Raw genomic sequence first — 41,180 nt, forward strand, 5'->3', positions numbered from 1 at the left:
GTTGAGCTGTTGGACGTGAAAAATACTGAAGAAGCGCCGGCAGGCGACACAGAACAGTAATATCTAAACCAGACGTAGCCTGACGCAGTAGCGTCAGGCTACGAATGTTTTGCATCTATGCTGATATCAGCTGGTGTTCTTCCAGGTGGTTCAATAGCTGATCTTCAAACTCCATTCGCAGCTCAATGGCTTCACCTAAGGCCGATAAATCGCGATCAAATTTATCGCAATTATTTGTTGAGTCGATATCACCGTACTTATCATTAAAGTCCAGCGCGATATCGGTTGTATCTGAAATGAGCGGGAATAAGTCATCCGCTAAGTCATCAACGGAGTGACCCTGGCTGCTCGCTTCGCGCACAATCTGATCATAAATTTCAAAGTGACCACTGGACACATAATCAACCAATTGGCCGCAGAAATTTCGGATATCAACGACGTCTGGCAAACCTTTATAGCTGTTTTCATAGGGGGGCAGGGCGGCAAGCTTGAAATAATTGATCAGTAAGTCCTGACGTTCTTCCAGCCAGTGATCAATCGTTTTGTGAGCGCCACCCCAGCGCTTTTTTGCCTGTTCATTACGGCTTAACATGATACTCTCCGTTATTGATATCAGTCATCAATGTAAATTCTCAGTCGTTAGAACTCAATAGGTTTTACGCAAAAATCGTCCTACAGAAGAAAGAACGGAAATATGGCCACTTTATACGCAACTCCCGCCATTGATGAACCCGCCTGGTGGTTTGTCGTCAGCGCTGATCATGTTTTTCTGACGCATGATGGTGAAGTTCCTTTTGGACCGCTTAATGAACTCGCGTTTCCGGACTTAACGCAATACCAGGTCATTGAAATTGGCGAAATTCGCGAGAGAACTTGCTATCTGGTCATGGCGGATTACATGGATGAGCAGTTCAGTGGCGGTGACTTTGCGCCGTTACGACAACTGTTAAGCCCTGAGGACATGGAAATGTTTGCGATGGCAGGGCGCGCCCGTCAATTCAGTGACTTCCTCAATACCCATCGGTTTTGTGGTCGTTGTGGCACAAGGATGCAAAGTGTTGAATGGGAGTTGGCGATGCATTGTCATCAATGCCATCATCGTTGTTATCCGCGTGTTTCGCCCTGCATTATTGTGGCAATCACTAAAGGTGATGAATTATTGCTTGCGCAGGGAAAAAGGCATAAAGCCGGGCTATATTCCATTTTAGCGGGCTTTGTTGAAGCGGGTGAAAATTTAGAACAGGCGCTTGAGCGTGAGGTTTACGAAGAGGCGGGAATCCGTGTTAAAAACATTCGGTACCATATGAGTCAGCCCTGGTCCTTTCCGCACTCTTTAATGATGGGCTTCACCGCTGAATGGGAGTCAGGAGACTTGCACATTGACCCGCATGAATTGGTTACCGGTGACTGGTTTCCAGTAGATGACTTACCGCAAATACCACCGCATGGCACAATCGCCCGTACGCTTATTGATATAGCCCTAAAGAGGTAGAAAGTCAGTAGCTATAAGTTTTCATGGAGTGCGGGCGCGCTCGCTGTTAAAATGCGCCGCAGTATTTTGTTGAAAATGGATGAGTTATGACGGCGCCAGCGCTAAAGAATGATCGTTACCTTCGAGCCTTATTGAAGCAACCCGTTGACCGTACACCGGTGTGGATGATGCGTCAGGCAGGGCGCTATTTACCAGAGTACAAAGAGGTGCGGGCCGAAGCTGGCGACTTTATGTCGCTTTGTCGTAATACGGAGCTGGCGTGCGAAGTCACTCTGCAGCCGCTACGCCGTTTTGATTTAGATGCAGCTATTTTATTCAGCGACATTCTCACTATTCCTGATGCTATGGGCCTTGGGCTGTATTTTGAAGCGGGTGAAGGACCTAAATTTAAGAACCCGGTAAGAGACATGGCGGCGATTAAGAACTTGTCGGTGCCTGATATGGAAGACGAGCTTGGCTATGTGACCGATGCGGTTCGGATGATTCGCCGTGAGCTGCAGGGTGAAGTGCCATTGATAGGCTTTTCCGGCAGCCCGTGGACGCTAGCAACTTATATGGTCGAAGGCGGCAGTACTAAGAATTTCTCGAAAGTTAAGCAGCTGATGTTCGCGGAGCCAGAAGCAATGCACATGCTTCTCGACGTACTGGCCGACTCAGTGACTCAATACTTGAACGCGCAAATAGCCGCTGGTGCTCAGTCAGTCATGATATTTGACACCTGGGGTGGTGTTTTATCGCCTCGGGACTATAAGAAGTTCTCACTGGCCTACATGGAAAAGATCGTAAAAGGACTGACCCGTGAAGCGGACGGGCGTAAAGTGCCGGTGACGCTATTCACTAAAAACGGTGGCCAATGGTTAGAAGCAATGGCTGCAACCGGTACTGACGCTCTTGGTGTTGATTGGACAACTGACTTGTCAGATGCACGAGCTCGCGTTGGCAGTCAGGTAGCGTTACAAGGAAATATGGACCCAAGTGTTCTATACGCTTCGCCGGAACGCATTGAACAGGAAGTTCAGACAATACTGGAAAGCTTTGGTCATGGAGAGGGTCATGTCTTTAATTTGGGGCATGGCATTCACCCGGAGGTGAACCCAGAGCATGCGAAAGCGTTTATTGACGCCATTCATAAGCACAGTCCGCAATACCACAAGTAGCTATCGGGTAATGTCGCAACTAAAATACTGAATTTGCGATTAAAGACCGATAATCCTCGTTAAGTGCACCGCCTTTATGGCGGTGTTTTCCGTACAATAGGCTATGTTTAAAACCGTTGGACACAAGCGTTTAGAGGTCAACATGGCAAAGCGTACCTGGATTAACCCAATTACTATTGTGGTTGTCGTTTTAATAGCGGCAGCTGTGTACTTGTTTGGGTTTCCACCAAAAGAGACTGTAGAGCAAGGAGAGCAGCAGGCTGTACCGGTAAAGGTTCAGCAGGCGGAAGTCAGTGAGTTTCGGGATACTATCGAAGCTCTGGGTACGGCTATGGCTAATGAGACCGTCGAAATAACGGCGCAGACCCAGGACGTTGTTGAAAAAATCTATTTCGACAGTGGTGATTTGGTAAAAGAAGGGCAGCTTTTAGCGGAGCTTAACGCTCGCAAAGAAGTCGCCCGTGTCCAGCAAATTAAATTTAGCTTAGATGAAGCAAAACGCCAATTAGACCGCATTGGTGAGCTGCGCCGTGGAAATGCGGCTTCACAACAACAGCTTGATGAGCAACAAGTTAAAGTCAACGGTTTACAGGCTGACTTGGAAGTTGCTGAAGCGACGTTGCGAGAAATGAAAATTTACGCACCATTTTCCGGGCGGGTGGGGATTCGGCAGGTCAGTCCCGGCTCTTTAGTTAGCCCGGGGGATGTTTTCACAACCTTAGACGACATTAAGCCGATAAAAATCGATTTCAGTGTACCGGAGCGTTTCTTCGCCAGTATTGCGGTTGGCCAGGAAGTGATGGCCCGTAGCCGCGCCTACCCGGGAGAACTTTTCAGCGGGCGCATAACCAGTATCGATTCACGCATCGATCCGGTGACCCGTGCCGTACGTGTTCGAGCCAAAATCACCAACGACGACGAGCGCCTGCGTCCGGGGATGCTGCTACAAATAACGTTATTGCGCAGCATTGACGAAGCGATGTTGCTTCCGGAAAAGGCGCTGGTTCCAATACAAAGTCGCCAATATGTGTATGTGTTAACACCGGATAACCGCGCCCGTCAGAAGGAAGTGACCATTGGTCGCAGAAAGCCTGGCATTGTTGAGATAACGGACGGGCTGAAGCCCGGCGAGAAAGTGATCATTGAAGGTATTGTTCGCCTTCGCGACGGAATTCCAGTATCCGTTCAGGGAGAGTAATTTATGTTGTTGTCTGATCTCTCTGTAAAGCGTCCGGTATTCGCGACAGTTCTAAACATATTGTTATTGGTATTTGGCATTGTCGCATTCACCATGCTGCCGTTGCGTGAGTACCCGGACATTGATCGACCCATTGTCTCTATTGACACCGACTACCCAGGAGCCTCGGCCGAAGTCGTAGAGACCCAGGTTACCCAGCTGGTTGAGGACCGGATAAGCGGTATTGAAGGCATAAAAAACATCAGTTCGAGCAGCAGTAATGGTCGTTCTCGTATCAGCATCGAATTCAACCTGACTCGAGATATTGATGCCGCGTCGAATGATGTCCGGGAACGTGTTTCCAGGGTGCTTGATAATCTACCAGAAGAAGCTGACCCCCCTGAAGTGTCAAAAGCCTCCAGCGACGAAAGTACGGTTGTTTGGTACAACTTGCGAAGCGAGAGCATGTCCATATTGGAGCTGACCGACTATGCAGAGCGCTACATTGTTGACCGCTTGTCAGTGGCTGATGGCGTTGCTCGGGTCGTAATAGGCGGCGATCGCCGTTACGCTATGCGGGTTTGGCTGGATCGTGATGCGATGGCTGCGCGGCGCGTCACTGTAACGGATATTGTCAGCCGCTTGCGGGAAGAAAACATCGAGTTACCTGCAGGGGAAGTGGAATCGACAGACCGGGAGTTTTCGGTTCGTATGGCGCGAGCGTATTTAACACCCGAAGACTTTAGAAACCTGGTGATACGTCAGGGAGACGATGGTTACCTTGTCCGGTTAGGTGAAGTGGCTCGAGTGGAACTAGGAGCCGAAGATGACAAGACCGACTTCCGGGGCAACGGCGTCAATATGGTCGGTATTGGCATCATCAAACAGTCTAAAGGGAACACTCTTGAGGTGGTCAATAATGTTCACCGCGAAATGGAGAATATTCAGGAAACGCTTCCCGAGACCATGTACTTGGCGCCAAGCTATGACTCTTCTATTTTTATTCAGGGCTCAGTGGATGAGGTTTACAACACATTAGCGGTAGCGATGGCGCTGGTTATTGTTGTGATTTACCTGTTCCTGGGGAATGTACGGGCGACCATAGTTCCTGCGCTAACGGTACCTGTAGCCATAATTGCCTCCTACATTGTGCTGTTTGCGTTGGGCTTTTCCATTAACTTATTGACTTTGCTGGCGCTGGTGTTGGCCATTGGTCTGGTGGTTGATGATTCAATAGTCGTTCTCGAGAATATTTATCGCCGTATAGAAGAGGGTGAGCCACCGCTACTGGCTGCTTACCGGGGGGCACGAGAAGTTGGCTTCGCGGTAATAGCGACCACCTTGGTGCTTATTTCTGTGTTCGTACCTTTGGCGTTTCTGGAAGGGAATATCGGTAAGCTTTTCACCGAGTTTGCGCTGGCCATCGCCGCCGCAGTTGCATTTTCCAGTGTTGCTGCGCTGACACTAACGCCTATGCTGAGCTCCAAAGTACTGAGCAAAAAGGAGCGCACCAGTAAATTCGGACGTGCATTCGATGCGACGTTTAACTGGTTAGAGCAAGGCTACAGTAACATTCTGGAAAAAAGCGTAAAACGACCTTTGATGGCGGTTGTTTTAGTGGTCATGTCAGGTGTGGTTGCCTACGGGTTGTTCAGCTTTATTCCTCAGGAATTTGCGCCACCGGAGGATCGAGGGACCTTTTATATACGCGTCAATAGCGCCGAAGGTGCCAGCTTCGAGTCGAGCTCACGCCATATGGATGAAATTGAGCAAATTCTTTTGCCTTATATCGACGAGGGCAAAATTGATCGTTTAATTGTAAGAGCGCCCGGGTGGGGCGGTAGTGCCGGTATCGCGATTGTTGGCGCGGTGCCATTCGATGAGCGCGACTGGTCAAGTTTTGACTTAATGGAAGAAATGCGAGAGCAGCTGAACTCGGTAGTCGGCGTGCAGGCCTTTGCCTTTATGCGCAGCGGCATTAGTGGCGGCGGCGGTCGCCCTGTGCAGTTCGTGTTGCAGGGGAATACATACGAACGGCTGGCGGATTTTCGTGACATTGTTATTGAAGAAGCATCGAAAAATCCTGGGCTGCAAAACCTAGACAGTGACTATAAAGAAACCTTACCGCAGCTGTTGATTGAAGTCGACGAAGCCAGTGCCGCGGACTTGGGTGTGTCAGTTCAGGATATTGGTATTACACTGCAGTCAGTATTAGGGCAGCGGCGTGTCACAACGTACCTCGACAGAGGCGAAGAATATGACGTGATGCTTGAAGGGGAAAAAGCGGATTATCGAAGCCCCAGTGCTATCGATAATATCTATGTGCGCTCGCGTGAAAGTAATGAACTTATTCCGCTTTCAAATTTGGTCACCATTACTGAGCAGGCAACGTCAGCAAGGCTGAATCGCTATAACCGTATGCGCAGTGTGACAATCGAGGCGAACTTAGCTGAGGGGTATTCGCTGGGTGAAGCGTTAAGTTATCTGGAAGGTGTGGTTAAGGAGAAATTACCGGAAGACGTGTCCATTGACTACAAAGGTGAATCGCAGCTTTACAAAGAAAGTGGTAGCTCTATCGTCTTTGTGTTTGGGCTCGCGTTGATTATTACGTTCTTAGTATTGGCGGCTCAGTTTGAGAGCTTTATCCACCCACTGGTGATTATGCTGGCTGTGCCTATGGCCATTGTTGGTGCGCTTATCGGACTTTACCTAGCCGGTATGAGTATCAACATTTACAGCCAAATAGGCATTGTTATGCTGATAGGTCTGGCCGCGAAAAACGGTATTTTAATTGTCGAGTTTGCGAACCAACTGCGTGACTCCGGTGTCGATTTTAAAGAGGCGGTGCTGCGGGCTTCGCGTCAGCGTTTGCGCCCTATTGTGATGACTGCATTTACGACTCTCATGAGTGCTATGCCGCTTATTCTTGGCTCAGGGCCGGGCGCTGAAAGCCGTCAGGTTATTGGTACGGTGATATTTGCCGGTGTGGCGGTATCGGCGTTCTTAACCTTGTTCGTCATTCCTGCGCTGTACATTGCGCTGGCTCAGAAGACCAGTTCACCTATGGCAATTACACGTAAGCTGGAGTCGATGCAGGAAGAGTATCCAGACCATCACAGTTAATAGTGCAAGATAGGGTCATTGCCGGCAGTTGTTAAGCCGGCAATGACATTCTGTGCAAAGCTTGGATGGTTCGTGAAAATGCCATCAACGCCCATTTCGTGCAGCTCTTCAATATCGTGTTGTTCGTCGACCGTGTAGACATACACCTGAAGTCCCCGTTTATGTCCGTCTTCGACCAGTTCTTTAGTCACAAAGTCCACAGCAAAGTGGGCGGAATAAGCATTAAGATCCTCCGCAAACTGACAGTAAGTTAACGGACAGCTGGCACTTAAAGCGCCAATAAGGGCATCGGGGCGGCGCTTTTTAAGACGTTGCAGCCAATGGTGATTAAACGATGAAAACAAGAGTTGGTCTTGGGAAAAGCTCGTATGAGTCAGTGCGTAATCGACGTCTTTGAGTAGCTCACGGGTCGGGATGTCGCCTTTTAGCTCAATGTTCACATGACAGTGGCCATTAATGTGTTTAAGGGCATCGCGTAGCGTCGGTATGGGTTGCTGTCCAAATATTTTTAGATGCTTTATTTGTTCGGCAGATAAGTCTTTTAAGCGACCAGGCGTTGCGGTGAGGCGCTCGAGGTAGCGGTCGTGAAAGACGAAGCGCTCGCCGTCAATGCCGTAAACATCGAGCTCGATGCCATGGACGCCGGAATCCATGGCGCGCGTAAAGGCCGCTAGCGTGTTTTCCGGGGCTTCGTAACTTGCGCCCCGGTGAGCCCATAAAATCAATCGTCACTCTCTTTCGTTTCTGCTTTTATTTTTGCCATGACCTCACCCATGCGAGTTGTAGAGCGAGGCTCAAGGTCATCGTCAAATTCTATAGCATCCTTGGCAAACGTCAGCACCACGGTGGAGCCTAATTTGAAGTGGCCCATTTCTTCACCTTTCTTAAGGTGTATAGCCGCAGGGCCAGATGCCGGATAAGACCAGCTTTGAATGCGTCCACCAGTTGGCGGTGTCACAGTGCCGGACCAGACTGTACCAATACTGGCAACAATAGTGGCGCCAACCAGAACCATCGACATGGGGCCAACTTCTGTGTCAAAAATAACCACAACACGCTCATTACGAGCAAATAAATTGGGCACATTGGCCGCTGTGAGCGGGTTCACTGAATAAAGGTCCCCCGGTACGTAAACCATTTTCTTGAGCACGCCATCGCATGGCATATGAATACGGTGATAGTCTTTCGGTGCCAGATAAATGGTCGCGAAATCGCCATTCATAAACGGTTTGGCGTCTTCTTCGCTGCCGCCTAGCAGCTCTTGTAACGAGTAGTCGTGACCTTTGGCCTGGAATATACGTCCGTCTTTAATCTCGCCAAGTTGACTGACTGCACCGTCTACCGGATGTGCCAACTCGTCATCATCCGCCTTTAATGGTCTTAGTTCGGGCTTCAGACGGCGCGTGAAAAAGTCATTAAAGGTTTTATACGCTTGCGGTGATTCTTCAATAGCCTCACTCATATCAATTTTGTATTGACGGATAAACCAACGGATGAATGTCTGTGTGAACCATCCGGCACGTGCCGCTGCAAATTTTCCCATCAAGCGGGAAATAAGGTGCTTCGGCATAACGTGCTGAAAGAATATTTTGGCTTTATCGGTTTTTGCCACAGTTAATTACCTCTAATGACCCTACTGGGTTTCTGTGTTTTCATCGTTTCAATAATGCGATGATAATTAGAAAGGCGCCAGTCGTACAATTCATTATTGCTGACAGCCTCTTGTAATGCGCAGCCCGGGTCTTCTGCATGTTTGCAGTCCCGGAATTTGCAGCCGCCTAAATAGTCACGAAAGTCGACATAACACCAGGCAACACGCTCCGGCTCCAGGTGCCACAGTGAAAACTCGCGAATACCGGGCGAATCGATTAAGGCGCCGCCTTCGTTTAAGTCATACCAAGTGGCCACCGTTGTTGTATGCTGACCCAACCCGGAATTATCTGACACTTGTTTGGTTTCGGCGTTCACTTCAGGTAGTAACTGATTGACCAACGAAGACTTCCCGACACCGGATTGTCCGACAACAATAGAGACATGGTCTTTAAGTCGTTGCCTAAGTATTTCAAGCCCCTCGCCGGTTGTACTGCTGACCTGAAGCACCGTGTAGCCAATATTCTGATAGTCAGCTAAACGTTGCTTAATATGCGCTTTTTCATCGTCCCCGATATTGTCGAGTAAGTCGGCTTTGTTAAGTACAATAATAGGCTCAATACCTATGTCTTCGCATGCCACTAAATAGCGATCAATAATTTGTGATGAGAAGCTCGGCAGTACGCTGGATATGACAAAAATTTGGTCAATATTGGATGCCACAGGTTTCAGGCCGTCATAATAGTCCGGACGTGAAAGTAGGCTTTGGCGCTCGTGTACCGCGATAACAACACCTTGCATACCTTGCTGCTCAGTCGTCGCCCGAGCCCATTGAACAATGTCTCCACAGACTAAACTGTCGACAACTCGGCGAATATGACAACGATAGGTATTGCCCTGCTCATCTCTAATATCAGCGTGCTGTCCAAAACGGCTAATGACACGGCCTGTTTCAGGCGCATTAAGCTGGCCATCGTTCCATTCGACGTCATTATTTTTCAACCGCTTTTTCTGATTCGCCGACACACGGCGCTGCTGACCTTTATTGAGACGTTTGCGTTTTGCCAATCGGGATAACCTGTTGTCGAGCTTTAAATGACGCTATCATACAACAAATTGCATTGAGAGAGCAGGGTAATGGCTGAAGACGATAAGAAACAACGCTTAATTTGGATAGATTTAGAAATGACCGGCTTGGTGCCGGAAGAGCACCACATTATTGAAGTAGCGACTATTGTTACGGACGCTGAACTCAATACAATTGCCGAAGGTCCGGTTATTGCGGTTCATCAACCCAAGAAATACCTCGATCGCATGGACGCCTGGAATGTGAAAACCCATACCGGCTCAGGTCTCGTCGAACGCGTGCAAAAAAGTCAGCATAACGAGCGCACTGCAGCGGCAGCAACCATTGAATTTTTGCAGCAGCATATTGATGCTGGCGTATCGCCTATGTGTGGTAACAGTATCTGCCAGGATCGTCGTTTCTTAGCCCGTCACATGCCGGATCTCGAAGCGTTTTTCCATTACCGAAACCTCGATGTGAGCACGTTAAAAGAACTGGCTAAACGCTGGCAGCCAGAAGTAGCGGATAGTTTCAAAAAGTCAGGTGCGCACGAGGCCCTGGCAGATATTCGAGAGTCTATCGATGAGCTGAAGCATTACAGAGAACATTTTTTCAGCAAATAAGCCAATTGCGGCGCAAAAACTATTGACCTTATCGGTGGTATCAGTAGAATACACGCCGCACTGACGAAGCGGGAATAGCTCAGCTGGTAGAGCACAACCTTGCCAAGGTTGGGGTCGCGAGTTCGAATCTCGTTTCCCGCTCCAACGTCAGACTTTCCAGAATACTGCAAAAGTACCAATATGCGGGAATAGCTCAGCTGGTAGAGCACAACCTTGCCAAGGTTGGGGTCGCGAGTTCGAATCTCGTTTCCCGCTCCAAGTTTTATCTAAAAGTCAGCTAATAAGTCTCTCTTTTCGACGACTAAGACCTTCAAAAATAGGCTCTGCAACTTTCATTGGAAAGTGTTTAGGTAAGCGCTTACTAACCTTTTCAATCACGTTATCTGTGCTTTCATACATTACCTTAAGAACGTCCTGCATCTCTTTTAGGCTGTACTGCGCTTCCTTTGCTGAACTTATGAAGTGACGCCCGTAAATCTGAAAAAGCTTTGATTTTCGACCTTTTGAGCCTTTAAGTGTCATAGCGAGTTTTAAGTCTCTTAAATGAAGTCCTTGACCACCGACTGCTGGGTACGCAGAAAGAATGTCGTAAAGCGGAGTTAACTTGAAAGAACCGCCCGGCTCGATATACACAGAAAAGTTTTTAGCATGTCCGTCGGTTGCGCCTAGCAGAAAAAATAGCACCTGCGCAGCCATAAAGGTTTGTCTGTCTTTATGGGCATTAGAAGAGCTTTGTAGATGTTTCATAATTTGCGCTATAGATGGACCGCCGTCAGGTTCGTACTTGCGAGCGGAGGGGCAACTAAGTACCTGACAGTAGTCCTCTTGTGGCAGGCGCATGAGCCAGGATTTATCGCTGGAATATTTACGATCAAAGCGCTCTATGGCCAGAGCCTTTACTTTACCTGTATTTACAATTTCACAAGCTGGCACGTCGAACCCAAATTCCCTGGCGATTTCCAGACACAGCAGCTCATTTTCAACGCTGTCCGATAAGTCGATAGTATGGTCTGCTCCTTGGATCTTGCCGATAGGGAGTTTGATGATGTGACTTGTCGGTGTAGTCCCTTCGGGAATGCACCATTTATCTTCTATTTTCAACAGCGCCGTCTTTTCTTGCGCGCCGGCTATAGATATACGAAAGTCATTGAGCTCATTCACCATGCCAAGTGGTGCTTTTGACTGGTAGCCGAGAAGAACCTTTTCTAGCTCGCTGTCATTCAGAGGCTGGTAGTTTATTGTCTTTATATTGCCAGGTTGTTCCCCTTGAGGGTAAAACTGTAAAGCACCTACTGTATCTCGGCCTACTGCTTTGAGAAGATCGAAAGGTTGTTTCGAGTCGGCTCGGTAGCGTGCAACAATCCTGTCTCTAACTTCCTGGCTATCGGGCAGAAGGTTATCGAAAAAGTTGATGACTTCAGGACCTTCGTAGGCGTTCCTTGTTAGAGGCATTGATAACGAAATGGGGCGGGCGCCCGGTGTCTCGAGCCAGTTGATACTGTAAGTAAAACGGTGCGCGCCAGAGTTATTACGGTGCAGCTCACCGACCAGCAACCCGTTCATATAAATATCGAGTTTATCCATTACCATTCCTCGTTCCATGAGTGTTCAGTGTTGTTTTCCTGAGCGTTTTCCTTGCTCTTAATGCTTAATTCTAACCCCAGCGCTGATAGAAGCCGAAATAACGTATCTATTTGGCTTTTCTCAGGAGAAAGTTCAAAGCTTGAGACAGTGCCTTGCCTTAAACCAACAAATTCAGCAACTTTTGTCTGACTTAAATTTTGGCGTTTCCTTTCATCTTTCAAATGGGCAGCTAAAGCGTGGGGGCTTGTAATTTTCATATTATTCCTAAACGTGACTCCGTTTAAGAACAGTATCATACGCATTTGCGTATAAATCAAATTTTAATTGCTAGTGCGTATATATAAGTTTTTAGACGCACTAGCGATTAGCCGAGTTTTAAGGTTATCACTAACTCTTCTTCGAACTATCCACAAACATCGCAATAGCACCGTCACCGGTAATGTTACAGGCAGTACCGAAGCTGTCCTGTGCCATGTACAAGGCTATCATCAAGGCAACTGCGGTTTCGCCGAAACCGAGCATGGAGCCTAATAGGCCAACTGCAGACATAACCGCACCGCCTGGAACGCCCGGTGCAGCTAACATGACAATACCCAGCATTAAAATAAACGGCAGCATGGTAAAGAAGCCGGGAATAGCTAGCGAGTTGTGCAAAACCATAACCGCAACCGCGCAGCTGACAATCGTAATGGTAGAGCCAGCCAAATGAACCGTCGCGCACAACGGAACCGTAAAGTTGGCAACGTCGTTATCGACTTTGTTTTTACGTACGCTTTGTAGGGTGACTGGAATAGTGGCTGCACTAGACATAGTACCTAGCGCCGTAAAATACGCCGGCAGCATGTTTTTGATTAAAAACAGCGGTGAACGACCGGTTTTTATGCCTGCCATAATGTACATAGAGGTAATGTAAACCCAGTGCAAGGCAACGGCGAGTATCAGGATAACGCCAAAGGTTTTCAGGGTGTTAAAGACGGTACCGGCCACGGCCATTTCCGCAAAAATGCCAGCGATATACAGCGGCAATAAAGGAATAATAACTTTAACCAGCAGCAGCTCAATAATGTCACGGCCCTGATCTGACAGCTTTTTTAGGTTTTCTGCTTTGGTACTGGCAATACCCAACCCAAAAATAAAGGCTAAAACCAAAGCGGACATGACTTCCATTAGCGGTGGAACTGACAGTTCAATAAAGGGTTCGATAGTGGCTTTGGCTTCTGTAGAAACACTCTGAGCGTCGGTTGTCAGCCAGGGAACGACAATGCCGGCAGCGAAAAACGCAACAATACCCGCAGTAACCGTAGAGGCATAAGCAATGCCTAAGGTTTTACCCAGCAATTTCCCAGAGTTACTGGGTAAACTGGCGATACCGCTGGTAATAAAAAAGAGAATCAATAATGGGATAGTGAAGAACAGCAGCTGGCCAAACAGTGTTTTGAAGGTCAGCAGAAGTTGGCTGACCCATTCTGGCATGTATAACCCAATAAGAATACCGGCGACAATGCCCGCCACAAGCTTAAGAACTAATCCCATAATAGTCGACTCTTTTTTATGAATGTTTTAAGAATAGAAGTGCGCTTAGAGTAGGCCTTTTAAATGCGCAACAACACTGCGACCTAACGCGCTGAGATTATACCCACCTTCGAGCGTCGATACGATACGGCCGTCGCAATGTTTATCAGCAATTTCTTTCAGCTTAACGCTAATCCAGTGGTAATCTTCTTCTTTCAGCAGGAACTGAGACATTTCGTCTTCTGCGTGACCATCAAAGCCTGCAGAAATAAGCACCAGCTGAGGTTGGAACTGATCGAGAGCATTGAACCATTTTTCAGAAACGGCTTGTTGCCATTGCTCACCCTTGCAACCTGCCGGCAGTGGTACGTTGTGTACATTGCTGGCGCTGTTGTCTTCGCCTGTGAACGGGTAAAACGCCTGCTGGAACGAAGAGCAAAACACGATACGGTCATCATCCTGAACAATATCCTCGGTACCGTTACCGTGGTGAACGTCAAAATCGACAATAGCAACGCGTTCAAGCCCATGCCTTTCAATGGCATGATAGGCAGCAATGGCAATGTTGTTGAATAAGCAGAAGCCCATGGCTTTTGTTCGCGTCGCATGATGTCCTGGCGGCCGAACGGCACAAAAAGCTTGCTTATTGAGGGTCGTCATAACATCGTCAACTGCATTTATGGCGGCTCCCGCGGCTTTTAATGCAGCGGTTAAACTGCCCGGCGTCACTAAGGTATCCGGATCAATCCATTCATGATCGTATTCGGGAATTTCCGAGCGAATAAAGTCTATGTGCGCTTGTGAGTGGGCTGCCTGAATCGCCTCCCAGGGGGCCTCGGTAGCCTCTTTGCGTATAAGCACGAAGTCGAGTCCTGAGCGAATAAGTTGGTCATTAATGGCTTCAATACGGGCAGGGCACTCAGGGTGCTGCTCGTTAGGAATGTGTTTGAGGCAGTCTTCGTGGCTGAATACAACTATCGACATAATTTAGTCACTGCCTTCTTTAAGATCGAGCTTGAGCAAGACTTCACCGGGCTCTTCACTCGGCAAGCGCTTAAAGCCGCCTCGTTCAAACACACTCAGCATGGGCTTATTGGCGGCTAATACATAGGCTTGCATACTGTCCAGACCTCGCTCCCGGGCTATGCGGATCATTTCATCTAAGAGCTTTCCGGCCATGCCGCGCCCCTGGTATTTTTCGCGAGTCACAAAAGCGACCTCGCAACTGTTTTGCGACTCGATGTAATAGTAACGCCCAACCGCCTGAATCTGAACTGCAGAGCCTTTCTGGTGAACAATACAAAGTGCTAAGTCTTTGGACTGATCGACGCTGACTAAGTTACAGGACTTTTCGCGACTCATGCTGGTGGGTACGGCGTTGTAGCGCAATTGCAGCGTTTCTTTAGTGTGCGAGTAGAAAAATTCCTGCAGGCGACGCTCGTCAGAAGGGTAAAGCGGGCGGAGGTCAAAACTTTCGCCGTTAATCTGGAGCTTTTTGAAGCCAATGTCGCCAAGTTCTGGCACATCGACCGGCGTTTGCTGCTGATAATGCGGTACCCAGTAATGCTTGCGGACTTCTTGCAGCAGGTGATTACGGAATTTCGGGTGCGCTACGCGAATGAGCTCAAGCGCACGTTCTCGTATGCTTTTTCCCCTTAACGAGGCGACACCGAATTCGGTTACCACGTAATGGACGTGCCCACGAGTTGTAACGACGCCAGCCCCTTCTCTTATAAACGGGACTATACGTGACACTTTCCCGTCGTTTGTCGTGGAGGGCAGAGCAATAACCGGCTTCCCGCCTTTACTTAAAGAAGCCCCGCGGCTGAAGTCGACCTGTCCGCCAATACCGCTGTAAAACTGGTGACCAATAGAGTCCGACACAATTTGTCCGGTTAAATCGACTTCAATAGCACTGTTTATAGCCACTAACTTATCGTTACGTGCGACATTAGCAGGTGAGTTGACGTACTCACTCGGGTAAAAACCAACGTGAGGATTGTGATCGACAAAGTCGTATAGGGCCTTTGAGCCCATGCAGAAACTGGTCACAATTTTATTCGGGTGAAAGGTTTTCTTGCGATTATTAATGACACCTTTCAACATTAAGTGCATGACATCGTCGGTAATCAGTTCGCTGTGAATGCCTAAATCTTTATGATTACTGAGATACCTCAATGCGGCGGCACAAATATTGCCAATACCCACCTGCAAGGTGGCACCGTCCTCAACTAAAAGGGAAATATACTGACCAATACGCTCAATAATTTTACTGTTGTCGTGCTCTGGTGGTGCTAGCTCCGGCAGTGGCGACGAGTGCTCCCAAAAGTAGTTAATTTGGTTTTCGTGCAAAAATGACTGCCCATAAGTGACGGGCATTTGCGGGTTAACCTGAGCAATGACTGTTTTCGCAGACTTGGCGGCAGCCGCTACCACATCGACGGATACGCCCATTGAATGGTAACCGTATTTGTCACCTGGGGCGACCATAATCAATGCTGCATCTAATGGCAAAATACCGTTATTGAACAGGTTAGGAATGTCCGAAATAAAGCTTGGCGTGTAGTCAGCACGCCCCTCATTGACAGCTTTACGAATTGCGCCGCCACCAATAAAAAACGTGTTCACCTTGAATAATTGCTGATACTGGGGCTCTGCCCATTTGTTGTCGGACAGCGTCATAAGCTGCACAATTTCAATATCGTGCAGGTCTTTTGAGTTCTCTATCAGATCATCAATTAGCGCGGTTGGCACGGCCGCATGAGAGCCGATGAAAATGCGCTGTCCCGATTTTAGAACGTTTGACCAATTTATCTTTGTTTCTGTCATAACATCCGTTTTATCGCAGATGTATACTTTGTGCAATCACTAAAATTAGGGTAAACTCGACGATTAATTTATAACCAAAAACAGACATCGCTCCCATGTATAAAAATAACAATAAATGGGCTCAATTTGGGGCTACTTTGTCATTGTTGCTGCTACTTAGTTTTGCGGTAAAGGCAAACCAGGCTCCCATAGAAAATATCAATGGTGTTCCTGTTGATATGGCGATGGAAAAGCAGCTTGATGAATATTTAACGACGATTGGCGATGAAGGCGTTGATTCAAAAGCTGTACTCTTCGGTGTGATTGAAGAAATATCAAAGGACACTCCTGTTGCGACAAGAGCTCGCGCGCAGAGTTATGAGACCTTTTGGTATTATTACGAAGGTGAAAAGGAACTGGCTTTTGACAAGCTGGATGAACTTTTAACCCTTGCTGAAAATACAGAGTTAGCGGACGTAAAAGCAGAAGCGTTGGCAACGCAGGTTGAGCTGCTGCAGTTTGAAGGAAAGTACGGAGAGGCTTTTTTACTGCTCAGTGATATTGAGATTCACCTTTCCAGAGCCCGTATCCCAAGGGTTCGATATTACGCACATAATCTTATTTCCCGTGTTTACGCAGACTGGAATCGCTACGACGATGCACTTAGGCATTTGTTGTTGGCTCAAGAAGCTGTAAATGAAACGAATAACGAGCGAACCCCTATTCGTCAGCAATTCCTCGATTACTCCATTGCTATTATTCAGACGGAGCTCAAAAACTGGGAGGGCTCGTTAAAGACCATCAAAAAGGCAATAGAAAGCGCAAAAGTAAATGGTCTGGAATATGACTTGCCTGACTTCTATTTACATAAGTCCTATGTTGAAGCCAGCATGGGTGATCGGGATGCCTCGCTGGAGTCTTTGCGAAAGGCCTATGATGTTGCTAAGAAAGATGAGCGTACCTATTTGTTGCCGACAATTTTGAATAATTTCGGCGATCACTACATGTATGAACAGGAATGGGAGAAAGCCCGAAGCCATTTATTAGAAGCGCTGGAACTTGCCGAAGAAGTTGAAGATGTTTGGATGGCTCAGACCATACATTTTAATTTAGGGTTTGTTGACGTACGTCAAGGCAATACAGAAGCCGGTCTTCAGGAGATGAGAGACGCGGTGCAATTTTACCGGGATGAAGAAATAAAGACTGAAGTCGAGGGTATGTTGGGTGAATTGGCGGAAGCGTATGAGTTTGCTGGTCAATATCAAAATCAAGCGGAAGCGCTGAAAAAACAAATGACATTATCTAAAGAACTTTATCAAAGTGACCAACAGAAAAACCTGGCGAATTTACAACAATTGTATGAAAGTAAAGACAAAGAGCAGCAAATCGAGTTATTAGAACGTCAAAATGAACTTAAAGAGCAGTTGCTGGAAATAAATCAACAGCGCAACATGATTTGGTTGTTGCTTGGAATCGTGGCGGTATTTGCTGCGGTTTTCGTCTTTATCATGTACCGCAAAGCCCGTAAGGCGAATTTACGCCTAAAAGCCGCAAATACTATGCTGGCAGATCAGTCCTTAAAAGATCCTCTAACCGGTTTATGGAACCGTCGAGCGCTGCAAAAGGAAATGGACGAGCGTAAAAAGCACGGAGAGCGTCGGGATGCAGCTATACAATCAGACGGTTTAATTCTCCTTGATCTCGACTTTTTCAAACGTATCAATGACAAGTACGGTCACGCAGCCGGAGACGCTGTTTTGGCCGAAGTGAGTCGCCGCTTGCAGATGGTTTGCCGAGACAGTGACAAGCTCATTCGTTGGGGTGGCGAGGAGTTTTTATTTCTGGTTCGTAACATCGATGACGAGAACCTAAAAGAAATGAGTGAACGAATACTGAACGAGTTGGCTAAAAAGCCGGTCAGGTTCGAAGGTCATGAAATACCAGTGACAACCACTATCGGTTTTATTCGCCTGCCTTTCTCGGGTGTATCCGAAAAACAAATGGACTGGGAAAAAGTACTGCAGGTTGCTGACATGGCCTTGTACATGGGTAAGGCGCATGGTCGCAATCGGGCTTGTGGAGTCACTGAGCTGCATGTCTCTTACGAAGATGCGCAGGCAGTATTGGAAAAGGACTTATCTGAGGCTCTTAACAACAAATGGATATCTATGGAAACCATAGAAGGTCCGAAGATGTCCGCTAAAGATCTGTCATGAAGCTTTCTCAGTTTGGGCCCGGCGCGCTGGTGGCGGCCGCCTTTATCGGCCCTGGAACCGTTGTTACTGCATCGCTTGCCGGGGCTAACTATGGTTACGCTCTATTATGGGCATTAGCATTCTCTGTTTTCGCTTGTCTCGTTTTACAAGAAATGTCAGCTCGTATTGGTCTTGTGACCCAAGCCGGGCTCGGCGAGAATATCCGGAGCAACCTCACATCTAGCTGGCTGCGTTGGCTCGCATTAGTACTTATTTTTAGTGCGATAGCCATTGGCAACAGCGTCTATCAGGGCGGCAATTTATCCGGTGCAAGCTTGGGGGCTTTTGAATTGCTCGGGCCGGTTCCTGTGCTGGATGATTGGCTAAGTAATGCCTGGGCCGTCGTTATTGGTTTTGTCGCATTCTTGGTGCTTTGGTCGGGTAATGCGTGGATTATTGAAAAGTCACTTATTGCTATGGTGCTCCTTATGAGCATTGCATTTCTAGGTACGTTTTTTTTAACCAGCCCTGACTGGACTCGTGTACTTACCGGTATTTTCTCACTCAGCATGCCTTCGGGAGCCACATTGACCGTGGTCGCGCTGATTGGCACGACAGTGGTGCCCTATAACATCTTTCTTCATGCCTCCAGCATTTCCAAAAAGTGGCAATCAACAACTGACTTGCCAGCCGTTCGCCGCGATTTATTTGTTTCCATTCCATTGGGTGGTTTGATATCTATGGCGATAGTGGCGACTGCCGCATCGGCATTTTTTGGCCACCACATTACAATCTCCAGTGCGGCCGATTTAGCCGTATCGTTAGAGCCATTGTTTGGTAACGCGGCAACGTATCTAATGGCACTGGGCCTGTTTGCTGCCGGTATATCGTCAGCGACTACGGCTCCTCTGGCCAGCGCCTATGCCCTCAACGGTATAATGGGGTGGTCAGTGAGCTTGAAGAGCCGCGCCTTTAGAGCGGTCTGGTTGACGATTTTGGTGTTGGGGGTCGCTATTTCCAGTCTTGGCATCGAACCTGTCACCGTTATTTGGTTTGCTCAGGTGGCTAACGGCATTTTACTGCCCGTTATTGTTGGCTTTTTATGGTGGTTAAGCTGGGGAAGCTTGCTGGGCCAGAATCGCAACTCATGGTGGCAAAACCTGTTAGCTGCGCTGGTGTTCATTATTTCTATTGTACTGAGTATCAGAAGTTTAGGCTCAGCGTTTGGCGCTTTTTAATTCTTTAAAATAAGAAAAGGCAGCGTCCCTGCTGCCCAAAACTCATGAAGCGAGCTACTCGCTTGCGGCACCAACGAATTCGAGTTCTACCGGCTCGCTTGATGCTTCAATGGTGACATTCTCAGTTAAGAAAAACTCTATGTCGTCATCCGTTTCCGGATCATCCGCATCGTTACACGTTAATGCAGCGGTGTAATCGCCGGTTGCAATGAAACCCATTGTAAAGTCATAGGTATCAACCCCGTCAAAATAGACTGCTGTGCTTGCGTACGGCTCATTCTCCTCGCTGCCGCCGTTGTCGGCTAACGCTGAAGCTTCTAAGTCGCTGCCTTCATAAAGGTAAACGTAAGCAACCGGTTGCGACGTATCTTCAGGTGCGACAGTGCAGGTTTCATTGAACAGCAGAGCGCCTTCGGCTACCGTGCCTTTCAAATGACCAACCGCAGAATTATCAACTAAGCGAACACCGCGTGGCTTCAGAATATAGTGTTCTTGACCGACTGGATTCGTCATTGCATGGCGCAGATCAAACTCAACGGTGAAGTTAAGGTTACCGCCGGCATCGGCGATGAACCCATCAAGTTTGAGCTCATTTGAAGGCACTTGGACAGGCACTTGTTCAACCTCTCCATCACCATTCGTATCCGTCATGACATACGAACCGTCGGCCATAACCAGTCTAAGCTGCCCATATTGGCCCGCATCAATTTCTGCGTTTTCTAAAAAGACCATCGACTCGTTTCCGGTAAATTCAAGTAAATCGATACCGATAGTATTAGGAATCGGGTTGCCTTCAGAGTCTAAACAAAGGTCATTTTCTTCAGGTGCTTCCAAATCATCTCCAACGGTAAATGTTTGTGCCCCGTCACCATTTCCTGTGAGTTCGACGGCATTAAAGCAAGCAACAACAGCCTCGGCGTTATCGACAGGCGCATCACTCACCCCTAAAGTGAACTGTGCAGTATCCGGTGTAGTTGGATCATCGTCTGAACCGCCACAAGCGGCTAATGTTACTGTCGCTAAAGCTAACGTTGTGTATGCAAATAAACGCATGGGTATTCCTCCTTATGAGCCACTTGCCGTTAGTTATAGACCTGAGCCAACAGAATTTAAACGCGTTTTACAAACATTTTCATTGACAAAGTTGAGATATAGCTCTATATCGTTTTTGTCGTAAATAACGACAGGCTTTTTGTTCGGTTTTAGTCTGTAGGAAGGGCTTATCATGACCACTATTACCCGAGAGTTATTATTGAAGAAACCGTTTAACGATTTCAGAAACTATCCTTATGGCTTCGCGCGTTCAGGCGACTTTTCTATCAGGGAAAGCGATGCATTGACACACTATGGTTGTTTGATTACCGCCATGCTCAATGGCGAGTTTAAACCGATTTTGCAGGAAGACATCGACTTACTGGCTGCTGCAAAAGGCGAGCAAGCCCCTGCTACCCCGGTTGAAAAGACGTGGGCGAAATATCAGGCACGTATTCACCGCCCTAAAGTGGCCAGTATGTATGGCAAAGGTAAGTTTGCGGACGACTCTTTAGGCTCATCTTCGGAGACAGAAGACGACCTGATAGTCGAAGATTAAGACGGCGAGCTAACGAGCTTTAAGCGTCTGGGAGCCTGGCGGTGGCAATGGTAACAATAGCTGCCGCCAAAACGCTTTGCTTCCTTCTTGGCTTCGGTTGCAAGCAATGCAACGTCGTGGTGAGATTCACAAAGTTTAGCGTCTGGGCTGACAACGCCAACCGCAATGCTCAATAAAGAGAAGAATGTTGGGTGACCCTCACGGTTCACCGCCTTAATGCCGCCAAGTTTTATATGTTCTTCCTGGTAAAACTGAACAATATCCTCATCAAACCGTTCAATGACGCTCTGGCAGCTTTTTTTAACTCTGTCGGCAGTGACTGCGTACTGGTCAAATATCACGACAAAGTCATCACCGCCAATATGGCCGACGAAGTTACTGCACCCTGTCAGCGTTTTTTGTAGTAACTGAGCGACCCATTTTATCACTTGGTCACCTTGCTCATAGCCGTAAATATCGTTGTAGGGTTTAAAGTGGTTTAAATCGAAGTAGGCAACGCTAAATTGACGTTGTTCTCTCAGTTTTTCGTTGATGACACGATTGATTGCGACGTTGCCGGGCAATTGAGTCAACGGATTAGCATGCCGAGCATCGTTAATTTTCAGTTCGGTTATTTTGCGCAGCAAGCTTTTTATCGAGGCTACGCCGTAATACCCATTGTTGCGAGTAACAATAATATGTTGATAGACATCGGTCTCGTCATGCTCAGTGATTAACTGACTGACGTCTTCCAGTGAAGCTTGCCAGTCGACAGCAATAGGCTCTTTTTCCATTATGTGAGCAACAAGCTTATTGGCGTTCAGTGCATGCCCATACGATCCAGAAAACCGCTCTAATAACTTTTCCCGGCTGATTACGCCGACCACTTGTTCGTGGCGAGTGACAGGAAGTAATGACAATGCCGCATTTTTGGTAAAGCGGTTCAGTGCTTCTAATGCCGGTTCATCATCAGCAATAATTTCCAGAGAATTAACAACGCTGGCAATCGTTTCATTATAACCGCCTTTTACTGGCTTATAGGTGTTTAAAAGTGATGGTTGAACATTATGCACCGGTAATTTAGCAGGCTTACCAAACAGATACCCCTGACAGTGTTTAATGCCTAATGCGTGAAGTTGTTCAAGTTCCTCTTTGGTTTCAATACCCTCGGCAATAACCTTTGTTTGTATGTTTTTTGCCAACGATAGAATGCTTTGTACAAATTCTCTTTTCACCGATGATTCATGAATATCCTGAACGAAATAGCGGTCAACTTTAACGTAATCGGGATGCAGTTCAGACCAAAGCTTTAAACCGGAGTAACCAGCACCTAAGTCATCGATGGCTATCATAAAGCCTAATTGCCGGTAATGAATAATGGCTTCTTTTAGGTTTTCGGTGTCTTCTATCGGATAACGCTCGGAAATTTCGATAACTATTTGATTTGGGTCGAGACCAAGCTGTTGTGACAGCCGTAAAGTCGAACCATGGGGGTGAGAATCATCTTTTAATACGTTGGGGTTTACGTTTAAAAACAGTTTGCCGCTCATGCCCTGACGCTGAAACTCCTTTATTGCGGCATAACGGCAGGCAAGCTCAAGCTCAGACAGTAAGTCGCACTCATTGGCAACAGAGAAGAGCTTATCGGGAAACTCCAGGTCGTGACCTTTGGACCCTCGAATGAGCGACTCATGGCCAATGACATAACCGCGGGCAGTATCAACAACGGGTTGAAATAAGGGGAACAATTGTTGATTTTCAATCAGTGAAATGAGCGCCTGGCGGCTATCGCACGTTGACATAAAGCCTCCTGTCATAAACATCACGGATGATAAATCCGCTTTATGACGATGTTATGACAGGAGGTGAGCTTTAGCTTTCGCGTTTAATCGCTCTGTGAGCGATATCCGTACGGAAATAAACATTGTCCCAGTTAATACCATTAACTAGGTCATAGGCTTGCTTCTGAGCTTCAGTGACCGTGTTACCCAGTGCAGTGCAGCAGAGCACACGTCCACCGCTGGTAACAACGTTTCCATTTTCCATTTTAGTACCGGCGTGAAAGACCTTTTGATTCTCAGACTCAGCATTTGGTAAGCCTTGAATAACGTCGCCTTTCTTATAACTCTCTGGGTAGCCGCCGGCAGCCAAAACAACGCCTACTGCTGCGCGCTCATCAAACTCGATAGGTGCTTGGTTTAGTTTACCGTCAACGGCTTGCAAGCATAGCTCCACTAAGTCTGATTTCAGACGCATCATAATGGGTTGTGTTTCCGGATCTCCAAAACGGCAGTTGTACTCGAGCACTTTGGCAGTACCGTCGTTTGCAATCATTAGGCCAGCGTATAGGAAACCTTTGTAAGGAGCTCCTTCAGCAGCCATTCCGTCAACAGTCGGTTTAATAACATGGCGCATGACCCAATCATGGATAGCCGGAGAAACGACGGGCGCGGGAGAGTAGGCTCCCATGCCACCGGTGTTCGGGCCTGTATCGCCATTGTCTCGAGCTTTATGGTCCTGGCTAGAGGCAAACGGTATTGCGCGTTCACCGTCAACCATAACAATGAAAGAGGCTTCTTCACCGGTTAAGAATTCTTCAATAACCACGCGGTGACCAGCGTCGCCAAATCGGTTACCGGCCAACATGTCATCAATCGCTGCGTTCGCTTGTTCTAGGGTTTCGGCAATAATAACGCCTTTACCAGCAGCTAAACCGTCCGCCTTAATGACAATAGGCACACCTTTTTCCGCAACATAGGCTTTTGCAGGCTCTACTTCAGTGAAGTTCTGGTAGTCGGCGGTTGGAATATTGTGACGCTGCAGGAAGTCTTTGCTGAACGCTTTAGAGCCTTCCAGCTGAGCCGCTTGGGCTGTCGGGCCAAAAGCGGCTAATCCGGCATCAGTGAACTTGTCGACAATGCCAGCAACCAAAGGGGCTTCAGGCCCAACAATGGTCAGCCCGATACTTTCCTGCTTGGCAAAGTTAAGCAGACCGTCGATGTCTTCGGCTGCAATATCAACATTTGTGAGGTTAGGCTCACGCTCAGTACCTGCATTGCCAGGAGCTACAAAGACACAGTCTACTTGTGAAGACTGCGCTGCTTTCCACGCCAGTGCGTGTTCACGGCCTCCGCCGCCAACAACCAAAACTTTCATGAGTATCCTTATTCTACGGGTTTTCTAAACTTTAATGTGAATCGGTCGCTCTCACCGATAGCTTTATAAATTTCCGCGTCGTCACCATCTTCTACATTCAGCGTTGGTGGTAAGTTCCAAACACCGTTGGGATGGTCTGCTGTATCTTTCGGGTTTGCATTAATTTCACTGCTTTCGACCAGCTCAAAGCCTGCCTTCTCTGCAAGGTCAATCACCCAGCTTTCTTTAATGTAACCACTGTTTTCCATAGCGCCATCGTCTGCACTTTCTGGTAAACGGTGATCAACCACACCCAAAATACCATCCGGAATTAATGCTTGATGGAATTGCCGGAAAGCATCCAGCACCGCTTCTTCGCCGCCACTCATATACCAATTGTGTAAGTTACGGAAGGTCAGTATGCGGTCAGCGCTGTTTGGCGGCGCAATGTCTGTTTCCAGTGGCGTTAACGGCGCAAACTGAGTCAACTCAACATTGCCAAATACAGCTTCGCTGGTCAGGCGCTCTTTAAATTTATTGAGCGAACGTTGGTAGTAGTCGCTTTGTGTGTCTTCGGGGAAGTGAGCTGCGTAAAATGTCCCTTCTTCAGCAAGGTATGGCGCCAGAATTTCGCTGTAATAGCCTCCGCCCGGCCATATTTCCACAACCGTCATGGATGGCTCAAGCTCGAAAAAAGCTAGTGTTTCTTTCGGATGACGAAACTGATCACGCTCAACATACGCGGGCGTACGATCATCATGATTGACCGCTTGTTCCAACGTTATTGAAGCTCCCTGTTCGGTGCTCGCAGGTGCGGATGACTTAGGGCCGCTATCACAAGCCGACAAAGCTAACAGCGATACCATAGATAATGCGATTGCAGAATATTTCATAAACCTGCCTCTTCGTTTTTATAAGTGTTTGTAAAGATTAGCCCCGAATCGTCGGGGCGGCAAATAACATCACTTATCACTACGCATTAATGGCGGAAATGGCGCATTCCGGTAAAGACCATCGCAATACCATGTTCGTCTGCGGCGGCAATAATCTCGTCGTCGCGAATTGACCCGCCCGGTTGAATAATCGCCTTAATACCGGCTTCAGCGGCGGCGTCAATACCATCTCGGAAAGGGAAAAACGCGTCAGAAGCCATGACCGAGCCTTCAACTTGGAGGCCTTCGTCGGCTGCTTTAATGCCTGCAATTTTTGCGCTGTAAACACGGCTCATTTGGCCGGCGCCAACACCAATGGTCATGCCGTCTTTGGCATAAACAATAGCGTTCGACTTAACAAACTTCGCTACCTTCCAGCAGAATAGTAAATCAGTCATTTGTTCTTCGGTTGGCTGAACTTTGCTGACGACTTTCAACTCGTCTGCATTAAAGTCCTCGGTATCGGTATCTTGCACTAACAGGCCACCGGTGACACGTTTATAGTCAAGTTGAGTCCCAGAGTCAGCCCACTGGCCGCATTCGAGCAAACGTACATTTTTCTTACCGGAGACAGCTTCTTTTGCGGCATCGCTGACGCTTGGTGCGATAATCACTTCAACAAACTGGCGTTCAACAATTGCAGTCGCAGTCGCCTCATCGAGCTCGCGATTAAATGCAATGATCCCACCAAACGCTGAGGTTGGGTCGGTTTTGAACGCCCGATCGTAAGCGTCGGAAATAGATTCACCAATAGCAACGCCGCATGGGTTCGCGTGCTTGACGATAACGCAAGCCGGTTCAACGAAACTTTTCACGCATTCTAAAGCGGCGTCGGTATCGGCAATGTTATTGAAAGAAAGTGCTTTGCCTTGCAGCTGTTTGGCCGTAGACACGTTACCTTCAGGCGCATTACGCTCAGTGTAGAATGCCGCCGATTGATGCGAGTTTTCTCCGTAGCGTAGGTCTTGTTTCTTCGATACTTGCAGGTTTAATGTGCGGGCGAAGTCATTGTCGCTTAACTGTTTGCCCAGGTAATTTGCTATCATGCCATCGTATTGCGCAGTATGCTCAAACGCCGCAACAGCTAAATCAAAGCGAGTATCGTAGCTGACAGTGCCACTGTTATTCATTTCACTTAGAACGCGGTCATAGTCAGACGCATTAACCACAATAGTGACATCTTTATGGTTTTTCGCTGCGGCTCGAACCATAGTTGGCCCACCGATATCAATATTCTCAATCGCGTCTTCTAACGTACAACCTTCTTTAGCAACGGTCTCGGCAAACGGGTAGAGGTTTACAACAACCATGTCGATAGGCGCGATGTTTTGTTCCTGCATAATGGCCTGATCAATGTCACGACGGCCCAGAATCCCACCGTGAACTTTCGGGTGTAGTGTCTTAACACGACCGCCCATAATTTCCGTTTGTCCGGTGTGCTCAGAGACATCAATTACGGTTAAGCCAGAGTCGCGTAAGAGTTTGGCAGTGCCGCCTGTAGAGAGTATTTCAATATTCTTTGCTGCTAATGCCTGAGCAAACTCAACAATGCCTGTTTTATCTGAAACACTAATTAACGCGCGTTGAATAGGACGGTTTTCCATGGTTTTGCCTTTCTGTTCTAGGTTACTTTTTAAGCCATAAAAAAAAGGCGCCAAAAGGCGCCCAAAAATCGTATTAGTTCATGCCGTATTTTTTCAGCTTTTTGCGTAAGGTGCCGCGATTAATGCCAAGCATGGTTGCGGCGCGGGTTTGATTACCCCGGGTGTAAGTCATGACCTCTTCAAGTAACGGTGCTTCCACTTCTGACAGCACCAGTTCGTACAGCTCTTCTGGATCCTGACCGTCAAGCTGGCGCAGGAAGCTGTGCAGTGCTTGCTTTACGGAATCACGCAGTGGCTTAGGCTGAGCGTTGTTTCCGATAGTGGTCAGGGGAGATACATTCTCACGATTAGGGTTTTGATCAAACATAATACGCTTATCTCTTCTCTACAGTGACAAAATAATCTTCGAGTGCCTGGAGTTGCTCGCTGGCATCTTCCAGACGGTTAAATACCTGCCGGAACTCATCGTTACTGGCTTGCTCTTTCAAGTACCAGCCGACATGCTTTCTGGCTATACGTACACCTTGAAAGCTGCCGTAAAAGCTGTGCAGCTGTTCAACGTGCTTAATTGTTGTTTCCGCAACTTCTGCTATTGGCGGTGGTGCTAATTCTTCACCAGTTTCCAGGTAATGGCTTATTTCCCGGAATAACCATGGGTTTCCTTGTGCGCCTCGGCCAATCATGATGGCGTCAGCATCGGTATAAGCTAAAACTTCTTTCGCTTGCTGTGGCGTGCGAATATCGCCATTAGCAATAACGGGAATTGAGATTGCTTTTTTCACTGCCCGTATGGTGTCGTATTCTGCTTCGCCCTTATACATACATGCCCGAGTCCGGCCATGCAGAGCAAGTGACTGGATACCACAGCGCTCAGCTATTTTTGCTATTTCAATTCCGTTTTTATGTTCGCGATCCCAACCTGTGCGGGTTTTTAAAGTGACCGGAACATCAACCGCTGAAACCACAGCCGTCAGTATTTCTTCCACAAGCTCTGGGTATTGCATCAGCGCAGAGCCTGCCATTTTTTTATTCACTTTCTTTGCCGGGCAGCCCATATTAATGTCAATAATTTGAGCGCCCATATCGACATTCACCTTGGCCGCCTCTGCCATTAGCGAAGGCTCCGAGCCTGCAATCTGCACGGCGCGAATACCTAACTCACCAGAGTGATCCATGCGTTGCCTGGACTTACCGGTTTTCCACACTTTCGGGTTACTGGACAGCATTTCAGACACTGTCAAACCTGCCCCTTTGCTGTAACACAGCTGACGAAAGGGCTGATCAGTAACTCCGGCCATGGGAGCTAGAATGACCTGATTGTCGAGTTGATATGGACCAATCCGCATCGGTTAAAAACTACTCAGCGAAAGGGGAGAGAATTTTATGGAATTTGCGCAATAAAGAAAAGGCTATTTATTACGCAATTTGAGTCTTTTTTTAACTTTTTACTATTGACAAAGCGAACGCTTGTTAACCAACTCGAGTACCGCTCAGCATTGCCCAGTCACCGTCTATGACGGGCGTGTCGAAATTAATGTCAGGCTGGTAGGCTTGCATAACATCATCGACTTGGCGTTCCAGAATACCTGACAGCACAAGCTGACCACCGGGCTTTACAAACGCCAGTATGGTGTCCGATAACTCTCTGAGTGGACCGGCAAGCACATTAGCGAGGACTAAATCGACCTGTGTTTGTGGTTGCTCACTTGGTAAGTAGACATCGAACTTGTCGCTGACACCGTTGCGTTCGGCATTATCCTTGGTCGCAATGAGCGCCTGTTGATCGATATCGATACCAATGGCGTGCTTAGCGTCAAATAGCAACGCTGCGATGCCTAAAATGCCGGAGCCACAGCCAAAGTCTAAGGTGGTCTTATCTTTTGGTGGGTTCGCATCAAGCCATCTCAAGCACATAGCCGTCGTTGGATGCGTGCCGGTGCCAAACGCCATGCCTGGATCAAGCAAGATATTGACGGCCGATGGATCAGGAATATCACGCCAACTTGGGCAAATCCAAAGGCGTTCGCCAAATTGAATAGGGTGGAAGTTATCCATCCACTCGCGTTCCCAGTCTTTGTCTTCAAGTGCATCAGTTTTATATTGAAGAGGCGCCGGCAAAATAGCTGACTTTTCCAGGTTAGTGACAACCGACTTAATATCAGCTTCAGCGTCGAACAACCCTGTGACGAGGGTATTTTGCCATAGCGTCACTTCGCCCGGTCTGGGCTCAAAAATAGGTGTGTCGGCGCCGTCACGGTAGGTGACCGCTTGAGCGCCGTTCCCCATAAGCATGTCGCCGACACGCGGCGCATGCTCTTCACTGCTTGAAAGTGTGAGTTGTATCCAGGCCATTCTATTAATGACCACCCATACCCAGCTTTTTCTCTAAGTAATGGATGTTTGTGCCACCATGCTGGAAGTTCTCATCCGCCATGATGCTTTTTTGCAGCGGTACGTTGGTTTTTATGTTCTCAATAATCAGCTCACTTAACGCGTTGCGCATACGGGCAATGGCGATATCTCGGTTTTCCCCGTAAGTAATGAGCTTTCCAATCATTGAGTCATAATTGGGGGGGACTTTGTAGTCTGCGTAAACATGAGAGTCCCAACGCACACCAAAGCCACCCGGTGGATGGAAACGGGTAATTTGACCGGGCGACGGTACAAAGGTATCCGGGTCTTCAGCGTTAATACGACACTCAACAGCATGCCCACGAATAACGACATCTTCCTGGCTGATAGAGAGTTGGCGACCAGCAGCAATGCGAAGCTGCTCTTTAATGAGGTCGATACCGGTAACCATTTCGGTGACTGGATGCTCTACCTGAATACGGGTGTTCATTTCAATGAAGTAGAACTCGCCGTTTTCATATAAGAATTCAAAGGTACCGGCACCGCGATAGCCAATTTCAATACAGGCTTTGGCGCAGCGCTCGCCGATGAATTTACGCATTTCTGGTGTAATACCCGGGGCTGGCGCTTCTTCTACTACTTTTTGGTGGCGACGCTGCATGGAGCAGTCACGCTCACCTAAATGGATAGCATTACCCTGGCCGTCAGCTAGAACCTGAACCTCGACGTGACGAGGATTCTCGAGGAACTTTTCCATATAAACAACGGGGTTCCCGAAAGCCGCACGAGCTTCATTTTGCGTCATACTAATAGCGCTTAGCAGTTCGCTTTCCTGACGCACTACGCGCATACCGCGACCACCGCCGCCGCCGGCTGCTTTAATAATAATTGGGTAACCGATGCGTTTAGCGAGCTTAATATTGCGTTCATTGTCGTCGTCTAATGGACCGTCTGACCCCGGGACGCAAGGAACTCCCGCTTTTTTCATGGCTTTAATTGCTGAAACTTTGTCGCCCATCAGACGAATAACGTCTGCTGTTGGGCCGACGAAAATAAAACCAGATTGTTCAACCTGTTCAGCGAAGTCTGCGTTCTCCGCTAAGAAGCCGTAGCCCGGGTGGATAGCTGCAGAGTCGGTAATTTCCGCTGCACTAATAATTCTGGGGATGTTCAAATAGCTTTCATTCGCCGGTGCTTTACCAATACAGATAGCTTCATCAGCTAGCAGTACGTGTTTTAAATTTCTGTCGACCGTCGAGTGAACCGCAACCGTTTTAATGCCAAGCTCTTTACAAGCTCGCAAAATTCTCAGTGCAATTTCGCCGCGGTTCGCTATGACCACTTTATCTAACATGACAAATTCCTGCGGTTACTTTATTCGATAACAAATAGTGGCTGATCAAACTCAACTGGCTCTTCGTTTTCAACCAGAATTTGCTTCACAACACCGGACTTGTCCGCTTCAATTTGATTCATCATTTTCATTGCTTCCACAATGCACAGCGTGTCGCCTGCGTTGACTCGCGAACCCACTGTGACAAATGGTTTTGCATCTGGTGAAGGCGCTTCATAGAAGGTACCCACCATTGGTGAACGAACAATATGACCGGATATTTCCTCACTGGGTGCTTCAGCACTGTCTGCAGCCGCCGGAGCTTGAGGCGCCGCCTGAGGTGCCGGCTGCGGAGCGTACTGAACAGGTGCCGGCGCGGCTTGAGCGCTGTATCGGTTAATACGAACCGACTCTTCGCCTTCAGTAATTTCTAATTCAGCTACACCTGATTCTTCAACCAGTTCAATCAATTTCTTAATTTTACGAATGTCCATGCTAACGCTTACCTTTCAATGTCGTTGTTATTTAAATGCTGTAAAGCGGCGTTTAACGCGTACTCATAACCCGAGGGGCCTAAGCCGCAAATTACGCCGGTTGCGGCGTCCGCTAAATATGAGTGATGCCGGAATGATTCACGGCGATAAATATTGGAAATGTGTACTTCAATAAATGGAATAGCAGTGGCTAACAGCGCATCTCTTAACGCAACACTGGTATGGGCATAAGCTGCTGGGTTGATGATGATGTAATCGACACCCGATTCCGCCGCTTGTTGTATCCAGTCAATGAGTTGGTGCTCAGCGTTTGATTGCTTAAAGGTTAATTCTGCACCCTTAGCTTTGGCGATGCTGTTTAGATCCTGCTGAATATCAGAGAGCGTTTTATGGCCATAAATAGACGGCTCCCGCGAGCCTAGCAGGTTAAGGTTTGGCCCATTTAACGCTAATATATGAGAAGGTTTCGCCATTATGCCGCCATCTGCTCCGAAATCACTGAAAACCAACTATTGTAGACAGCGACTTCAAGTATGAGTTCTTATTTTCCGTATTATAGGCAAAAATGACAGGAATGCAGCACTTTACTGGTCTTATCAGAGCATTTAGGCGCAAAATTACTCATTTAGCATCGTCTCAAGATGCATTTTGAATTCTTCGGCGTCTTTAAATCCCGTTACTCGGTATATTTTTTGCTCTTCGCCGCTTGGTGAAAAGAACAAAATGGTTGGCAGACCAAGCACGTTGTAGTAATTCAGTATATCGATATCTTGCTGATTGTTGGCGGTAACGTCAGCTTGTATTAAATGCATGTTTTCAAAGTGTTTTTGCACGCTCGCTTCGGAGAAAGTGTATTGCTCAAACTCTTTACAGGCAACGCACCAGTCTGCGTATAAGTCCAACATGACCCATGTGTCACTTTCAGCGACTTCGCGTTGAATGTCTTCCAGAGTCGCAACTTGTTCGAATAAGCCATGACTTTGCCGCTCCAACTGTGCTTTATTTACTTGCCAGTAAACGCCAACGGTTGCCAGGCTCGATAAAATGACTAATGAAACAACGGTTGACTTAACTGAGGTAATTCGACTAATAGCGGCGATTAAAGCACCGGCGGCAATCACAAAGTAGAATATCCAGAGCCACATACTTATATGGGTTGGCAGTAAGCGTTCGACTAAAAACAGTGTGACAGCAAGCAGTAACCAGCCAAAAAACTGCTTCACAACGGTCATCCAGGCGCCGGCCTTAGGCAGCAGCTTACCACCGCTGAGGCCGAACAGTATAAGAGGCACACCCATGCCCAGGCTTAACGCATAGAGTATTGCCGCACCGTTAATGATATCGCCTGATTGTGCAATAAAGAGCAAAGCACCGGAAAGAGGAGCCGTTGTGCACGGAGACGCCACTAATCCGGAGATGGCACCAATAATGAATACACCTAACGGGCTACCTCCTTTTTGTTGGCCGCTAAACTGCTGCAGTCGAGACTGCCAACTAACGGGAAGCTGTAAGGTAAACGCGCCAAACATACTTAACGCAAACGCAGTAAACAATACCGCCAAAATAATGAGAACGGCTGGATGTTGGAAGTAAGCCTGATATTGCATACCGGCCAGCGCAACGACCAGACCAAGTAACGAATAGGTAATAGCCATACCTTGTACATAGATAAAGGAGAGCCATAATGTATTGCGCCAGTTACGCTGGCGGTTACCTAAAACGACGCCGGACAGAATGGGGTACATAGGGAAGACACAGGGCGTAAAGGCTAAACCAATACCTAATGCGAAAAATAGCAAAAGTGTCACGACAAGCGATTGCTCACCAATACCAAACAGGGAATTTTCAATAGCCGTTTCCTGTACGTTACTGGTGTTGTTGTCGGCATTAGCGTCGAGCGGTATGATTTTTTGAGTCGGCGGATAACACAGCCCGGCATCAGCACAGCCTTGGTATTGAATAGTAATTTTTTCGCCAGAGTAGTCTTCACTTAACTCAAAGGTGAGTTCTACATACTCCCGGTAAATAAAGGACTCCCCAAAAAACTCATCGTGGTGGGACTCGGCTTCCGGAAAGCTTAATGTTTCAGCTAGAGCATTCTCTGGTACCACGGAAAAACGATGCTGATACAGATAATAATCTGGCGCGATTAACCAACTGACCGTCACGGTTTTGCCATCAATGCCGCTGCTAAAATCAAAGGCTTGATCAACCGGTAAAAACTTTTGGTTATTACTCGCAAAGGGGCTTTGCATTGCTTGAGCAGGCAATGCTGCTGCGATGACCAGCAATAACGTAAGAACGACGTTGAGCAGCGGTTTTATCATTTTACGGTATCCTGAACCCACTGCAGATAATCAGGTAAGCCATCGGTAACATTGACACTGATAAGCTCTGGCGAATCGTACGGGTGTGCTTTTAGTATGGCGTCTTTGAGCGGCTCAGACATCTCGTCAGTGGTCTTGATAAGTAGCAACCACTCTTGATCGTGTTGAATCTCGTTATCCCAATGATACACCGAGGTAATGCCCGGGATGATATTAACGCAGGCGGCCAATTGCTGTTCCACGACTGAAGCGGCCAGCTCATTAGCAGATGACTGACTGTCGGTTGTGCAATAGAAGAGTTTGACCATGGAAACACCTGTATCATTGCGTTATTCAATTGAGCAGCAAAATTACCATAAAAAATTTTTATCTGCCCCCTTGATAAGACAAAAATTTCCCCCATTTATTGAGCACAAGGTTTTTAACACGCCCCGAAGGGGTATTTACCACTAACAACATAGGTTGAGGAGTTATCACCAATGAAACTTCGTCCTTTACACGATCGAGTCATTATTAAACGCATCGAAGTCGAAGCAAAATCGGCAGGCGGCATTGTTCTGACTGGTTCTGCGGCAGAAAAATCCACACGCGGTGAAGTTGTCGCTGTAGGGAATGGCCGTATTTTGGATAACGGTGAAGTGCGTGCGCTGGACGTAAAAGCCGGCGACAAGGTTCTGTTCAACGAAGGTTACGGTGTCAAAACCGAGAAAATCGACGGTGAAGAGTACCTGATCATGAGCGAAAGCGACATTTTGGCTATCGAAGAATAAGCCAAACCCTAACGCATAAATCGTTAAACCGTATTTAGAGAGGAAAGCAAACATGGCAGCTAAAGAAGTTAAGTTTGGTAACACAGCGCGTCAAAAAATGCTGAAAGGCGTCAACGTACTGGCTGACGCAGTAAAAGTAACCTTAGGCCCTAAAGGTCGTAACGTTGTTTTAGATAAGTCATTTGGTGCGCCGAACATCACTAAAGATGGTGTATCAGTTGCAAAAGAGATCGAGCTGGAAGATAAGTTCGAAAACATGGGCGCTCAAATGGTTAAAGAAGTAGCGTCTAAAGCAAATGATGAAGCCGGTGATGGTACGACTACTGCAACTGTTCTTGCACAAGCTATCGTTAACGAAGGCTTGAAAGCTGTTGCTGCGGGCATGAACCCAATGGATCTGAAGCGCGGTATCGACAAAGCAGTGATCGCCGCAGTTGAAGAGCTGAAGAAAATTTCTCAACCATGCGCAGACAGCAAAGCGATTGCACAGGTTGGTACTATCTCGGCAAACGCTGACGAGACTATCGGTCAAATCATTGCCGAAGCAATGGACAAAGTGGGTCAGGAAGGCGTTATCACCGTTGAAGAAGGTCAGGCGTTGACTGACGAACTTGATGTGGTCGAAGGTATGCAGTTCGACCGTGGTTACCTGTCTCCTTACTTCATTAACAACCAGGAAAGCGGTTCAGTTGAACTGGATAACCCATTCATCCTGTTGGTTGACAAGAAAATCTCTAACATCCGTGAATTACTGCCGGTATTAGAAGGTGTTTCTAAAGCAGGTAAACCATTGCTGATCATCGCTGAAGATGTTGAAGGCGAAGCGTTGGCTACACTGGTTGTAAACAACATGCGTGGCATTGTTAAAGTTGCAGCCGTTAAAGCGCCTGGTTTCGGTGACCGTCGTAAAGCAATGCTGCAAGACATCGCAGTATTGACAGGTGGTACTGTTGTTTCTGAAGAAATCGGCATGGAGTTGGAGAAAACTCAGCTGGAAGATTTAGGTACAGCGAAGCGCATTGTTATCACTAAAGATAATACCACTGTTGTTGATGGTAACGGCGATGACGCTGCTATTGAAGGCCGCGTAACACAAATTAAACAGCAGATGGAAGAAACCACTTCTGACTACGATCGCGAAAAACTGCAAGAACGTCTGGCTAAGTTAGCTGGTGGTGTTGCAGTCATTAAAGTAGGCGCTGCGACCGAAGTTGAAATGAAAGAGAAGAAAGCACGCGTGGAAGACGCTCTGCACGCAACTCGTGCTGCGGTTGAAGAAGGCGTTGTCCCAGGTGGTGGTGTTGCACTGGTTCGTGCAGCGAGCAAACTGGGTGAACTACGTGGTGACAATGAAGAGCAAAACGTCGGTATTCGTTTAGCACTGCGCGCAATGGAAGCACCACTGCGTCAAATCGCAACCAACGCAGGTGCGGAAGCGTCTGTTGTTGCTAACAATGTTCGTGATGGCGAAGGTAACTACGGTTACAACGCAGGTAACGATACTTATGGCGATATGCTGGAAATGGGTATTTTGGATCCAACCAAAGTAACCCGTTCAGCGTTACAGTTTGCTTCTTCAGTCGGTGCCTTGATGATTACTACTGAAGCTATGATTGCTGACATCCCGCAAGACGATAACGCTGGCGGAATGGGCGGCGACATGGGTGGCATGGGCGGAATGGGCGGCATGATGTGATGCACGCTTAAACGCCTAAAAAGGGAGCCTCAGCCGGCTCCCTTTTTTTATGGAATTTTTTTGCTTTCCCGCACTCTAATGACATATAAGCAAAACGTATGACGGAGGAATAAGCATGCGTATCCGTAGTTTGGTCGTTTTAATGGCACTTTCATTCAGTGCTCTTTCGTTTGCGGGAGAGGCTGAAGTTAAATGGGAAGGTGTTGATAAATACACCGATTTTGAGCCGGCTAATGGCCATGAAGAGCGTTATCAGGAAAAAGTGAAAGAGCAGCTCGCTGAGCATATTCAGACTCTTGCAAAAGAGTTACCAGAGGGACAAAAGCTCACTTTAACGGTAACCGATGTTGACCTAACGGGTCGTTTGGAGCCGACGTTTGGACGTTCAACCTCGAACTATGTGCGGATTGTTCGTGAAATAGACTTTCCGCGTATTCACTTTAATTATCAGCTAACTGACAGCAGTGGGCAGGTGATAAAGGAAGGCCAGGAGAAGTTAAAGAACATGGGCTTTAACTATGACAGCCTGGCTTCAGTAAAACGTCGCAACGATTTGTATTTTGAAGAAGAAATGCTGACTCGATGGTTTAATGAAACCTTACGCGAAAAGAGCTAACCTGCTTGGCGAATAGCCTTCAGCCTCGCTAGAGTTTCTGTCATGAGCTGCAGTTGTTGAACCAGTAGCTGCAGCAACTCTTCATTACTCTGGTCTTGTTTCCAGGCTTCAAAGTTTTCGGTAACTTCATTTAAATAAGGCTGAAACTTATTGCCTTTACTATTAAAAATCGTTTGCTCGGCAAACACGCCCTGAAACTTAGCCTTACCTTGCTGGCGCATGTCATCTAGATACTGATCGGCATCGACGACTTGTCTGTAGAGAATTTGCAGGTGCTCTTGAATTTTCTGTTCAACACTGTCAAAGCTGTCGCTCATGAATCATCCTTCATTATGTTGTTAAGCCATCGGGCATTATGGCTGTTTTACTGGGTTTATTGGCTTGTTCCCGAACGAGCTTAGGAACTAAAAAGCCAGGTAACTTTTGTGTCATGCCTAACCAAAGTTGCTGAGCTTCATTGTCATTCACTTCAAAATGACTGGCGCCCTCAACTTTGTCGAGCTGGTGCAGATAGTAGGGTAACACGTTTGCGCTGAACAGCGTTTCGCTCAAATGACAAAGTGCGTTTGTACTGTCATTAACCCCTCTTAGCAAAACGCTTTGGTTCAGCAGATGTATACCGGCGTTATGCCAATTTTTTAAATTGGCGGCCAACTCGCCAGAAATCTCATTTGCGTGATTTGCATGTATGACTAACACGACTTGCAAGCGGCTTTGGGTAAAAGCAGTTAATAATTCATTCGTTAGTCTGGACGGAATAACGACCGGCAATCGACTGTGAATACGCAGTCTGGTTAGCTGAGGCAGAGCTTCCAGCTCATGCACGAGCTTTTGCAACCGCTCATCCTTAGCCATTAGTGGGTCGCCGCCGCTGAGAATAACTTCGTTAACGTCCGGATTTTGTTTTATGTAGTCTAAGGTTTCATCGATTTGGCGTTGGCTAATGGTTAATTCGTCATACGGGAAATGACGGCGAAAACAATAGCGACAGTTAACGGCACACCCACCTTGTAAAATGAGTAAAACACGCCCGTGGTATTTGTGCAGTAACCCATTAGCAGGTGAGGTCTGCTCGTCTAGCGGATCTTTGCTAAACCCAGGTTCGACGGTAAATTCCTCTGCGAGAGGAAGCACTTGGCGAAGCAACGGGTCATGAGGGTCGCCGACTTTCATTTGCCGCACAAACGGGCGTGGTACCCGCATAGAAAACAATTGTCGAGCTTTTATGTCGTTGGCGTAAGTACTGGCGTTAAGCTGCAAGGCGGAAAGCAAGTCTTCGGGACGAGTATATGACTTTTTTAATTCGTATAGCCAGTCGGCTCTTGGACTGATCGATACTGCATTTTCGCCCATGTGACCTCCCTACGCTCAATAAAGTGCGTATTTTACCTGAAAATAAACTCATTTTGTTTTATTATTGCGCGCAAATAATGATGGCTTAAGCAAGGAAAATGTCGTTATGGCAAATTACAGCACAAGTGAATTCAAAGGCGGTTTAAAAATCATGCAAGACGGCGAGCCGTGCTCGATCGTCGAAAATGAAATGGTTAAGCCGGGTAAAGGCCAAGCGTTTAACCGTGTGAAAATCCGTAAGTTAATTAGCGGAAAAGTAGTAGAAAAAACCTTTAAATCGGGCGAGTCGGTTGAAGGTGCTGATGTTATCGAACTTGAATTGTCTTATTTATACAATGACGGCGAGTTCTGGCACTTCATGAACAATGAAACGTTTGAACAGGTGCCCGCTGACGCTAAGGCTGTTGGCGATGCGGAAAAGTGGTTGGTTGAACAGGATGTTTGTACATTGATTTTGTGGGAAGGTAAACCAATCAGTGTGCAGCCGCCAAACTTTGTTGAACTGGAAATTACCGAAACAGACCCGGGCTTAAAAGGTGATACTGCAGGAACCGGTGGTAAGCCAGCAACGTTGAGTACAGGTGCCGTTGTTCGAGTACCGTTATTCGTACAAATTGGTGAAGTGATAAAAGTGGACACTCGCTCCGGCGAATACGTCTCACGCGTTCAGAAGTAAGCTTGAATAATGAGCTGGCGCCCTGACGCAAGTTGGAGCATGCTGCAGCAGCGGGCTGACCTGTTTAAGTCGGTGCGCCAGTTTTTCGAAAAGCGGGGGGTCACTGAAGTCGATACTCATTTGCTCTCTCAGTATGGTGTTACCGACGTTCATCTAAAAAATCTGTCTACCGAGTTTAGCCAGTCTCTTCCATCCGGTTCACCAACACTGTATTTGCAAACTTCCCCTGAGTTTGCAATGAAACGAATTATTGCCGCTTACCAACAAGATATTTATCAGCTCAGCCATGTTGTTCGTGATGATGAAGTTGGGCGCTTCCACAATCCTGAATTTACGTTGCTTGAGTGGTATCGGGTGGGTTATGACGATACGGCGCTTATTGACGAAGTATCTGAGCTGCTATCAGAAACCTGTGGTGCTCTCCCCTTAGTTAAACGAACATATCAGCAGTGTTTTTTAGATGTTCTGAAGTTGGATCCATTGACTCAGGAAGGTGTCGAAAGCATAAGACAACATCTTGTGAGTTTACCTGCCTTAGCTGATTGGATGAAACGCGAAACGGATGCGTCCACGATACTTCAAGTGGCTTTTTCTGAGTGCATTGAACCGACTTTCTCTGAGAACACGCCACACTGTGTTACCCACTTTCCCGTCGAGCAAGCTGCGCTGGCGCGAATCGATGAATCGGACCCAAGAGTGGCAAAGCGATTTGAGATTTACTATCAAGGTGTCGAGCTGGCGAATGGTTATCACGAATTGACCGATGCAGCCGAACAGAAGCGGCGCTTTCAGAGGGATAACCAGCAGCGCGCTTTGAAATCTCAATTGCAAATGCCGGCTGATGAACGACTTATCGACGCTCTACAGTTCGGATTACCCGACTGTGCCGGTGTCGCGCTGGGTTTTGATAGGCTACTGATGATAAAATCCGGTGTCAGGCACATTAGTGAAGTCCTTCCTTTTACAACGAATAACGCTTAAAAGAACGAAGAGTAACTCTGTCTTAAATCAAAATTTAGATGATCTGTCTTGGATAATGAATTCGTATGTTATAATATAACACGTGAGTTAGATGATTCATTTGAGAAAGACAGAGCAAGGCAGAACCGTTTTATGCAGGCCAACACGCCCGAAAACTTGGACAAAGCAGGAATTTGGATCACCACATTATGTGCTATCCATTGTTTGCTGCTGCCTCTTATTCTGCCATTACTCGCAATGGCGGGCTTAGCCTTTATCGGTGAGGATGCCTTAGAAAATTCAATCCTTGGACTGAGCGTCTTTATCGGACTTTGGTCATTGGTGAGTGGAGCACGCAAGCACGGTAACTGGAATTTATTGCCGCTGTTACTCTTGGGGGCTGCTATTTACTCACAGCGAGACGTGCTTGGACACTGGGGTGAACCGGTTATTATTCTATTTGGCGCAGGCTTGATCATATACGCCCATGTTTCAAACTTACGCCTTATCAAAAAGTTGGCCTTTGCTTCTTCTCGACAACCGCTGTAAAGCTAGTTTGTTTTAACCTCTAGTACCACCCCCGTTTCTACGTGGTCAGTGTATGGAAACTGATCAAACATCGCTGCGGCAGTAACGTCATGAGTTTTAGTTAAATAGTCTAGATTTTCTATTAAAGTTTCCGGGTTACAGGAAATGTAAATAATCCGTGGATATGCCGATACCATCTGCAATGTTTCTGAGTCTAAACCGGCTCTTGGTGGATCAACTAAAACAGTTTGGCAATCAAAACTTTTGATGTCAGCTTCTTCAGCTCGGCGAGATGCTCGTTCCCCGTTTAATGCTTCTGTAAACTCTTCCGCTGACATACGAACAACAGTGACGTTCGTGATGTCATTGAGTTCGGCACTTTTTCGAGCCGAAGCCACTGAGCTTTTGCTGATCTCCGTGGCTAAAACACGTTGAAAATTCTCGGCTAAAGGCAGTGTGAAGTTACCGTTACCACAATACAGCTCCAGTAAGTCGTGATCGTTTTGTCCAATATGTTGTTTAACCCAGCCAATCATAGCCTCGTTAATTTTCGCATTAGGCTGAGTAAAACTATTTTCGGTTTGAATGGACTTATAGACTTTACCGTACACAACGACGTGCTCAATAACGCTGTCATCAAACAGCACTCGTTTTTGCTTACGCGCACGTCCGATAATATTAATATCCGCCAAGTCCTTAAACTCTTCACGTAAAGCTGTGGCCTCCTTTTCCCATTCGTCATCTAGGGGGCGATGATACAGCAAAGAGATAACTGCTTGGTTCGTTGTGGTTGTAAGAAAGTCGACTTGAAAAAGCTTATTCCTAAGTATTGGATTGGGTCTTAGCTTTTCTATTAGCTGTTTCATGAGGCGATTAATTAACTCGCTACCCGGTAAAAATTCGTCCATACGGATCTTTTCCCGGGTTTCCGGATTGAACATGATGTAGTACAAGTCATCGCCCTCATGCCAAACGCGAAACTCGGCACGCATTCTATAGTGCTTTTGGGGTGACTCGAAAGTATCCAGTTGTTGTACCCCAAATTTCGACAACTTCTTTATTAAGCTTTCTTCTTTGCGTCGGAATTGGTCTGGGTAGTTTGCTGTATCAATCTTTTTGTACGTCATAGTATCCGCTGTTGCGTAGGTTTCTTTTATTCCCTCCTATTTTACGCACCGAAACTATTAACTACCAAGTTTTGCTCAGATTTAACGCATAAAATGTTAAGTTCCGATCACATTTGAACGAATACTGAACGGTTGAAAGAGG

40 protein-coding genes and 2 tRNA genes (1 of these 42 cut by a window edge) are annotated in these 41,180 nt (G+C 47.3%); 17 read left to right on the top strand and 25 right to left on the bottom strand.

Annotated features, from left to right (window positions below; genetic code table 11):
* Positions 1–60, top strand: the end of a protein-coding gene (gene fkpA / locus EST55_RS12065; protein WP_129497652.1) for an FKBP-type peptidyl-prolyl cis-trans isomerase. Its footprint begins 696 nt before the window's first position; only the last 60 of its 756 coding nucleotides appear in the window; its start codon lies off the left edge, out of view; the stop codon is at positions 58–60.
* 55 nt (positions 61–115) lie between these two features.
* Here fkpA and rsd read toward each other — a convergent pair whose 3' ends face one another.
* Positions 116–592: a sigma D regulator gene (gene rsd, locus EST55_RS12070; protein WP_129497653.1), complete on the bottom strand. Its 477-nt coding sequence runs from the start codon at positions 590–592 to the stop codon at positions 116–118.
* 102 nt (positions 593–694) lie between these two features.
* On the opposite strand from rsd, the gene nudC reads away from it, so the two are divergent.
* The 4 genes from nudC (at position 695) to EST55_RS12090 (ending at position 6,949) form a co-directional block, all read left to right on the top strand.
* Complete coding sequence (gene nudC / locus EST55_RS12075; RefSeq protein ID WP_129497654.1) at positions 695–1,492, top strand: NAD(+) diphosphatase; 798 nt, start codon at positions 695–697, stop codon at positions 1,490–1,492.
* Positions 1,493–1,578: 86 nt separating this feature from the next.
* Positions 1,579–2,649 (top strand): uroporphyrinogen decarboxylase, encoded by a 1,071-nt coding sequence (gene hemE, locus EST55_RS12080; RefSeq protein ID WP_129497655.1) that lies wholly within the window; start codon positions 1,579–1,581, stop codon positions 2,647–2,649.
* Positions 2,650–2,791: 142 nt separating this feature from the next.
* Positions 2,792–3,847: an efflux RND transporter periplasmic adaptor subunit gene (locus EST55_RS12085; RefSeq protein ID WP_129497656.1), complete on the top strand. Its 1,056-nt coding sequence runs from the start codon at positions 2,792–2,794 to the stop codon at positions 3,845–3,847.
* 3 nt (positions 3,848–3,850) lie between these two features.
* Positions 3,851–6,949 carry an efflux RND transporter permease subunit gene (locus EST55_RS12090; RefSeq protein WP_129497657.1) on the top strand — a complete coding sequence of 1,033 codons (3,099 nt, stop codon included), beginning with the start codon at positions 3,851–3,853 and terminating at the stop codon, positions 6,947–6,949.
* Here the strand turns inward: EST55_RS12090 and EST55_RS12095 are convergent.
* The 3 genes from EST55_RS12095 to rsgA are packed head-to-tail and all read right to left on the bottom strand — an operon-like array spanning position 6,946 to position 9,607.
* Positions 6,946–7,674: a glycerophosphodiester phosphodiesterase gene (locus tag EST55_RS12095; RefSeq protein WP_129497658.1), complete on the bottom strand. Its 729-nt coding sequence runs from the start codon at positions 7,672–7,674 to the stop codon at positions 6,946–6,948. The genes EST55_RS12090 and EST55_RS12095 overlap by 4 nt on opposite strands.
* Positions 7,671–8,519, bottom strand: a complete 849-nt coding sequence (gene asd / locus EST55_RS12100) for an archaetidylserine decarboxylase (RefSeq protein ID WP_129497697.1) — start codon at positions 8,517–8,519, stop codon at positions 7,671–7,673. Before asd ends, EST55_RS12095 begins: the two co-directional genes overlap by 4 nt.
* A gap of 44 nt (positions 8,520–8,563) precedes the next feature.
* Positions 8,564–9,607 carry a small ribosomal subunit biogenesis GTPase RsgA gene (rsgA, locus tag EST55_RS12105; RefSeq protein ID WP_129497659.1) on the bottom strand — a complete coding sequence of 348 codons (1,044 nt, stop codon included), beginning with the start codon at positions 9,605–9,607 and terminating at the stop codon, positions 8,564–8,566.
* A 69-nt stretch (positions 9,608–9,676) separates the two neighbouring features.
* On the opposite strand from rsgA, the gene orn reads away from it, so the two are divergent.
* The 3 genes from orn to EST55_RS12120 all read left to right on the top strand — a co-directional run bounded on the left by orn (position 9,677) and on the right by EST55_RS12120 (position 10,486).
* Complete coding sequence (gene orn / locus EST55_RS12110) at positions 9,677–10,228, top strand: oligoribonuclease (RefSeq protein WP_058578412.1); 552 nt, start codon at positions 9,677–9,679, stop codon at positions 10,226–10,228.
* Positions 10,229–10,296: 68 nt separating this feature from the next.
* A tRNA-Gly gene (locus EST55_RS12115) sits at positions 10,297–10,372 on the top strand.
* Positions 10,373–10,410: 38 nt separating this feature from the next.
* Positions 10,411–10,486, top strand: a tRNA-Gly gene (locus EST55_RS12120).
* Positions 10,487–10,501: 15 nt separating this feature from the next.
* Here EST55_RS12120 and EST55_RS12125 read toward each other — a convergent pair.
* From EST55_RS12125 to EST55_RS12145, 5 genes are all read right to left on the bottom strand, one after another.
* Positions 10,502–11,812 carry a type II toxin-antitoxin system HipA family toxin gene (locus EST55_RS12125; protein WP_129497660.1) on the bottom strand — a complete coding sequence of 437 codons (1,311 nt, stop codon included), beginning with the start codon at positions 11,810–11,812 and terminating at the stop codon, positions 10,502–10,504.
* Positions 11,812–12,069 (bottom strand): helix-turn-helix domain-containing protein, encoded by a 258-nt coding sequence (locus tag EST55_RS12130; protein ID WP_129497661.1) that lies wholly within the window; start codon positions 12,067–12,069, stop codon positions 11,812–11,814. The genes EST55_RS12125 and EST55_RS12130 overlap by 1 nt, the downstream gene beginning before the upstream one ends.
* Positions 12,070–12,199: 130 nt before the next feature.
* On the bottom strand, positions 12,200–13,345 hold the full coding sequence (locus EST55_RS12135) for a dicarboxylate/amino acid:cation symporter (RefSeq protein ID WP_129497662.1): 1,146 nt from the start codon (positions 13,343–13,345) through the stop codon (positions 12,200–12,202).
* A gap of 45 nt (positions 13,346–13,390) precedes the next feature.
* Positions 13,391–14,308, bottom strand: a complete 918-nt coding sequence (locus EST55_RS12140; protein WP_129497663.1) for a histone deacetylase family protein — start codon at positions 14,306–14,308, stop codon at positions 13,391–13,393.
* A gap of 3 nt (positions 14,309–14,311) precedes the next feature.
* A complete protein-coding gene (locus tag EST55_RS12145) occupies positions 14,312–16,153 on the bottom strand; it encodes a bifunctional acetyl-CoA hydrolase/transferase family protein/GNAT family N-acetyltransferase (protein WP_129497664.1) in 1,842 nt (613 codons plus the stop codon).
* 95 nt (positions 16,154–16,248) lie between these two features.
* Between EST55_RS12145 and EST55_RS12150 the strand changes: the two genes are divergently transcribed.
* On the top strand, positions 16,249–18,348 hold the full coding sequence (locus EST55_RS12150) for a GGDEF domain-containing protein (protein WP_129497665.1): 2,100 nt from the start codon (positions 16,249–16,251) through the stop codon (positions 18,346–18,348).
* A complete protein-coding gene (locus tag EST55_RS12155) occupies positions 18,345–19,565 on the top strand; it encodes an Nramp family divalent metal transporter (RefSeq protein ID WP_129497666.1) in 1,221 nt (406 codons plus the stop codon). Before EST55_RS12150 ends, EST55_RS12155 begins: the two co-directional genes overlap by 4 nt.
* Before the next feature lie 54 nt (positions 19,566–19,619).
* On the opposite strand, the gene EST55_RS12160 is transcribed toward EST55_RS12155, so the two are convergent.
* Complete coding sequence (locus tag EST55_RS12160) at positions 19,620–20,618, bottom strand: DUF4382 domain-containing protein (RefSeq protein WP_129497667.1); 999 nt, start codon at positions 20,616–20,618, stop codon at positions 19,620–19,622.
* Positions 20,619–20,790: 172 nt separating this feature from the next.
* Between EST55_RS12160 and EST55_RS12165 the strand changes: the two genes are divergently transcribed.
* Positions 20,791–21,156 carry a DUF413 domain-containing protein gene (locus EST55_RS12165; RefSeq protein WP_129497668.1) on the top strand — a complete coding sequence of 122 codons (366 nt, stop codon included), beginning with the start codon at positions 20,791–20,793 and terminating at the stop codon, positions 21,154–21,156.
* Here EST55_RS12165 and EST55_RS12170 read toward each other — a convergent pair.
* From EST55_RS12170 to cutA, 12 genes are all read right to left on the bottom strand, one after another.
* Complete coding sequence (locus EST55_RS12170) at positions 21,153–22,937, bottom strand: bifunctional diguanylate cyclase/phosphodiesterase (protein WP_129497669.1); 1,785 nt, start codon at positions 22,935–22,937, stop codon at positions 21,153–21,155. The genes EST55_RS12165 and EST55_RS12170 overlap by 4 nt on opposite strands.
* A gap of 70 nt (positions 22,938–23,007) precedes the next feature.
* Entirely contained in the window at positions 23,008–24,291 is a 1,284-nt protein-coding gene (gene purD, locus EST55_RS12175; RefSeq protein WP_129497670.1) for a phosphoribosylamine--glycine ligase, read from the bottom strand.
* 8 nt (positions 24,292–24,299) lie between these two features.
* The gene (locus tag EST55_RS12180; RefSeq protein ID WP_129497671.1) at positions 24,300–25,163 is read right to left on the bottom strand and encodes a class I SAM-dependent methyltransferase; all 864 of its coding nucleotides are present in this window, start codon (positions 25,161–25,163) and stop codon (positions 24,300–24,302) included.
* A gap of 86 nt (positions 25,164–25,249) precedes the next feature.
* Positions 25,250–26,806 (bottom strand): bifunctional phosphoribosylaminoimidazolecarboxamide formyltransferase/IMP cyclohydrolase, encoded by a 1,557-nt coding sequence (gene purH / locus EST55_RS12185; protein ID WP_129497672.1) that lies wholly within the window; start codon positions 26,804–26,806, stop codon positions 25,250–25,252.
* 73 nt (positions 26,807–26,879) lie between these two features.
* Positions 26,880–27,173, bottom strand: a complete 294-nt coding sequence (gene fis / locus EST55_RS12190; RefSeq protein WP_053954316.1) for a DNA-binding transcriptional regulator Fis — start codon at positions 27,171–27,173, stop codon at positions 26,880–26,882.
* A gap of 7 nt (positions 27,174–27,180) precedes the next feature.
* Positions 27,181–28,152: a tRNA dihydrouridine synthase DusB gene (gene dusB / locus EST55_RS12195; protein WP_129497673.1), complete on the bottom strand. Its 972-nt coding sequence runs from the start codon at positions 28,150–28,152 to the stop codon at positions 27,181–27,183.
* Positions 28,153–28,276: 124 nt separating this feature from the next.
* A complete protein-coding gene (prmA, locus tag EST55_RS12200) occupies positions 28,277–29,158 on the bottom strand; it encodes a 50S ribosomal protein L11 methyltransferase (protein WP_129497674.1) in 882 nt (293 codons plus the stop codon).
* A 4-nt stretch (positions 29,159–29,162) separates the two neighbouring features.
* Positions 29,163–30,512 (bottom strand): acetyl-CoA carboxylase biotin carboxylase subunit, encoded by a 1,350-nt coding sequence (gene accC / locus EST55_RS12205; protein WP_129497675.1) that lies wholly within the window; start codon positions 30,510–30,512, stop codon positions 29,163–29,165.
* 20 nt (positions 30,513–30,532) lie between these two features.
* A complete protein-coding gene (gene accB, locus EST55_RS12210; RefSeq protein WP_100691405.1) occupies positions 30,533–30,985 on the bottom strand; it encodes an acetyl-CoA carboxylase biotin carboxyl carrier protein in 453 nt (150 codons plus the stop codon).
* An 8-nt stretch (positions 30,986–30,993) separates the two neighbouring features.
* Entirely contained in the window at positions 30,994–31,458 is a 465-nt protein-coding gene (gene aroQ / locus EST55_RS12215; protein ID WP_129497676.1) for a type II 3-dehydroquinate dehydratase, read from the bottom strand.
* A 144-nt stretch (positions 31,459–31,602) separates the two neighbouring features.
* Complete coding sequence (locus tag EST55_RS12220) at positions 31,603–33,312, bottom strand: protein-disulfide reductase DsbD (RefSeq protein WP_129497677.1); 1,710 nt, start codon at positions 33,310–33,312, stop codon at positions 31,603–31,605.
* Complete coding sequence (gene cutA / locus EST55_RS12225) at positions 33,309–33,620, bottom strand: divalent-cation tolerance protein CutA (protein ID WP_129497678.1); 312 nt, start codon at positions 33,618–33,620, stop codon at positions 33,309–33,311. Before cutA ends, EST55_RS12220 begins: the two co-directional genes overlap by 4 nt.
* 171 nt (positions 33,621–33,791) lie before the next feature.
* Here cutA and EST55_RS12230 point away from each other — a divergent pair, with 171 nt between their 5' ends.
* From EST55_RS12230 to EST55_RS12240, 3 genes are all read left to right on the top strand, one after another.
* On the top strand, positions 33,792–34,082 hold the full coding sequence (locus EST55_RS12230; protein WP_053954308.1) for a co-chaperone GroES: 291 nt from the start codon (positions 33,792–33,794) through the stop codon (positions 34,080–34,082).
* A 52-nt stretch (positions 34,083–34,134) separates the two neighbouring features.
* Entirely contained in the window at positions 34,135–35,778 is a 1,644-nt protein-coding gene (gene groL, locus EST55_RS12235; protein ID WP_129497679.1) for a chaperonin GroEL, read from the top strand.
* A gap of 115 nt (positions 35,779–35,893) precedes the next feature.
* Complete coding sequence (locus EST55_RS12240) at positions 35,894–36,394, top strand: DUF3016 domain-containing protein (RefSeq protein ID WP_129497680.1); 501 nt, start codon at positions 35,894–35,896, stop codon at positions 36,392–36,394.
* Here the strand turns inward: EST55_RS12240 and EST55_RS12245 are convergent.
* Together EST55_RS12245 and epmB are read right to left on the bottom strand one after the other, a co-directional pair.
* Positions 36,391–36,711: a hypothetical protein gene (locus EST55_RS12245; RefSeq protein ID WP_129497681.1), complete on the bottom strand. Its 321-nt coding sequence runs from the start codon at positions 36,709–36,711 to the stop codon at positions 36,391–36,393. The genes EST55_RS12240 and EST55_RS12245 overlap by 4 nt on opposite strands.
* A 13-nt stretch (positions 36,712–36,724) precedes the next feature.
* The gene (gene epmB, locus EST55_RS12250; RefSeq protein WP_129497682.1) at positions 36,725–37,747 is read right to left on the bottom strand and encodes an EF-P beta-lysylation protein EpmB; all 1,023 of its coding nucleotides are present in this window, start codon (positions 37,745–37,747) and stop codon (positions 36,725–36,727) included.
* A gap of 106 nt (positions 37,748–37,853) precedes the next feature.
* Here epmB and efp point away from each other — a divergent pair, with 106 nt between their 5' ends.
* From efp to EST55_RS12265, 3 genes are all read left to right on the top strand, one after another.
* Positions 37,854–38,423: an elongation factor P gene (gene efp / locus EST55_RS12255; protein WP_053954303.1), complete on the top strand. Its 570-nt coding sequence runs from the start codon at positions 37,854–37,856 to the stop codon at positions 38,421–38,423.
* Between the two features lie 9 nt (positions 38,424–38,432).
* Positions 38,433–39,404, top strand: a complete 972-nt coding sequence (epmA, locus tag EST55_RS12260) for an EF-P lysine aminoacylase EpmA (RefSeq protein WP_129497683.1) — start codon at positions 38,433–38,435, stop codon at positions 39,402–39,404.
* 132 nt (positions 39,405–39,536) lie between these two features.
* Positions 39,537–39,932 carry a MerC domain-containing protein gene (locus EST55_RS12265; RefSeq protein ID WP_129497684.1) on the top strand — a complete coding sequence of 132 codons (396 nt, stop codon included), beginning with the start codon at positions 39,537–39,539 and terminating at the stop codon, positions 39,930–39,932.
* A gap of 2 nt (positions 39,933–39,934) precedes the next feature.
* Here EST55_RS12265 and trmA read toward each other — a convergent pair whose 3' ends face one another.
* A complete protein-coding gene (gene trmA, locus EST55_RS12270; protein ID WP_129497685.1) occupies positions 39,935–41,038 on the bottom strand; it encodes a tRNA (uridine(54)-C5)-methyltransferase TrmA in 1,104 nt (367 codons plus the stop codon).
* Positions 41,039–41,180: the final 142 nt, after the last annotated feature.

It is taken from the genome of Idiomarina sp. 29L (genome assembly GCF_004123135.1).
In the GTDB taxonomy this organism is placed as follows: domain Bacteria; phylum Pseudomonadota; class Gammaproteobacteria; order Enterobacterales; family Alteromonadaceae; genus Idiomarina.

Coding starts and splice junctions, on each gene's coding strand:
- rsd (WP_129497653.1), bottom strand. CDS start 592: ATGTTAAGCCGTAATGAACAGGCAAAAAAGCGCTGGGGTGGCGCTCAC.
- nudC (WP_129497654.1), top strand. CDS start 695: ATGGCCACTTTATACGCAACTCCCGCCATTGATGAACCCGCCTGGTGG.
- hemE (WP_129497655.1), top strand. CDS start 1,579: ATGACGGCGCCAGCGCTAAAGAATGATCGTTACCTTCGAGCCTTATTG.
- EST55_RS12085 (WP_129497656.1), top strand. CDS start 2,792: ATGGCAAAGCGTACCTGGATTAACCCAATTACTATTGTGGTTGTCGTT.
- EST55_RS12090 (WP_129497657.1), top strand. CDS start 3,851: ATGTTGTTGTCTGATCTCTCTGTAAAGCGTCCGGTATTCGCGACAGTT.
- asd (WP_129497697.1), bottom strand. CDS start 8,519: ATGCCGAAGCACCTTATTTCCCGCTTGATGGGAAAATTTGCAGCGGCA.
- orn (WP_058578412.1), top strand. CDS start 9,677: ATGGCTGAAGACGATAAGAAACAACGCTTAATTTGGATAGATTTAGAA.
- EST55_RS12125 (WP_129497660.1), bottom strand. CDS start 11,812: ATGGATAAACTCGATATTTATATGAACGGGTTGCTGGTCGGTGAGCTG.
- EST55_RS12130 (WP_129497661.1), bottom strand. CDS start 12,069: ATGAAAATTACAAGCCCCCACGCTTTAGCTGCCCATTTGAAAGATGAA.
- EST55_RS12135 (WP_129497662.1), bottom strand. CDS start 13,345: ATGGGATTAGTTCTTAAGCTTGTGGCGGGCATTGTCGCCGGTATTCTT.
- EST55_RS12140 (WP_129497663.1), bottom strand. CDS start 14,308: ATGTCGATAGTTGTATTCAGCCACGAAGACTGCCTCAAACACATTCCT.
- EST55_RS12145 (WP_129497664.1), bottom strand. CDS start 16,153: ATGACAGAAACAAAGATAAATTGGTCAAACGTTCTAAAATCGGGACAG.
- EST55_RS12150 (WP_129497665.1), top strand. CDS start 16,249: ATGTATAAAAATAACAATAAATGGGCTCAATTTGGGGCTACTTTGTCA.
- EST55_RS12155 (WP_129497666.1), top strand. CDS start 18,345: ATGAAGCTTTCTCAGTTTGGGCCCGGCGCGCTGGTGGCGGCCGCCTTT.
- EST55_RS12160 (WP_129497667.1), bottom strand. CDS start 20,618: ATGCGTTTATTTGCATACACAACGTTAGCTTTAGCGACAGTAACATTA.
- EST55_RS12165 (WP_129497668.1), top strand. CDS start 20,791: ATGACCACTATTACCCGAGAGTTATTATTGAAGAAACCGTTTAACGAT.
- EST55_RS12170 (WP_129497669.1), bottom strand. CDS start 22,937: ATGTCAACGTGCGATAGCCGCCAGGCGCTCATTTCACTGATTGAAAAT.
- purD (WP_129497670.1), bottom strand. CDS start 24,291: ATGAAAGTTTTGGTTGTTGGCGGCGGAGGCCGTGAACACGCACTGGCG.
- EST55_RS12180 (WP_129497671.1), bottom strand. CDS start 25,163: ATGAAATATTCTGCAATCGCATTATCTATGGTATCGCTGTTAGCTTTG.
- purH (WP_129497672.1), bottom strand. CDS start 26,806: ATGGAAAACCGTCCTATTCAACGCGCGTTAATTAGTGTTTCAGATAAA.
- fis (WP_053954316.1), bottom strand. CDS start 27,173: ATGTTTGATCAAAACCCTAATCGTGAGAATGTATCTCCCCTGACCACT.
- dusB (WP_129497673.1), bottom strand. CDS start 28,152: ATGCGGATTGGTCCATATCAACTCGACAATCAGGTCATTCTAGCTCCC.
- prmA (WP_129497674.1), bottom strand. CDS start 29,158: ATGGCCTGGATACAACTCACACTTTCAAGCAGTGAAGAGCATGCGCCG.
- accC (WP_129497675.1), bottom strand. CDS start 30,512: ATGTTAGATAAAGTGGTCATAGCGAACCGCGGCGAAATTGCACTGAGA.
- accB (WP_100691405.1), bottom strand. CDS start 30,985: ATGGACATTCGTAAAATTAAGAAATTGATTGAACTGGTTGAAGAATCA.
- aroQ (WP_129497676.1), bottom strand. CDS start 31,458: ATGGCGAAACCTTCTCATATATTAGCGTTAAATGGGCCAAACCTTAAC.
- EST55_RS12220 (WP_129497677.1), bottom strand. CDS start 33,312: ATGATAAAACCGCTGCTCAACGTCGTTCTTACGTTATTGCTGGTCATC.
- cutA (WP_129497678.1), bottom strand. CDS start 33,620: ATGGTCAAACTCTTCTATTGCACAACCGACAGTCAGTCATCTGCTAAT.
- EST55_RS12230 (WP_053954308.1), top strand. CDS start 33,792: ATGAAACTTCGTCCTTTACACGATCGAGTCATTATTAAACGCATCGAA.
- groL (WP_129497679.1), top strand. CDS start 34,135: ATGGCAGCTAAAGAAGTTAAGTTTGGTAACACAGCGCGTCAAAAAATG.
- EST55_RS12240 (WP_129497680.1), top strand. CDS start 35,894: ATGCGTATCCGTAGTTTGGTCGTTTTAATGGCACTTTCATTCAGTGCT.
- EST55_RS12245 (WP_129497681.1), bottom strand. CDS start 36,711: ATGAGCGACAGCTTTGACAGTGTTGAACAGAAAATTCAAGAGCACCTG.
- epmB (WP_129497682.1), bottom strand. CDS start 37,747: ATGGGCGAAAATGCAGTATCGATCAGTCCAAGAGCCGACTGGCTATAC.
- efp (WP_053954303.1), top strand. CDS start 37,854: ATGGCAAATTACAGCACAAGTGAATTCAAAGGCGGTTTAAAAATCATG.
- epmA (WP_129497683.1), top strand. CDS start 38,433: ATGAGCTGGCGCCCTGACGCAAGTTGGAGCATGCTGCAGCAGCGGGCT.
- EST55_RS12265 (WP_129497684.1), top strand. CDS start 39,537: ATGCAGGCCAACACGCCCGAAAACTTGGACAAAGCAGGAATTTGGATC.
- trmA (WP_129497685.1), bottom strand. CDS start 41,038: ATGACGTACAAAAAGATTGATACAGCAAACTACCCAGACCAATTCCGA.